The 57,671-nt window shown below is 71.4% G+C and carries 45 protein-coding genes (2 of these 45 running past the window's edge); 23 read left to right on the plus strand and 22 right to left on the minus strand.

Annotated features, from left to right (window positions below; genetic code table 11):
* The 3 genes in view from QZ500_RS18985 to QZ500_RS18995 are tightly spaced (each overlapping or abutting the next) and all read left to right on the plus strand, a layout consistent with a single transcriptional unit that may run on beyond the window.
* A protein-coding gene (locus QZ500_RS18985) for a diacylglycerol kinase family protein (RefSeq protein ID WP_295857581.1) crosses the window boundary here: on the plus strand, positions 1–816 show its 3' portion. It extends 156 nt beyond the left edge of the window; 816 of the gene's 972 nt are visible here — the last part of the coding sequence; its start codon lies off the left edge, out of view; the stop codon is at positions 814–816.
* Positions 813–1,664, plus strand: a complete 852-nt coding sequence (locus QZ500_RS18990) for a metallophosphoesterase (RefSeq protein ID WP_295857583.1) — start codon at positions 813–815, stop codon at positions 1,662–1,664. Before QZ500_RS18985 ends, QZ500_RS18990 begins: the two co-directional genes overlap by 4 nt.
* Positions 1,651–2,487: a phosphatase PAP2 family protein gene (locus QZ500_RS18995; protein ID WP_295857584.1), complete on the plus strand. Its 837-nt coding sequence runs from the start codon at positions 1,651–1,653 to the stop codon at positions 2,485–2,487. Before QZ500_RS18990 ends, QZ500_RS18995 begins: the two co-directional genes overlap by 14 nt.
* Before the next feature lie 183 nt (positions 2,488–2,670).
* Here the strand turns inward: QZ500_RS18995 and QZ500_RS19000 are convergent, their stop codons facing one another.
* From QZ500_RS19000 to QZ500_RS19015, 4 genes are all read right to left on the minus strand, one after another.
* Complete coding sequence (locus tag QZ500_RS19000) at positions 2,671–3,771, minus strand: asparaginase (RefSeq protein WP_295857587.1); 1,101 nt, start codon at positions 3,769–3,771, stop codon at positions 2,671–2,673.
* 195 nt (positions 3,772–3,966) lie between these two features.
* Positions 3,967–5,493, minus strand: coding sequence for an apolipoprotein N-acyltransferase (lnt, locus tag QZ500_RS19005; protein ID WP_295857588.1), 1,527 nt, complete (start codon positions 5,491–5,493; stop codon positions 3,967–3,969).
* The gene (locus QZ500_RS19010) at positions 5,493–6,368 is read right to left on the minus strand and encodes a transporter associated domain-containing protein (RefSeq protein WP_295857591.1); all 876 of its coding nucleotides are present in this window, start codon (positions 6,366–6,368) and stop codon (positions 5,493–5,495) included. The genes lnt and QZ500_RS19010 overlap by 1 nt, the downstream gene beginning before the upstream one ends.
* A 103-nt stretch (positions 6,369–6,471) precedes the next feature.
* Positions 6,472–7,188: a GNAT family N-acetyltransferase gene (locus QZ500_RS19015; protein WP_295857593.1), complete on the minus strand. Its 717-nt coding sequence runs from the start codon at positions 7,186–7,188 to the stop codon at positions 6,472–6,474.
* Positions 7,189–7,267: 79 nt separating this feature from the next.
* On the opposite strand from QZ500_RS19015, the gene QZ500_RS19020 reads away from it, so the two are divergent.
* Positions 7,268–8,560 (plus strand): HD domain-containing phosphohydrolase, encoded by a 1,293-nt coding sequence (locus QZ500_RS19020; RefSeq protein ID WP_295857595.1) that lies wholly within the window; start codon positions 7,268–7,270, stop codon positions 8,558–8,560.
* A gap of 37 nt (positions 8,561–8,597) precedes the next feature.
* On the opposite strand, the gene QZ500_RS19025 is transcribed toward QZ500_RS19020, so the two are convergent.
* Complete coding sequence (locus QZ500_RS19025; RefSeq protein WP_295857597.1) at positions 8,598–9,653, minus strand: PLP-dependent cysteine synthase family protein; 1,056 nt, start codon at positions 9,651–9,653, stop codon at positions 8,598–8,600.
* Positions 9,654–9,670: 17 nt separating this feature from the next.
* Positions 9,671–10,144, minus strand: a complete 474-nt coding sequence (locus tag QZ500_RS19030; protein WP_295857599.1) for an Lrp/AsnC family transcriptional regulator — start codon at positions 10,142–10,144, stop codon at positions 9,671–9,673.
* Positions 10,145–10,284: 140 nt separating this feature from the next.
* Between QZ500_RS19030 and hppD the strand changes: the two genes are divergently transcribed.
* Together hppD and phhA are read left to right on the plus strand one after the other, a co-directional pair.
* Complete coding sequence (gene hppD, locus QZ500_RS19035; protein ID WP_295857600.1) at positions 10,285–11,418, plus strand: 4-hydroxyphenylpyruvate dioxygenase; 1,134 nt, start codon at positions 10,285–10,287, stop codon at positions 11,416–11,418.
* A 118-nt stretch (positions 11,419–11,536) separates the two neighbouring features.
* Positions 11,537–12,424, plus strand: a complete 888-nt coding sequence (gene phhA, locus QZ500_RS19040; protein ID WP_295857602.1) for a phenylalanine 4-monooxygenase — start codon at positions 11,537–11,539, stop codon at positions 12,422–12,424.
* A gap of 47 nt (positions 12,425–12,471) precedes the next feature.
* On the opposite strand, the gene QZ500_RS19045 is transcribed toward phhA, so the two are convergent.
* Together QZ500_RS19045 and QZ500_RS19050 are read right to left on the minus strand one after the other, a co-directional pair.
* On the minus strand, positions 12,472–15,081 hold the full coding sequence (locus tag QZ500_RS19045; RefSeq protein ID WP_295857605.1) for a sulfite reductase flavoprotein subunit alpha: 2,610 nt from the start codon (positions 15,079–15,081) through the stop codon (positions 12,472–12,474).
* A 2-nt stretch (positions 15,082–15,083) separates the two neighbouring features.
* Positions 15,084–17,102 (minus strand): TonB-dependent siderophore receptor, encoded by a 2,019-nt coding sequence (locus QZ500_RS19050; RefSeq protein WP_295857606.1) that lies wholly within the window; start codon positions 17,100–17,102, stop codon positions 15,084–15,086.
* Positions 17,103–17,395: 293 nt separating this feature from the next.
* On the opposite strand from QZ500_RS19050, the gene QZ500_RS19055 reads away from it, so the two are divergent.
* Positions 17,396–18,640: a sensor domain-containing diguanylate cyclase gene (locus QZ500_RS19055; protein WP_295857608.1), complete on the plus strand. Its 1,245-nt coding sequence runs from the start codon at positions 17,396–17,398 to the stop codon at positions 18,638–18,640.
* Between the two features lie 33 nt (positions 18,641–18,673).
* Here QZ500_RS19055 and QZ500_RS19060 read toward each other — a convergent pair whose 3' ends face one another.
* Entirely contained in the window at positions 18,674–19,594 is a 921-nt protein-coding gene (locus QZ500_RS19060) for an alpha/beta fold hydrolase (RefSeq protein WP_295857610.1), read from the minus strand.
* Between the two features lie 92 nt (positions 19,595–19,686).
* Here QZ500_RS19060 and QZ500_RS19065 point away from each other — a divergent pair, with 92 nt between their 5' ends.
* Positions 19,687–21,375, plus strand: a complete 1,689-nt coding sequence (locus tag QZ500_RS19065) for an AMP-binding protein (RefSeq protein ID WP_295857613.1) — start codon at positions 19,687–19,689, stop codon at positions 21,373–21,375.
* Between the two features lie 58 nt (positions 21,376–21,433).
* The gene (locus tag QZ500_RS19070) at positions 21,434–22,360 is read left to right on the plus strand and encodes an MBL fold metallo-hydrolase (RefSeq protein ID WP_295857615.1); all 927 of its coding nucleotides are present in this window, start codon (positions 21,434–21,436) and stop codon (positions 22,358–22,360) included.
* 39 nt (positions 22,361–22,399) lie between these two features.
* Here the strand turns inward: QZ500_RS19070 and QZ500_RS19075 are convergent, their stop codons facing one another.
* The 4 genes from QZ500_RS19075 to QZ500_RS19090 all read right to left on the minus strand — a co-directional run bounded on the left by QZ500_RS19075 (position 22,400) and on the right by QZ500_RS19090 (position 26,638).
* Positions 22,400–23,395 (minus strand): tripartite tricarboxylate transporter substrate binding protein, encoded by a 996-nt coding sequence (locus tag QZ500_RS19075; protein WP_295857617.1) that lies wholly within the window; start codon positions 23,393–23,395, stop codon positions 22,400–22,402.
* A gap of 47 nt (positions 23,396–23,442) precedes the next feature.
* Entirely contained in the window at positions 23,443–24,393 is a 951-nt protein-coding gene (locus tag QZ500_RS19080; protein ID WP_295857619.1) for a tripartite tricarboxylate transporter substrate binding protein, read from the minus strand.
* A gap of 95 nt (positions 24,394–24,488) precedes the next feature.
* The gene (locus tag QZ500_RS19085) at positions 24,489–25,445 is read right to left on the minus strand and encodes a hydroxymethylglutaryl-CoA lyase (RefSeq protein WP_295857621.1); all 957 of its coding nucleotides are present in this window, start codon (positions 25,443–25,445) and stop codon (positions 24,489–24,491) included.
* Entirely contained in the window at positions 25,442–26,638 is a 1,197-nt protein-coding gene (locus tag QZ500_RS19090; RefSeq protein WP_295857623.1) for a CaiB/BaiF CoA-transferase family protein, read from the minus strand. The genes QZ500_RS19085 and QZ500_RS19090 overlap by 4 nt, the downstream gene beginning before the upstream one ends.
* 184 nt (positions 26,639–26,822) lie before the next feature.
* Between QZ500_RS19090 and prpR the strand changes: the two genes are divergently transcribed.
* The 6 genes from prpR to QZ500_RS19120 all read left to right on the plus strand — a co-directional run bounded on the left by prpR (position 26,823) and on the right by QZ500_RS19120 (position 34,519).
* Positions 26,823–28,781, plus strand: coding sequence for a propionate catabolism operon regulatory protein PrpR (gene prpR / locus QZ500_RS19095; protein WP_295857626.1), 1,959 nt, complete (start codon positions 26,823–26,825; stop codon positions 28,779–28,781).
* Positions 28,782–28,974: 193 nt separating this feature from the next.
* Positions 28,975–29,475, plus strand: a complete 501-nt coding sequence (locus QZ500_RS19100) for a tripartite tricarboxylate transporter TctB family protein (RefSeq protein ID WP_295857628.1) — start codon at positions 28,975–28,977, stop codon at positions 29,473–29,475.
* A gap of 2 nt (positions 29,476–29,477) precedes the next feature.
* A complete protein-coding gene (locus QZ500_RS19105) occupies positions 29,478–30,986 on the plus strand; it encodes a tripartite tricarboxylate transporter permease (protein ID WP_295857630.1) in 1,509 nt (502 codons plus the stop codon).
* A complete protein-coding gene (locus QZ500_RS19110; RefSeq protein ID WP_295857631.1) occupies positions 30,983–32,011 on the plus strand; it encodes a tripartite tricarboxylate transporter substrate binding protein in 1,029 nt (342 codons plus the stop codon). The genes QZ500_RS19105 and QZ500_RS19110 overlap by 4 nt, the downstream gene beginning before the upstream one ends.
* Before the next feature lie 34 nt (positions 32,012–32,045).
* The gene (locus QZ500_RS19115) at positions 32,046–34,043 is read left to right on the plus strand and encodes an NAD(P)-binding protein (protein WP_295857633.1); all 1,998 of its coding nucleotides are present in this window, start codon (positions 32,046–32,048) and stop codon (positions 34,041–34,043) included.
* Positions 34,044–34,093: 50 nt separating this feature from the next.
* Positions 34,094–34,519 (plus strand): heme-binding protein, encoded by a 426-nt coding sequence (locus QZ500_RS19120; protein WP_295857634.1) that lies wholly within the window; start codon positions 34,094–34,096, stop codon positions 34,517–34,519.
* Between the two features lie 28 nt (positions 34,520–34,547).
* Here QZ500_RS19120 and QZ500_RS19125 read toward each other — a convergent pair whose 3' ends face one another.
* Complete coding sequence (locus tag QZ500_RS19125; RefSeq protein ID WP_295857729.1) at positions 34,548–36,521, minus strand: lytic transglycosylase domain-containing protein; 1,974 nt, start codon at positions 36,519–36,521, stop codon at positions 34,548–34,550.
* 118 nt (positions 36,522–36,639) lie between these two features.
* Here QZ500_RS19125 and QZ500_RS19130 point away from each other — a divergent pair, with 118 nt between their 5' ends.
* The 3 genes from QZ500_RS19130 to QZ500_RS19140 all read left to right on the plus strand — a co-directional run bounded on the left by QZ500_RS19130 (position 36,640) and on the right by QZ500_RS19140 (position 39,382).
* Positions 36,640–37,215, plus strand: coding sequence for a 5-formyltetrahydrofolate cyclo-ligase (locus tag QZ500_RS19130; RefSeq protein ID WP_295857636.1), 576 nt, complete (start codon positions 36,640–36,642; stop codon positions 37,213–37,215).
* A gap of 139 nt (positions 37,216–37,354) precedes the next feature.
* Positions 37,355–38,044: a glutathione S-transferase family protein gene (locus tag QZ500_RS19135; RefSeq protein ID WP_295857638.1), complete on the plus strand. Its 690-nt coding sequence runs from the start codon at positions 37,355–37,357 to the stop codon at positions 38,042–38,044.
* Positions 38,045–38,128: 84 nt separating this feature from the next.
* Positions 38,129–39,382 (plus strand): multifunctional CCA addition/repair protein, encoded by a 1,254-nt coding sequence (locus tag QZ500_RS19140; protein ID WP_295857640.1) that lies wholly within the window; start codon positions 38,129–38,131, stop codon positions 39,380–39,382.
* On the opposite strand, the gene QZ500_RS19145 is transcribed toward QZ500_RS19140, so the two are convergent.
* The 6 genes from QZ500_RS19145 to QZ500_RS19170 form a co-directional block, all read right to left on the minus strand.
* On the minus strand, positions 39,345–39,638 hold the full coding sequence (locus QZ500_RS19145; protein ID WP_295857641.1) for a VF530 family protein: 294 nt from the start codon (positions 39,636–39,638) through the stop codon (positions 39,345–39,347). The two genes, QZ500_RS19140 and QZ500_RS19145, sit on opposite strands and share 38 nt — an antisense overlap.
* Positions 39,635–40,363, minus strand: coding sequence for a glutathione S-transferase (locus QZ500_RS19150; protein WP_295857642.1), 729 nt, complete (start codon positions 40,361–40,363; stop codon positions 39,635–39,637). Before QZ500_RS19150 ends, QZ500_RS19145 begins: the two co-directional genes overlap by 4 nt.
* A 38-nt stretch (positions 40,364–40,401) precedes the next feature.
* A complete protein-coding gene (locus QZ500_RS19155; protein WP_295857643.1) occupies positions 40,402–41,916 on the minus strand; it encodes an efflux transporter outer membrane subunit in 1,515 nt (504 codons plus the stop codon).
* Positions 41,906–45,025: a multidrug efflux RND transporter permease subunit gene (locus QZ500_RS19160; protein WP_295857644.1), complete on the minus strand. Its 3,120-nt coding sequence runs from the start codon at positions 45,023–45,025 to the stop codon at positions 41,906–41,908. Before QZ500_RS19160 ends, QZ500_RS19155 begins: the two co-directional genes overlap by 11 nt.
* Positions 45,026–45,826: 801 nt before the next feature.
* Positions 45,827–49,045, minus strand: coding sequence for an efflux RND transporter permease subunit (locus QZ500_RS19165; RefSeq protein ID WP_295857646.1), 3,219 nt, complete (start codon positions 49,043–49,045; stop codon positions 45,827–45,829).
* A 15-nt stretch (positions 49,046–49,060) separates the two neighbouring features.
* A complete protein-coding gene (locus QZ500_RS19170) occupies positions 49,061–50,581 on the minus strand; it encodes an MdtA/MuxA family multidrug efflux RND transporter periplasmic adaptor subunit (RefSeq protein ID WP_295857648.1) in 1,521 nt (506 codons plus the stop codon).
* 263 nt (positions 50,582–50,844) lie between these two features.
* On the opposite strand from QZ500_RS19170, the gene otsB reads away from it, so the two are divergent.
* The 3 genes from otsB to otsA all read left to right on the plus strand — a co-directional run bounded on the left by otsB (position 50,845) and on the right by otsA (position 54,937).
* Positions 50,845–51,588, plus strand: a complete 744-nt coding sequence (gene otsB / locus QZ500_RS19175) for a trehalose-phosphatase (RefSeq protein WP_295857650.1) — start codon at positions 50,845–50,847, stop codon at positions 51,586–51,588.
* Positions 51,589–51,698: 110 nt separating this feature from the next.
* On the plus strand, positions 51,699–53,564 hold the full coding sequence (locus QZ500_RS19180) for a glycoside hydrolase family 15 protein (RefSeq protein WP_295857653.1): 1,866 nt from the start codon (positions 51,699–51,701) through the stop codon (positions 53,562–53,564).
* Positions 53,561–54,937 (plus strand): alpha,alpha-trehalose-phosphate synthase (UDP-forming), encoded by a 1,377-nt coding sequence (otsA, locus tag QZ500_RS19185; RefSeq protein WP_295857655.1) that lies wholly within the window; start codon positions 53,561–53,563, stop codon positions 54,935–54,937. The genes QZ500_RS19180 and otsA overlap by 4 nt, the downstream gene beginning before the upstream one ends.
* 42 nt (positions 54,938–54,979) lie before the next feature.
* On the opposite strand, the gene QZ500_RS19190 is transcribed toward otsA, so the two are convergent.
* On the minus strand, positions 54,980–55,933 hold the full coding sequence (locus QZ500_RS19190; RefSeq protein ID WP_295857657.1) for an ROK family protein: 954 nt from the start codon (positions 55,931–55,933) through the stop codon (positions 54,980–54,982).
* Positions 55,934–56,049: 116 nt separating this feature from the next.
* Positions 56,050–56,244: a DUF2905 domain-containing protein gene (locus tag QZ500_RS19195; RefSeq protein ID WP_295857659.1), complete on the minus strand. Its 195-nt coding sequence runs from the start codon at positions 56,242–56,244 to the stop codon at positions 56,050–56,052.
* Positions 56,245–56,352: 108 nt separating this feature from the next.
* Here QZ500_RS19195 and kynB point away from each other — a divergent pair, with 108 nt between their 5' ends.
* Together kynB and kynU are read left to right on the plus strand one after the other, a co-directional pair.
* The gene (gene kynB / locus QZ500_RS19200; RefSeq protein ID WP_295857660.1) at positions 56,353–56,997 is read left to right on the plus strand and encodes an arylformamidase; all 645 of its coding nucleotides are present in this window, start codon (positions 56,353–56,355) and stop codon (positions 56,995–56,997) included.
* Between the two features lie 18 nt (positions 56,998–57,015).
* Positions 57,016–57,671 carry the 5' portion of a kynureninase gene (gene kynU / locus QZ500_RS19205; RefSeq protein ID WP_295857661.1) on the plus strand. The gene runs 640 nt beyond the window's last position, so the window shows 656 of its 1,296 coding nt (coding positions 1–656); its start codon is at positions 57,016–57,018; its stop codon lies beyond the right edge, outside the window.

Raw genomic sequence — 57,671 nt, forward strand, 5'->3', positions numbered from 1 at the left:
CCGCCGACGCAGCAGGCCCGCGCGGCGGTCGCGGCGGCGCACAAGGCAGGCGGGATCGTCGCAGTGGCCGGCGGCGACGGCACGATCAACGCGGTGGCGCAGGCGGTGGTCGGCAGCGGATGCGCCTTCGGCGTGCTGCCGCAGGGCACCTTCAACTACTTCGGTCGCACCCACCGCATCCCGACCGAGACCGCCGGCGCGCTCGACGTGCTGCTGACCGGGCAGCCGCGGCCGGTGCAGGTCGGCCTGGTCAACGACCGGGTGTTCCTGGTCAATGCGAGCCTCGGCCTCTATGCCACGCTCCTGGAGGACCGCGAAGCCTACAAGTCGCAGTACGGCCGCAACCGCTTCGTCGCCTTATGCGCGGCGCTGGCGACCCTGCTGCGCAACCACCGGCCGTGGACGCTGCGGCTGTCGGCCCCGGGGGCCGCGGTGGAGATGCGCACTATCAGCCTGTTCGTCGGCAACAACGCGCTGCAGTTCGAGCAGGTCGGCGTGGCCGAGGGCGATGCGCTCGACCACGGCGCGCTCGCTGCGGTGCTGCTGAAGCCGCAGGGCGTGCTGTCGCGCGTCGGGCTGCTGCTGCACGGCGCGCTCAGCCGGCTCGACGGTGCCGATGCGGTGGAGACGCTGTCGTTCCGCCGGCTCACGGTGGAACCGGCGCGCGGCTCGCGCCACCGGCGCGTCAAGGTGGCGACCGACGGCGAGGTCGCGCCGATGGACATGCCGCTCACCTTCCGCGTCGCCCCCGAGCCGCTGTGGCTCATGCAGCCCGCGGCGCCTGCCGCCGGCACCGCACCGGACGACGCGCGATGAGCGGCCTGCTGCATCTGTCCGACCCGCATTTCGGCACCGAGCAGCCGGCGGTCGTGGCGGCCCTGGAACGGCTGGTGCGCCAGTGCCGGCCGGACCTGGCGGTGCTATCGGGCGACGTGACCCAGCGCGCTACTACGGCCCAATTCGCCAAGGCGCGTGCCTTCGTCGACCGGCTCGGCATCGCGACCTGGGTGACCGTGCCGGGCAACCACGACATCCCGCTGTTCGCCCTCGCGGCGCGGCTGTTCACGCCCTACGGCCGCTACCGCACCGCCTTCGGGGAGGACCTGGAACCGTCGGCCGACACGGCGGACTGGCTGGTCCTGTCGCACAACACCACGCGCCGGTACCGCCATGCGCACGGCGAGATCTCGCGCCCGCAGATCGAGCGCACCGCCCGACGGCTGGAAGCGGCCCGGCAGCGCCGGCCGGACCAGATCCGTGTCGTGGTGGTGCACCAGCCGCTCGCAGTGGCGAAAGCCGACGACCGCAAGGACCTGCTGCGCGGCGCGGCGCGGGCCGCCGAGCGTTGGGCCGCGGCCGGCGCCGACATCGTCCTGGGCGGCCACATCCACCTGCCGTTCGTGCTGCCGCTGCACCGCCGCACGGCCCTGGCGCAGGCGCTGTGGGTCGTGCAGGCCGGTACCGCCGTGTCGTCGCGGGTGCGCGACGGTGCGCCGAATTCAGTGAACCTGCTGCGGGCCGACCGTGGCACCGCCGGGCGCGCATGCATCGTGGAGCGCTGGGACTACGACGCGGCAGCGGATGCCTTCGTGCTCGGCGGCGAGGAACGCCTCGCGCTGGCCGACAACCCTTCAGCGGAGGCGCCGCACGATGCCGATCGATAGCGCCGCCTGGATCGGCTGGGCGGCAGCGGCCGGCGCCCGGGCCTGGGACGCTTTTATGCCGCTGGTGCTGATCGCTACCGTGCTCGCGGGCGTCGCGACCGCCGCATTCGGCCCCGGCCGGCAGTGGTGGCGCGGCCGTGCCAATCCGCCGCCCGATCCGGCCGCGCTGCGCCACATCGGCGGCCGGCTCGCCGTCGGCTTCGTAGTCGTGCTGGCGACGGCATCGGTCTTCGCGCTGGTCGCACGGCTGCTCGGCGACGGGCGCACGCTGCAGCGCGCCGACGAGGCCTTCAGCCAGGCGGTCGCGGCGCCGGTGCCTGCCGGCGGCATGGCGGCGCTGCGCCAACTCACCCATTTCGGCGAACCGCTGGTGCTGATCGTTCTGGGCGTCGGAATCGCGGTGGCGCTCTGGGTCGGCGGGCAGCGCAGCCTGGCCGCAGGATGGGCGGCGGCGACCGGCGGCAACGCGGTGCTCAACCCGGCGCTCAAGCAGATCTTCGCGCGGGCCCGGCCGCTGTACGAGGGCCTGCCCTCGCCCGCCGCCGGCTTTAGTTTCCCGAGCGGCCACAGCTCGGGTGCGATGGTCGCCTACGGCATGCTCGCCTATCTGGCGATCCGGCTGCTGCCCCCGCGCTGGCACATCCCGGCCGTGATGGCCGCGACCGCCATCGTGCTGACCACTGCCTTCAGCCGAGTGTTCCTGCAGGTCCATTTCGCGAGCGACGTGCTGGCCGGCCTGTGCTCCGGCGCCGCCTGGCTCACGGTCTGCATCGCCACCTGCGAATACGCCCGCCATCGACGGGAGTCGCGGGTTTCCCGCTGACCCGCTGTACTCCGCCGCACGTGCTGTCGCAGGAGCAGCAGCGATCCGCCACCTTCCAAGCGCACCGCCGCTGCCTTCATGGGATGGCGCGGATCCGGCTCCGCCGGTCCGCTGCCATCGCCCCCGGAAGGGGGCAGGCGCATCACGGGCCGCGGCAGCGGCCCGGAAAGCCTGGGGGTGAACTCAATACATCCAGAAGATGCGCTGCAGTTCCTTCGGATCGCGCGTCTTCGTCAGCGCCACCATCGCCAGGATGCGGGCCTTCTGCGGGTTCAGGTCGTGCGCGACCACCCAGTCGTACTTGTCGTCCGGCTGCTCGGCGTTGCGCAGCACGAAGCCGGCGGGCACGCGCGACGAACGGATCACGTTGATGCCCTTGTTGCGCAGTTCCTGCAGCGCCGGCACCACCCGGTCGGCCACCGAGCCGTTGCCGGTGCCGGCATGCACGATCGCCTGCAGGCCCGGTGTGGCACCGACGCCGTCGATCACCGAACGCGGCACGTTGCCGTAGCCGTAGACGATCTCGACCGCCGGCAAAGCCGTGATGCTGTCGATGTTGAATTCGCTCTGGCTGGTGTGGCGCTTGGTCGGGGCGCGGAACCAGTAGTTCTTGCCTTCCACGACCATGCCGAGCGGGCCCCACTGGCTCTTGAACGCCTCGGTCTTGATGTTGACCAGCTTGGCCACGTCGCGGCCGGTGTGGATCTCGTCGTTCATCGTGACCAGCACGCCCTTGCCGCGGGCATCCGGCGAGCCGGCGACGCTGACCGCGTCGTACAGGTTCAGCGCGCCGTCGGCGGACAGCGCGGTGCCCGGGCGCATCGAGCCGACCACCACAATCGGCTTGTCGGTCTGCACCGTCAGGTTCAGGAAGTACGCGGTCTCTTCCAGCGTGTCGGTGCCGTGGGTGACCACGATGCCATTCACGTCCGGCTGCTTGGCGAGGGCCGATACGCGGCGCGCCAGCGTCAGCAGGGCGTCGTTGGTGAAGCTCTCCGACGCGATCTGGAAGGTCTGTTCGCCGCGCACGTTGGCGATCTTCTGCAGCTCGGGCAAACCCAGGATCAGCTTGTCTACCGCGACCTTGGCAGCGGCGTAGCTCGCGCTGTTGACGTTCGAGGCGCCGGCGCCGGCGATGGTGCCGCCGGTGGCGAGGATCACCACGTTGGGCAGGGTGGCGGTCGGTGCCGCCACGGCCGCGGCCGGCTGGGCCGAGACGAATGCGGCGCCGGACGCCAGCGCGAAGCCGGCGACCAGGGTACGGAGGAGTCGGGAGAGTTGCATGTGAGCCTGCTTTTCGAAGGACAAGGGAAGCGAACCACCGCAGGCACGATGCGTGCCAGCGGCCGGACCGATCCTAGCGATTGCAGCCGGCGCGCCGATACGGAAGCTGCATCGCCTCATGCCGCGGCGGTGTCGCACAGGCGGCAGGCGTTCGCCCCCCGACAGGCCTGGCCGGGGCGTCCGGCTGGATGTGCGTCAGCGCCGACGACGCAGGCCCGCCGCCACGCCGGCCAGCAGCCCGCCCAGCGCCAGTACCCACAGCGGCGCCAGCCCGAAACGCGCGACCCAGGCGGCGTAGGGCGTGATGCCGTCGCGGCCCTGCACCTCGGCCCGCAGCACGTCGCGGGTCAGCGGCTCCAGCGATGCGGTGACGCGCCCCCGGTGGTCGATCACCACCGTCGCGCCGGTATTGGTGGCGCGCAGCATCGGCCGCTCGAATTCCAGCGTGCGCATGCGCGAGATGCCCAGGTGCTGGTCGATCGCCACCGAGTCGCCGAACCAGCCGATGTTGCTCAGGTTGACCAGCAGCGTCGGCGCCGTCGCAGGGTCGTGGAACTGCGCGGCCATCTCATCGCCGAACAAATCCTCGTAGCAGATGTGAGGCGCGAGCCGCTGGCCCTGCCAGTCGAAAGTCGGCTGGCCGACGGCGCCGCGGTGGAAGTCGCCGAGCGGGATGTGCATCATGCGCACGAACCAGCGGAACAGCGGCGGGATGAATTCGCCGAACGGCACCAGGTGGTGCTTGTCGTAGCGGTACGGCGGCTGCCCCGGCCGGAAACCGAGCGCCGAATTGCTGTAGCCCGCCCGCGCATCGCCGAGCGGAATGCCGACCAGCGCCGCTTGGTCGCCCGTCGCGAAGCGAGCCTGCAGCGCGTCCAGATAACCGGGCGGCAGGTCCTGGGGCAGGAGCGGCAGCGCGGTTTCGGGCGCGACCACCAGCCGCGCGCGGTTGTCGCGCAGCTGCTCGGCATACCACTGCAATGCCAGGGGCACGCCGCTGCCGGGCTGGAATTTCTCGTCCTGCGGGATGTTGCCCTGCAACAGCGCCACCGGCAGCGGTGCGCCCACGTCGCGGCCGGTCGCCGGCGCAGCTGGCGCCAGGGAAGCCGCGACCGTGACCACTACGACTGCGGCCGCGACGGCCATCCGCCGGTGGAGCACGGCGAAGGCCAGCGCCGCCGCCAGCGCCGCCGCCGCCGCGCCGAGGCCGTACACGCCGACCCAGCGCGCCGCCCAGCCCGCCGCGCCGTCCAGGTGCGCATAACCGCCGGCACCCCACGGAAAGCCGGTGAACCAGCTGCCGCGCAGCAGCTCGGCCAGCAGCCAGAGCGCTCCGAAAAAGAGAGCACGCAGCGCAGTCGCAGCGGGCGCAAACGCCCGAAAAACGCCTGAAAGCACCGCATAGTAGGAGCCGAGGAACGCCGCCAGCCCGAGCACCGCCAGCGCGGCCAAGGGCGCTGCCAGCCCACCGTAGGTGTGCATCGAGATAAACAGCCACCAGAAGGTGCCGGACAGCCAAGCGGAAGAAAAGATCCAGCCGAGGGCTACCGCCTGCCGGACCGAGGCGCTGCGGTCGAGCAGGCCCGCGAGCAGCGCGACCGACAGCAGCTGCAGCCACCAGAGCGGCGCGCCGTTCCAGGGATTCGCGATCGACGCGGCCTGCGCGAGCCCGCCGGCGAGCGCCAGCAGCGCCATGCCGGCCCGGCCGCGCAGCGGTGCCATCAGGCGGACGCGGCGGTGTCGGCCGGGGCCGGCGACACCTTGAACCACCGCACCGCACCGCCCTTGGTGTGCATCACCAGGAACTGCAGGCCGGCCAGCACGTGGCGTTCGCCGCGCTTGGGCACATGGCCCATCTCGTGCGCGATCAGGCCGCCGATGGTGTCGAACTCGTCGTCCGGGTCGGTCGGCGCGATCGCCACGTCGAAGGCTTCGGCGACCCGCTCGACCGGCGTGTCGCCGGACACGCGGTAGGTGCGGTCGGCCAGCGCGTAGATGTCGCCGGCGTTCTCGGCGATGTCGAACTCGTCCTCGATCTCGCCGACGATCTGCTCCAGCACGTCTTCGATCGTGATCAGGCCGGCCACCCGGCCGAACTCGTCGATCACGATCGCCAGGTGGTTGCGATTGCCGCGGAACTCGCGCAGCAGGTCGTTCAGGCCCTTGCTCTCCGGCACGAACACCGCCGGGCGCAGCAGCGCGCGGATATTCAGCTCGGGCGCCCGCTGCAGCTTGAGCAGGTCCTTGGCCAGCAGGATGCCGATGATGTTCTCGCGCTCGCCGCTGAAGACCGGGAAGCGCGAATGCGCGGTGTCGATCACCAGGTGCATCAGCGCGTCCGGCGGCGCATCGATGTCCACCAGGTCCATGCGCGGCGCCGCCACCATCACGTCGCCGGCCGTCATGTCGGACATCCGGATGACGCCTTCGAGCATCAGCCGCGATTCGGCCCCGATCACGTCGTGGTCCTCGGCGCTGGCGATGACGCCGATCAGCTCTTCCTTGGACTCGGGTGCAGGGTGGATGAATTCGGCGACCTTCTGCAGGAAGGTGCGTTTGTCTTCCTTTTCGAGGCGCGCAGGATGCGGGTCGGACACGGACGGGGGGTGCAGGACATGCGGTAGTAGGGGGACTGCAAGGATAGCGGATCGCCCGCCCGGCGGGGTTTTCCGAGGCGGTTTCGCCCCGGCAGGCGCGCGCCTACTGGCCCGAGCGGTGGCGGCCGTGGCGCACGCCCTGCCGCACTTCCTGCACGCCGTCGAGCACGTCGCGGAACTGCTTGGCCTGCCGCTTCAGGCGGTAGTCCAGCTCGCCGACCTGGTCGGCGACGATCTGTCCGACACGGCTGTCGAAGTCCGCCGGCGGCAGCGTGAGGTAGGCCTCGGCTTCCGAGCCGGCCCGGTGCACCTCGGCGCCGGCCCGCCGCGCGATCTTCAGCATCGCCGCGTTCTCGCTGAGTGCGTGCACGACGAGCTGGCCGACGCCTGCATTGCGCGCGTGCATCACGGCACGGCGGAACAGCCGTGCGCCGTAGCCCCGGCCCCGCGCCCGGGGCGCCACCGACACGCCGAACTCGGCGCTGCCCTTGCCGGGGCCGTAGGCGAGGTGCGCCACCGCGATCAATTCGAGCTTGCGGTTATAGATGCCGAAGATCTCGTCGCGGTCGAAGTCCAGGGTCTCGGTGTACCGGGCGATCTGTTCGTCGGTCGCGGCATAGCCGAAACGCAGGTAGCGGTCGGCGGGTGACAGCGCCAGCAGGTGGGCGAGGATGCGGCCGCGGTAGCGCGGGCCGAGCGAGCGGATCGGCACCAGGGCCGGCGGCAGCGTCGCCGGGCCGCCGTCGAGGCCGGACACCGGACGCAGCCAGTCCCGTCCCGCACGGACGGAAACCTGCCACCAGTTTTTCGATGCGATCATCATCTGATTTTAAGGGTTAGCCCTTATTCTTGGGGTCGCCCTCCGGATACCCCCACCGCCGCCTGCCAGGAGACCCTGCTTGACCGCTCTCGCCGACACCGACGCGAACCCGATCGCCCTGGATCTCATCATGGGCGCCGCCGAGAAGCACGACATCGTCGCCTCGGAAGACATATTCGACGACCGCGGCGTCAAGCTCTGGTCCAGCGGCCAGACGATCAGCCGCTCGCTGCAGCAGCGGCTGCTCGAACGCAAGCTCCAGCGCCCGCTCGAATCGTGCCTGCGCGCCCAGGACGGCGTGAGCATCATCGACCTGCTCGACGACACCGACGCCTTCTTCTCGAACGACCAGGATGCGCTGGCGCGGGCGCTGAAGCCGCAGGCCCTGGCGATCGCGCACGAGATTCCGCAGATGCAGCTGCATCCGGTGGCGCAGCTGCTGCTGACCGCGGTGCGCACCTCCGGTTCGGCGGCGTATACCCATGCGGTGCGCGGCATGGTGCTGGCCGGCGCGCTGGCCGTGGCCGCCGGGCGGCCCGAGGACACCTACTTCCTGCGGCTCGCGCTCACCGGCGGCCTGCTGCACGACATCGGCGAGATGTACGTCGATCCGCAGTACCTGCGCGCCACCCACACGCTCGGCATCGAGCAGTACCGCCATGTGGTCGCCCACCCGCAGATCGGCCAGCGCCTGCTCGCCTCGCAGACCGACTATCCGCCCGAGCTGGCGCGCGCGATCGGCGAGCACCACGAGCGGCTCGACGGCAGCGGCTACCCGGCGCAGCGGCGGGCCGACGCGGTGTCGCCGCTCGGCCAGCTGCTCGCAGTGATGGAAACCACGCTCGGCATCTGCCACAGCGCCGAAACGCCGCTGGCGCGCGCCAGCTTCGCGATGCGGGTGATCCCCGGCGAATTCTCGCTGCGCTGGGTCGGGCCGGTCGTGTCGGCCGCCCAGGCCGCCGCAGAGGACCTGGGCGCAGGCGCCGCCGACAGCGCGGCCGTGGAAGACCTGGATCGCCGGCTGGAAGACTGCCGGGCGCGCGCCGCGACCATCGGCAGCCGCTCGTCGGACGAGACGGTGCGCCGCATCTGCGCCAAGGCCCACCACCTGCTGGGTCGGCTGCGGGCCGGCTGGAACGCGGTCGGAATGTGGTCGGCCGGCGGCGAGGATCTCGGCCCGGCCGAAGGGTTCGAGCAGCGGATGGCCGCACGCGAGTTGGCCTGGCGCATGCGGTATGTGCAGCGTGAATGCCTGTGGCCGGTGCGCGACCTGTCGGCCGCCGGCGCCGAGGCGCTGCAGCCGCTCTGGGATGCGCTGGCGCCGGCCGAGACCTCCAAGGGAGCGCCGCAGGTCGCCGCCGCAGCGGGCTGACCCGGCGGCGCAGCGCAGCCGCCGCAGCCCTGCCGTCTCAGCCCAGCAGCGCCTCGATCCGATCGGCCGCCGCGGCGCAGCAGCCGAAGCGTTCGGCGACCCACGCCTCGTCGTGGTAGGTCGGCAGGTAGCGCTCGCCGGCATCGCACAGCAGCGACAGCAGCGAGCCCGGCTCTCCCGCACTCTGCATGGCCTGAGCGAGCCGCAGCATCGCCACGAAGTTGGTGCCGGTGGACGGCCCGACCCGCCGGCCGATCAGGCGCGACAGCAGCCGCATGCCGGCGATCGATTCGTCGTCCGGCACCTCCTCCATCCGGTCCACCAGCGTACGCACGAAGCTCGGCTCCACCCGCGGCCGGCCGATGCCCTCGATGCGGGAGCCCGGCGCGGTCAGCGTCGCGTCGCCGGTGCGGTGGTAGGCAGCGAACACCGAGCCGGCCGGGTCGGCCACGCAGACCTGCGCGGCATGGCGCTGGTAGCGCAGATAGCGGCCGATGGTCGCGCTGGTGCCACCGGTGCCCGCGCCCACCACGATCCAGCGCGGTATCGGATGCCGCTCGCGCTGCATCTGCACGAACATGCTCTCGGCGATGTTGTTGTTGCCGCGCCAGTCGGTGGCCCGCTCGGCATAGGTGAACTGATCCATGTAATGGCCACCGGTCGCGGCGGCCACGGCCCGGGCGGCGGCGTACACCTCGTCGGCCCGGTCCACGAAATGGCAGCGGCCGCCATGAAAGGCGATCAGCGCGATCTTCTCGGCCGAGGTGCTGCGCGGCATCACCGCCACGAAGGGCAGGCCGAGCAGCCGCGCGAAATAGGCCTCGCTCACCGCGGTGGAGCCGCTGGAGGATTCGACGATCGTCGAGCCTTGATGAATCCAGCCGTTGCACAGCGCATAAAGGAACAGTGAACGCGCCAGCCGGTGCTTCAGGCTGCCGGTGGGATGGGTGGACTCGTCCTTCAGGTAGAAGTCGATGCCCTGCGCGGCGAAGCCCGGCAGCGGCAGCGGGATCAGGTGGGTGTCGGCGCTGCGGTGGTAGTCGGCCTCGATGCGGGCGATCGCGTCGTACAGCCAGGGGCTCGGGTGCGTCATGCCGGCATTGTCCGGCCTCAGAGCGGCACCGCCGTCGTCGCCTTGACCCGGTCGAGCACGAAGCTGGTCTTACAGTCCTGCACGCTCGGGTGCTTGAGCAGGGTGTCCATGATGAAGCGGCTGTAGTGCGCCATGTCGGCGACCACCACGCGCAGCAGATAGTCCATCTCGCCGGTCAGGGCTGCGCACTCGACCACCTCGGGCCAGGTCTGCACGCTCGCGCGGAACAGGTCCATCGGATTGCGCTTGTGGCTCTCGGTGTGCTTTTCCAGCCGCACGTTCAGGTAGGCGGTCAGGCCCAGGCCGACCGACTCGGGCCGGATCAGCGCCACGTAGCGGTCGATCACCCGGCTGTCTTCCAGCCGCCGCACCCGGCGCAGGACGGCACTCGGCGACAGGCCGACCGCCTCGGCGATCTGGTCGTAGGTGGCGCGGCCGTCGGCCTGCAGGCTGCGCAGGATCTGGATGTCGAGCTTGTCGAGTGCTTCCATCGCGCCGATTCTGCAGGATTCATGCACCGAGAGTCTCCAAGGCGCCGCCATTTGCAGTAAATCTGCTTGCCGACGCAGGCACGATGGAAGCCGTGACCGAACCTGATTCGCCTCTAATGGCCCCGACCGGAGACCACCCGATGACCGCCGCCCTGCCCGCCTCCACCACCACCGCTTCCGCCACCGACGCCTGGGACAACCCGATGGGCACCGACGGCTTTGAGTTCATCGAATACGCCGCACCCGACCCGGCTGCCATGGGCAAAGTGTTCGAGCAGATGGGCTTCCGGCCGGTGGCCAAACACCGCCACAAGGACGTGACGCTCTACCGCCAGGGCACGATCAACTTCATCATCAACGCCGAGCCGGATTCCTTCGCCCAGCGCTTCGCCCGCGCCCACGGCCCGAGCGTCTGCGCCATCGCCTTCCGGGTGCAGGACGCCAAGGCCGCCTACGAGCGGGCGATCGCGCTCGGCGCCTGGGGCTTCGCCGACAAGGCGGGCCCGGGCGAGCTGAACATCCCGGCGATCAAGGGCATCGGCGACAGCCTGATCTACCTGGTGGACCGCTGGCGCGGCAAGAACGGCGCGCAGCCGGGCGACATCGGCAACATCGGCTTCTACGACGTGGACTTCGAGGCACTGCCGGGCGTGAGCGCCGAGGAGGCGCTGAACCCGAAGGGCCACGGCCTGACCTACATCGACCACCTGACGCACAACGTGCACCGCGGCCGGATGGCCGAATGGGCCGGCTTCTACGAGCGGCTGTTCAACTTCCGCGAGATCAAGTACTTCGACATCGAAGGCCAGGTGACCGGCGTGAAGAGCAAGGCGATGACCAGCCCCTGCGGCAAGATCCGCATTCCGATCAACGAGGAAGGCAAGGAAAAGGCCGGCCAGATCCAGGAGTACCTGGACAAGTACAACGGCGAGGGCATCCAGCACATCGCGATGGGCTCGGACGACCTGTACGCCACGGTGGATGCGCTGCGGGCCGGCGGCGTGAAGCTGCTCGACACGATCGACACCTACTACGAACTGATCGACAAGCGCATCCCGGGCCACGGCGAGAGCGTCGAGGAACTGCAGAAGCGCAAGATCCTCGTCGACGGCGTGGCCGGCAAGCTGTTGCTGCAGATCTTCTCGGAAAACCAGCTAGGTCCGATCTTCTTCGAGTTCATCCAGAGGAAGGGCGACGACGGTTTCGGCAACGGCAACTTCAAGGCGCTGTTCGAGAGCATCGAGCTCGACCAGATGCGCCGCGGAGTACTCTAGGCACACCCCCAGGCTTGTGCAGCCCGCTGTCGCGGGCGGTCGCCGCCCACACCCCTTGCAGCGGGCGCCGCTGGCGAGCCGTGGCGGGCAGGCGCGACGAATCCACGGAGGAGCGAGCATGCAGACACCAGAACTCCACGGTCTGGCCGCCGGCGATGCGGCGGTGCCGCCGAGTGCGGACTGGACCATCGACCAGGGCTGGGACGCCTACACCGCCGAGGACCATGCGGTCTGGCGCACGCTGTTCGAGCGGCAGAGCGCCCTGCTGCCCGGCCGCGCCTGCGACGCCTTCGTCGCCGGCATGCGCGACCTGCCGATCGGCGCCGACCGCATCCCCGATTTCCGCGCGCTCAGCGCGGTGCTGAAGGGGCGCACCGGCTGGGAGGTGGTCGCGGTGCCGGGCCTGGTGCCCGACGACGTGTTCTTCGGCCACCTGGCGGCGCGGCGCTTCCCGGCCGGGCATTTCATCCGCAAGCGCCACCAGCTCGACTACCTGGAAGAGCCCGACGTCTTCCACGACGTGTTCGGCCATGTGCCGATGCTGATGGACCCGGCGATGGCCGACTACATCCAGGCCTACGGCCGCGGCGGGCTGAAGGCGCAGCAGCGCGGCATGCTCGACCGGCTGGCGCGGGTCTACTGGTACACGGTGGAATTCGGGCTGGTGCAGCAGAACGACGGCCTGCGCATCTACGGCGCGGGCATCGCCTCGTCGGCGACCGAAACCCGCTTCGCGCTCGACGATCCGTCGCCGAACCGCATCGCCTTCGACCTGGAACGGGTGATGCGCACCCGCTACCGGATCGACGACTTCCAGGAAACGTATTTCGTGATCGACAGCCTGGAGGCGCTGCTGGCGCTCGACCGGATCGACTTCGACCCGCTGTACGCCCGCGTGGCGGCAGGTGCCGAATACGCGCCGGGCGACGTGCTGCCGGAAGACCGGGTGCTGCACCGAGGCACCGGTCGCTACCATGCGACCCGGCCGTCACATGCTATCGAATAGATAGCTAGCTGCGCAGGCACCACCTGCGCAGAAGGCCGATTTCCTGCTCAATACACGTCGCGGCGGTAGCGGCCTGCGGCGATCAGGTCGTCCACCGCGGCCGCGCCGAGGATGTCCGCCAAGGCGGCGTCCACGCCCGCGGCCATGCCGTGCAGGCTGCCGCAGACGAACAGCACCGCCCCGTCGTCGATCCACCGGCACAGGCGTTCGGCTTCGGCGCGCAGGGTATCCTGCACGTAATGGCGCGTCGGCTGGTCGCGGGAGTAGGCGACGTCGAGCCGCTCCAGGGCGCCGGCCGCGTGCCAGCCGGCGGCTTCCCGCTCGCAGAAGGCGTCGTGCGCCCGCTGGCGTTCCCCATACAACAGCCAGTGGCGGCGCTGTCCGGCACGGATGCGGGCCGACAGGTGGCCGCGCAGCCCGGCGTAGCCCGACCCGTTGCCGATGAAGATCGCTGGCGTACCGCCGGCCACCGGCGCGAAGGCCGGGTTGTCGACCAGCCGCAGATCGACCGGCCCGCCCAGCGGCGCATGTACCGTGAGCCAGCCCGAGGCGAGGCCGAGGCCTGCGTCGTGCCGGGCTTGCCGGACCAGGAGCCGCAGCGCGCCCTCCTCCGGCACCGACGCGACCGAATAGCGGCGCGGCGCGAGCGGCACCAGCCGGTCCGCGACCGCCTGCGGCGAGGCGTCCGCCGCTTGGTCGCCGGGCAGCGGCAGCACGCTGGCGGCGAGCGCGTCGGCCAGCGGCCGCGTGCGGCCCTGCCACCGGACCGGCGTAGCGCCGTCGAACGCGAGGCGCTGCAGCACGGCGGCGACGGCCTCGAGCGCCTGACGCGGCAGGATCTCGGCCAGGGCACCGGCGCGCCAGTCCACGCTGCGGCCGGCAGGCGGCTTCAGCACGAGATCGAACAGCGGCGCGCCCAGACTGCCGGGATTGCAGTGCGCGCGGCGGGCGAGACACCAGGAGCCGAAGGCGCCCGCCGTGTCGGCAGCGTCCGTCGCGGCCCCGGCGTCTACGGCGCCTGCGCCCTCGTCCCACACGGCGCCCGCCTGCGCCGCCAGCGCGGACTGCCACGCGCCCCAGTCCGCCGGGTCTTCGCCGTCCAGCTCGACCGGCGGAAACAGCGGCTGGGCGCCGAGACGCTGCAGCTGATGGGCCAGCGCGTGGCCGAAACCGCAGAAGGCGGCGTACTGCCGGTCGCCGAGCGCCAGCAGGCCGTAGCGCAATTGCGGCAGCGCGCCGGCCGTCGCCTGCGCCAGGTCGCGGGCAAAGCGGCGTGCGGCGTCGGGCGGATCGCCGTCGCCGAAGGTGCTGGCGACGAACAGCACCTGCCGGACATGCCGCAGCTGTTCGGCGTCGAGCCGCGACACCGGCGCCAGCACCGCGGGCCGTCCGGCCGCCTGCAGCGCGGCCGCCGTGCGGATCGCCAGCCGCTCGGCGCGCCCGGCCTGGCTGGCATACGCGACCAGCCACGGCTCGCCGCCGGCGCCGGAAAGCGCGGGCGCGCCGCCGCCGGCCGTGGCCAGCGCGTCGCGCGCCCGTCGCACCGCGCGCGCCTTGCGACGGCGGTCGAGGTACAGCATCCAGCCGGTGACCGCGAACAGCGGCAGCGCGAGCGCGGCGGCGGTCATCGCGATGCGGCCCGGCAGGCCGAAGTAGGTGCCCATGTGCAGCGGATAGATCGCGCCGAGTGCCCGCCGCCCGGCCGGCAGCGCGGCGAAACGCTCGTCGAGCACCACCGTGCCGTCGGTCGCCACATTCAGCCGGTTGCGCGCACGTTCGTGCGCGGCGTCGCTGCCGAGCCAGCTGAACTGGACCGGCTGGCCGGCGCGCTCGGGCAGCCGCAGCTGGACCCGCTGCCAGTCGCCCCCGGTCGTGCGCAGGAAGGCGGCCCAGGCCGGCCCGAGGTCCGGTGCAGGCGCCGGCGCGGCCGGCCGCTCCCGCATCGCAGCCGACCGGACCGGGGCGGCCATGCGCGGTGCGGCGCCGGCCCAGCGGTCGACCGGCGCGCGGATGCCGTCGAAGGCCCAGTACAGGCCGGTGAGCGTGAACACGACGTACGCGACCAGTGCCCAGGTGCCGGCCACCGAATGCAGGCCCCAAAGGAAGGAGCGGCCCTTCAGCGCCGGATCGAAGGTGAGCCAGGTGCGCCACGAGGCGAGCGGCCGGCGCGGCCAGCGCAGATACAGCCCCGACAGCGACAGGAACAGCAGGCAGCCCGCCAGCACGCCGGTCACGACCCGGCCGTCCTCGCGCGGCAGCAGCAGCCAGCGGTGCAGGCGCTCGACCCATTCGAAGAAATCCTCGCCGTGGCGCTCCGGCAGCCGTGCGCCGGTGGCGGGGTCGAGCCGCACCGTGTCGCCGCGGCGCTGGCCGGGCGGCGGCGCGAAGACGACCTCGGCGGCCCGGCCCGGATCGGCCTGCAGCGTGATGCGCTGCACCGGCCGCCCGTCGCTGGACGCCCGCGCCGCATCGGCCAGCGCCTGCGGCGGCAATGCCGGCGCACCGCGGGTGTCGACCCAGGCGGTGCCGGGGTTCCAGAGGTCGAGCAGCTCCTCGTGGAAGGCGTACACCGCCCCCGACAGGCCGATCACGACCAGCACCGTCCCGGCGGTGATGCCGAGGAACCAGTGCAGCTGGAACCAGATTTTCTTGAACAAGGTCAGAAGTCCAGCACCGCGCGCAGCACCGCCTGCCGGCGGTCGCCGAGCGACACGTAGATCGGGCTCTGCGACGACGGCACGTAGGTCTTGTCGAACAGGTTCTTCACGTTGAACTGCAGCCGCAGCGGCTTGCCACCGACCGCGGTGTCGTACGACACGAAGGCGTCGGCCACGTCGTAGGCGTCGTTGACGAACGTGTTGGCGGCGTCGCCCGCGCGCTTGCCGACGTGGCGCACGCCGGCGCCGGCGCGCCACCGGCCGCCGGCGGCCGTGCGGTCGAATTCCCAGGTGAGGAACGCCGCGCCCGACTGCATCGCCACGTTGGCGAGCCGGTTGCCGTTGAAGCGCGGATCGTCGGTGACGAAGGCGTCGGTCCAGGTGTAGCTGCCGATCAGCTTCAGCTGGCGGGTCAGGCTGCCGGCGGCGTCAAGTTCCAGCCCGCGCGAACGCGCACCGCCGACCGCCCGGATGAAGCTGGTGCCGCCGACGGTCTCGGTGACCTGCACGTTCTTCTTGCGGATGTCGAACAGCGCGGCGGTGGCGGTGACGCCCTGCGGCAGATCGAGCTTGGCGCCCAGCTCCCAGGACTTGCCCTCCTCCGGCGCCAGCGTGCCGATCAGGTTGCCGATGTTGACGTTGGGCTTGAACGACTGGCTGTAGCTGCCGTAGAACGACCAGACGCGGTCCGGCTGCCATACGACGCCGACGCGCGGGATGAACTTGGTGCCTTCGGCATCGGTATTGACGCGGAACGGCCGGCCCTTGCCCGCCAGCTCGTCGTAGCGCTGCCAGCGGCCGCCGGCCTGCACGATCCAGCGCTCGTTCAGCCGCACCGAATCCTGCAGGAAGACGGCCTGCTGGCGCAGCTTGTCGCGCTGGTCGCTCTCGGCCGGGTCCACGTTGGTGGAGTTGGCCAGCACGCCGTAGACCGGGTTGTAGACGTTGAAGCGGGTGTCGTTGGTGCCGCGGATCAGGTCGCGGCGGTAGATGTTGCTGTCCTCCACGTCGATGCCGCCGAGCACCTCGTGGCGCAGGCCGCCGAGCCGCAGGTCGCCCTGCAGGTTGAGTTGCGCCACGTGCTGCTGGCTGAGCGCGCCACGGGTGCCGTCGGGCCGGCGGGTCAGCACGCCCGTGACCGGGTTGAGCGACACCGGGCGGGCCTGGAAGTCGTCGTAGCGGTTGCGGTTGTAGCTGTAGGTGCCGTTCAGCTTCCACTGCGCGTCCAGCGTGTGCTGGGCCTGCACGGTGAAGAAGTCGGAGTCGCCGATGGTGCGGTTGTAGGCCTCGTCGAAGCGCACCCGGCGGTCCACCGCCACCGGTTTGCCGGTACGGGTGTCGATCACGGTGCCGCGGTCGAAGGGCTGCTCGTAGTCGGTGTGCTCGTAGGAGACCCGCACATAGGTGCCGCTGCCGTACCAGGCGAGGGACGGCGCGATCACCCGCTGCTTGTTGACGCCGAAGTTGCGCCAGTAGTCCACGGTGCTGGTGTCGGCGATCAGCCGGTACGCCAGGCCGTTCGTGCCAAGCGGCCCGGTCAGGTCGAGCGAGGCGTTGCCGCCGCCGAAGCTCGACACACCCAGCGCCGCCTGGCCGGCGAATCCGAGCTGCGGCTTCTTGGTGACCATGTTGACCACGCCGCCCGGGTCCATCGTTCCATAAAGGATGGAGGACGGTCCTTTCAGCACCTCCACCCGCTCGGTGGTGTAGGTCAGGTTACGGGCGAGCACGGTGCGCACGCCGTCGCGCAGGATCGAGCCGTCGCGGTTGAATCCGAAGCCGCGCTTGATCAGCGCGTCCTGCGTGCCGCCGAGTGTGTTGGCCTGGGTGACGCCGCTGACGTAGTAGAGCGCCTCGTCGATGTTGCGCACCTGCTGGTCCTGCAGCACCTGGGCCGGCACCACCGCGACTGCCTGCGGCACGTCGCGCAGGGCTGCGTCGGTGCGGGTGGCGGTGATGGCACGTTTGGGCTGGTAGCCGATCTCCTGGGCCCGTTCCTGGACGATGACCTCGGGCAGCACGGGTGCCGGAGCGGCGGGAGTCTGGGCATGGACCCCGAAAGACAGACACAGGGGCACGGCGCAGCCGGTGCGGGCGAAACGGGAGAAGGACATCGATTCGGGCAAAGAGCGAGGCAGGAACGGCACACGGCCGGCAGAACCAAAATTGTAAATCGTTCGCATTTGTAATCATGCGCAGCACCTTTTAAGCCTCGGATACAGATTCGGCTCGGAAAAAAGGACGGCGGAGATGGATACAGCCGATAACATGTTTGCCCACACCTCCGGACGTCCGGATAGCCCTATCCCCCTCTATGGCGCACCCGCACGATCTCCTGCACTCCCTGCCCGGCGCGGTCCTGGTGATCTGCGACAACGTCCTAGTCCAGGCGAACCCCGCCTGTCTGCGGCTGCTGGAGGCCGACAGCGTGGATCAGGTGGTCGGCCATGCGCCGGAGGACTTCGTCCATCCGCCCGACCTGACCCGGTCGGTGCAGCGGACCAGCGTGCTGCGCCCGGGCGTGGCGGACAACCAGCCGACGCAGATGCGGGTGCGCACCTGCAAGGGCGCGCTGCGGCAGGTGCTGATCTCCAGCGCCGCCTTCCGCCACGAGGGCCGCGACGCGGTACTGGTCAACGCGCTCGACATGAGCCTGCAGCACGACATGCAGGCGCAGCTGCGCGAGAGCGAGCGCAACTTCCGTGCGCTGTTCGAGAACATGCAGGACGTCTACTACCGCACCAACGCCGAGGGCGTGGTGGTCAACGTCGGGCCGGCGGTGCGGCGGGTGCTGGGCGTGGAACCGCAGGACATCATCGGCCGCAAGGCCGAGGCCTGGTACCCGAACGCCGCCGACCGCGACGCCTTCAAGCAGGCGATCCTGGCGCAGGGCGAGGTGGCGGACTTCCCCGGCCAGATGGTGCGCAGCGACGGTCGGGTGATCGACATCTCGATCAGCAGCCGGGCATTGCGCGACGGCGACGGACAGTTCGCCGGCGTCGAGGGCCTGTGGCGCGACGTGACCCAGCGCCGCCAGATGGAGCGCGAACTGCGTCGCATGGCACACACCGACATGCTGACCGGCATCGCCAACCGGCGCGCCTTCCTGGAACAGGCCGAAGCCTGCCTGCGGCGCTTCCGCACCGAAGGCCGCTGGTTCGCGCTGCTGATGCTGGACCTGGACCACTTCAAATCGGTCAACGACCGCTTCGGCCACCACGAGGGCGACCGGGTGCTGGTCCACTTCGCCGAGGCGGTGCAGTCGCGCATCTCCGGCGCCGACATGCTCGGCCGGCTGGGCGGCGAGGAATTCGGGCTGCTGCTGGTGCGTCCGGATGCGGACGCCGCCGAGGCCGCCGGCCAGACGGTGCTGCGGCAGGTCCAGGAACTGCGCCTGCCGGGCAACGGCCACGGCGGGCCGCAGGGCATCACCACCAGCATCGGCATGGCGGGGGTGCAGCCGGGCGACCAGCGGGTCAACGACCTGCTCGAACGCGCCGACCGCGCGCTCTACCAAGCCAAGCGCCAGGGGCGCAACCAGCTGGTGCGGGCCGCCTGACCGGCCGCCGCTCCCGGAAGCGGGCGCTGCCCGTCAGCGCAGCAGGTCGAGCACCGCGGCCCGGACCCGGCGGTCGAACGCCAGCGCCACATGCGGCACGCCGTCGGCGAAACGGTTGTCGGCCCCCTCCAGCGTGGCGACGCTGGCCGGGAACACGATGTTGTCGCAGTTGGAGTACCAGCAGACGAAGAGCGCCCTGCGCTGCGGCGACTCGCTCGCCGCCAGGGCGCACAGCCAGTCGCTGCCGCAGCGCATCTGCACCCCGTTGCCGCGGCGGCCGAACCGGCCGAGCCAGGTGCCCTGGTGCGGCGAGCCGAGGGTGACGATCCGCGCCACCCGCCGGTCGTCGCCCGCCGCCCGCAGCCAGGCCCGGATCGCCAGGCCGCCCATGCTGTGACCGACCAGCACCGGCGGGCGCCCGGTAGCCGCGGCCATCCGGACCACGGCCGCGTCGATCGTGGCGACGTAGGCGTCGATCGGCGCGAACGGCGGCTCCAGGTCGACCGCGACGCAGGGCCGGCCCTGCGCGCGCAGCACCCGCAGCCACGGATTCCAGAAGCCCCGGTTGCAGGCCAGTCCGTGCACCAGCACCACGCCCTGCCGGCCGGCGGCGCTGCCGTCGTCCGGCAGCAGGTCCGGCACCGCCCGGCTGCGGAACGGCTGCTGCCAGCAGAACACCCGCGGCGAAGTGACGCTCTCGACCGCCCAGGCGCGCAGCACCTGCCCGAGGCGCGCCCGCGGCGCCGGGTCGTGCCGGTTGACCCACGCCATCGCCACGCATTCGGCGCCGAGGAAGAGCGCATGGCCGCCGAGCAGCAGCAGGACGCCCGCAGCGGCCACCCCCGGCGCACGCGGCCAGCACCACGCCGCCCAGCCTGCTGCGGCCAGCTGCAGGCCGAGGGTGATCGCCTGCTGGAGGCGCGCGACGGTGACGGTGCGGGGGGCGACGTCCATGCGCCCATGGTCGCATAGGGGACCCGCCGTCGGTAGAACCCCGGTGGGCGATCGCCGGCCGGATGTCCAGAATGGGGTGGAGAGGAGACCGCATGGACCCCCGCCCCTGGCTCGCCCACTATCCCGACGGCGTCCCGCCTGCCGTGGACCCCGACGCCCATGCCTCGCTGCCGGACCTGCTGGCCACCGCGTTCCGCACGCATGCCGACAAGCCGTTCAGCGTCTGCATGGACCGCTGGATGTCGTACGGCGAACTCGACCGGCTGTCGGCCGCGCTCGGCGCCTGGCTGCAGTCGCGCGGGCTCTCGCGCGGGGACCGGGTGGCGGTCATGCTGCCCAACGTGCCGCAGTTCGCCGTCGCGATGGCCGCGGTGCTGCGCGCCGGCTACACCTGCGTCAACGTCAATCCGCTCTACACCGCCCGCGAGCTGCACCACCAGCTGACCGACTCCGGCGCGGTGGCGATCGTGATCCTCGAGAACTTCGCGCACACGCTGGCCGACGCGATCGAGGGCACCGCGGTGCGCGACGTGGTGCTCACCGCGATGGGCGACCAGCTCGGCGGGGCCTACGGCGCCTGGATCACCTTCGCGGTGCGGCACCTGGCGAAGATGGTGCCGGCCTTCCGGTTGCCGCTGACCGACGGCCGCAGCGTGACGCCCTGGCCGCAGGCGCTCGCCGCCGGCGCTGCGCGGCCGCTGGCGCAGCACGCGACCGGCCTGGACGACATCGCCTTCCTCCAGTACACCGGCGGCACCACCGGCCTGTCGAAGGGCGCGGTGCTGACCCAGCGCAACATCGTCGCGGCGATGCTGCAGGCCGAAGCCTGGTTCGCGCCGGCGCTCGGCCAGGTCGGCGACCCCGGCAAGCTCAACAGCATCGCCGCCCTGCCGCTTTACCACATCTTCGCGCTGACGCTCTGCCTTCTCGCGATCCGCCAGGGCTCGCACCTGACGCTGATCCCCAACCCGCGCGACATCGGCAAGTTCGTCGCGGTGCTGAAGAAGCGGCCCTTCCACATGCTGCCGGCGGTCAACACGCTGTTCAACGCGCTGCTGCAGCATCCCGAGTTCAAGACGGTCGATTTCTCCCACCTGCGGGTGTCGCAGGCCGGCGGCATGGCGGCCTCCGAAGGCACCGCCCGCGCCTGGCAGGATGCCACCGGCTCGCCGATGGTCGAGGGCTGGGGCATGAGCGAGACCTGCGCGATCGGCACCAACAACCCGGTCACCACCACGGGCTACAGCGGCACGATCGGGCTGCCGCTGCCGGGCATCGACATCGCGATCAAGGACGACGCCGGCGCCGACCTGCCGCACGGCACGCCGGGCGAGATCTGCATCCGCGGCCCGAACGTGATGCGCGGCTACTGGCAGCAGCCCGAGGAAACGGCCCGCGCCTTCACCGCCGACGGCTACCTGCGCACCGGCGACATCGGCACGATGGATGCCGCGGGCGTGACCCGCATCGTGGACCGCAAGAAGGACATGATCCTGGTGAGCGGCTTCAACGTCTTCCCCAACGAGCTGGAGAACGTGGTCTCCACCTGCCCGGGCGTGGTCGAGTGCGCGGCGGTCGGCGTGGCCTGCGAACGCCAGGGCGAGGCGATCAAGCTGTTCGTGGTGCGCCGCGACGCGACGCTGACCGAGGACGCGGTGATGCGCTTCTGCGCCGAGCGCCTGACCGGCTACAAGCGACCGCGCCAAGTGGAGTTCCGCGATGCGCTGCCCAAGACCAACGTCGGCAAGATCCTGCGGCGCCAGCTGCGGGAACCGCAATGAGGCCCGACCGCCGATGCTCCTTTTTTCATAGCTACCGGCGCTCGCCCCGCCTGCGCAGATGGCCGATTTACCTCCGAACCTGACGGTTCTCGAACGCGGCTGGCTGTCGGCCAACGGCATCGTCTTCCATGCACCCGGTCACCCCACCGCGCTGGTCGACAGCGGCTACGCCACCCATGCCGGGCAGACCGTCGCGCTGGTGGAGGCCGCGCTCGGCGGCCGACCGCTCGACCGGCTGCTCAACACCCACCTGCACAGCGACCACTGCGGCGGCAACGCGGCCCTGCAGGCGCGCTGGCCCGGCGTGTACACCGCCGTGCCGCCCGGCGAGGCCGACGCGGTGCGGGCCTGGGACGAGGACGCCCTCAGCTTCCGCCCGACCGGCCAGCAGTGCCCGCGCTTCGCCATCGACGGCACGCTGCAGCCCGGCCAGGAGATCGCGCTGGGCGACCTGGCCTGGCAGGTCCACGCCGCGCCCGGCCACGATCCGCATGCGGTGCTGCTGTTCGAGCCCGCCAGCCGCACGCTGCTGTCGGCCGACGCCCTGTGGGCGACCGGCTTCGGCGTGGTGTTTCCGGAAATCGACGGCGCCCACGCCTTCGACGAGGTGGCCGCGACGCTCGACCTGATCGAGGCGCTGGCACCCGCAACCGTGGTGCCGGGTCACGGCCCCGTCTTCACCGAGGTCGGACCGGCGCTCGCCGTGGCGCGGCGCCGGCTGGAAAGCTTCGTGCAGTCGCCCGCCAGGCATGCGGCCCACGCCGCACGGGTACTGCTGAAGTTCAAGCTGCTCGAATGGCAGCGGCAGGACCTGGCGCCGCTGCTCGGCTGGATCGGCGCCACGCCGCTGATGCGCAGCCTGCACCGCCAGGGCGGCGGCGGCCTGCCGCTCGACGCCTGGGCCGGCGGCCTGATCGCCGATCTGGAGCGCGCGGGCGCGGCGCGGCGCGAGGGCATCGCCGTGGTGAACGCCGGCACCGCCTGAGCGGCACCGGCGCGTCGGCGAAACCGCTCAGGCGCCGGCTTATTCCACCTTGACCTGCTCCGCCTTTACGATCCGCGCATAGCGGTCGAGGTCGTCGCGGATCTGCTGGCCGAAGGCAGCCGGCGTGTTGCCGACGGCCGAGATGCCGAGCGAGGCCAGCCGCTCGCGCACGTCGGTCGCCTGCAGCACCGCGTGCAGTTCGCGCTGCAGCTTCTCGACGATCGGCGCCGGCGTCTTGGCGGGTGCGAGGATGCCGATCCAGGAGTTCGACTCGAAGCCCGGCACGCCCGATTCGGCCACCGTCGGCACGTCGGGCAGCGAGGCAAGCCGCTGTGCGCTCGAGACGGCGATCGCGCGGATCTGGCCTTTCTGCACGAACGGATAGGCGCCGGCAACGGCGGTGTAGAGCATCGGCAGGCTGCCGCCCACCACGTCGGCCATCGCCTGGCCGCCGCCCTTGTACGGCACGTGCACGAACTTTGCGCCGGTGCGCTGGGCCAGCATCTCGCCGGCTAGGTGCGGCGTGCTGCCGGTGCCGGCGCTGCCGTAGGAGATGCCGCCCGGGTTGGACTTGGAGTACGCGACCAGTTCCTGCAGGTTCTTCGCCGGCACCGACGGATGGGTGACGATGATCAGCACCGCGTCGCCGATCTTGCTGACCGGCGCGAAGTCCTTGACCGGGTCGAACGGCACCTTGGCGAAGACGTGCGGGTTGATGACCATCGTGCCGTCGAAGCCGACCACCAGCGTGTAGCCGTCGGGCGCGGCCTGCGCCGCCATCTGCGTGCCGATGTTGCCGGACGCGCCGGGACGGTTGTCCACCACCACCTGCTGGCCGAGCCGCGCGCCGAGCTTGTCGGCCACCACGCGGGCGCCGGTGTCGGTCACGCCGCCGGGCGCGAACGGCACGATCAGCCGGATCGGTTTGCTCGGATAGTCCTGCTGCGCCAGCGCCGGCAGGGCGCCGAGCGCGAGCGTGCAGGCCGCCGCCGCAAGGGCGTGGCGGCGGAGGAAGCGGAAGGCTGCTGCGGTCATGGGGTCGTCTCCTTCTTGTGGGTCGTTGCGCCGGGGGTGGCAGGGAATCACTCGGGCCGGATGCCGCCGCGCTGCGCGACACGGGCCCATTTCTCGGTTTCGCCGACCAGGAAAGCGCGGAACGCGTCGGGTGCGTTCACCACGACCTGCGCGCCCTGGTCCTGCATCTGCTTGGCGACGGCCGGCTCGGCGGTCACCTTGCGGATGTCCTGCACGATCTGCGCGACCAGCGGCGCGGGCATGCCGGCCGGACCGAACAGCCCGTACCAGCTCAGCGATTCCACGCCCTTCAGGCCTGCCTCCTGGAAGGTCATCGCGTCGGGGAAGGTCGCCATGCGTTTGTCGGCCGCGACGCCGATCACCCGCAGCGCGCCGGATTGCACGTGCGGCAGTGCCGTCAGCACGCTGGTGACGCCGAGCGGCAGGTGGCCGCCGATCACGTCCACCATCAGCGGCGCGCCGCCCTTGTACGGGATGCCGGTCATCTTCAGCTCGCCGGCCTGGCGGATCAGTTCGCCGGTCAGCCGCGTCTGGCCTTCGGAATAGCCGACCGCCAGCTCTTCCTTCTTCGCGGTCCGCACCATGTCGGGCAGCGTCTTGAAGGGCCCGTTCGCGGCGGCGACCAGCACCATCGGCGAACTGGCGATGTTGGTGACCGGCGTGAAGGCCTTCAGCGTGTCGTAGGGCAGGCTCTTCATCAGCACCGGGTTGATCGCATGCGAGCCCACCACCAGCAGCAGCGTGTGGCCGTCCGGCGCGGCCTTGGCGACATGGGACGACCCGATCACGCCGTTGGCGCCGGTGCGGTTGTCCACCACCACCGGCTGGCCCCACAGGTCCGACAGGCGCTGGGCCACCAGCCGTCCGACGATGTCGGTGCCGCCGCCGGCCGCATACGGCACGACCAATGTGACCGGCTTGGTCGGGAATTTCGCCGCGGCCGGCTGGGCCACAGCTGACGGGGCTGCCGCAGCCAGCGCCAGGGCGGCGGCGGCCACCAGGACGCTGCGGCGGGTGGAACGAGAAAAGACAGAGGGGAAAAATGCGGGCATCGGGAACATGTCACTGATGGGATGGGTCGTGGCGGCGCTACTCAGGCCGGCACGGCGGCCGGGGCAGCCTGCGCGTCGCGGGCCTTGTCGCGCTGGCGGCGCAGCCAAGCGATCGACCGGCCGCCGAGCGGGCGCTGCAGCCGGGCCTCGGCGAAGTCCACCGCGTCCAGCAGGCCGTCGAGCGCGATGCCGGTGGAGAAGCCGCTGCGCTCGGCCAGCAGCACCAGGTCCTCGGTCGCCTGGTTGCCGGCGGCGCCCGGCGCGAACGGGCAGCCGCCGATGCCGCCGACGCTGGCGTCGAAGCGGCGGATGCCGGCCTCCAGCGCCGCCCACGCGTTGGCCGCGCCCATGCCGCGGGTGTCGTGGAAATGGACCGCGAGCTGCGCCAGCGGTACCACGCCGCGCAGCGCCTCCATCCGCTCCTTCACCATGCCCGGCGACGCGGAGCCGATGGTGTCGGCGATCACGATCTCGCCGGCGCCGGCGCGCTGCATGCGCGCGGACAGGCGCAGCACCGTGTCGAGCGGTGTCTCGCCTTCGAACGGGCAGTCGAACGCCACCGCCACGTAGGCACGGGTGCGCAGGCCGAGCCGCTGCGCCTCGGCCAGCGTCTGTTCGCTCACCTCGGTCGCCTGGTCCAGGCCCATGTTGATGTTCTTGCGGTTCATTGTCTCGGTGGCCGACAGCACCACCGCGATCTCCTCGGCGCCCGCCGCATGGGCGCGCTCCAGGCCCTTCAGGTTGGGCACCAGCACCGAGCAGCGCAGGCCCGGCAGCACGGCGCGCACCTGCGGCACCAGGTCGGCCGCATCGGCCATCTGCGGCACCGCCTTGGGCGAGACGAAGCTGGTCGCCTCGACGCTCCGCACGCCGGCGGCGACGAGCAGCTCGATCAGCCGGAGCTTGTCGGCGGTCGACACCGCGACCGCCTGGTTCTGCAGGCCGTCGCGCGGCGACACGTCGGTGATGTGGATCGCCGATTCGGTGACGGCGCTCATGCGATCGCTCCCTGCGCCCGCAGCGCATCGAGCTGCTGCGCGTCGTAGCCCAGCCAGTCGCCCAGCACCTCGCGGGTCTGGGCGCCGAGCGTGGGCGGTGCGGTGAAGGCGCGGTCTGCCGCGGCCGACAGCTTGACCGGGTTGCCCGGCATGCGCACCGTGCCGCCGGCCGGCAGCGGCACCTCGACCACCATGTCGCGGGCGACGACCTGCGGGTCGGCCAGCGCCTGCGCGAAGTTGTTGACCGGGCCGCAGGGGATGCGCGCCTCGCGCAGTTGGGCGAGCCAGTAGGCGGTCGGGTGCTTGCGCATCTCGGCGCCGACCAGGGCGTCGATCTCCTCCTTGGCCGCGAAGCGCACCGGCTGCTGCAGGTACTCGGGCTTCTGCAGTTCCGGCAGGCCGATGAACGCTGCGAAGCGCTCGAAGAACGGGTCGCCGATGCAGGCGACGATCACATGGCCGTCGGCCGTCGGGTAGCTGTTGTACGGCACGTGCACGAAATGCCCGTTGCCGATGCCTTCGGGAATGTGGCCCGACATCAGGTGCATCGTCGCCATGTAGTTCAGCAGCGAGATCTGCGCGTCGAGCATCGAGATGTCGACATGCTGGCCGCGGCCGGTGCGGTCGCGCTCGACCAGCGCCGCCAGCACGCCGACCGCGCCGAAGACGCCGCCGCCCAGGTCGCCGATCGGGATGCCGCTGCGGGTCGGGCCGCTCTGCGGGGTGCCGGTGATCGACATGCCGCCGCCCATCGCCTGCACCACCTGATCGAAGGCCGGCCGCTGGGTGTCCGGGCCGGTCTGGCCGAAGCCGGTGACCGAGCAGGTGACGATGCGCGGGTTGACCTGCGACAGCGCCGCGTAGTCGATGCCGAGCCGCGTGGTCACGCCGACGCTGAAGTTGTCGAACACCACGTCGGCCTTGCGGACCAGGTCCAAGAACACCGCGCGGCCGGCGTCGCTCTTCAGGTCGACGCAGACGCTCTGCTTGTTGCGGTTGAGCGTGAGGTAGTAGGCGCCCATGCCGTCGCGGGCGTAGTCGGGGTCGTGCTCCAGCAGGCGGCGGGTGCCCTCGCCGCTGCCGGGCGGCTCGACCTTGATCGTGCGCGCGCCCAGATCGGCCAGCAGCATGGTGCCGTAGGGGCCGGACAGCATGTGGGTCAGGTCCAGCACGGTGATGTGTTCGAGTGCCACGGGAAATGTCTCCGGTTGGGAAATGCAGGCACCGGGATTGCATGGGACGTGCCATCCCGCCTTCGCCCGCAAGTCCTTGATTCGCAAGGACAGAGGGCACGAGGGTCCGCCCGGGTTGTTTCATATCGATGTTTCTCGGGACAATGAATCGTTTCACCGCAACACGCGCCTGTCGCCCCTGCCGATGCCGCTCCACCCGTCCGCCCCGCCCTTCCCGCTGACCGGCCTGCCGCGGCTGTGTTTCCTTAGCTACCGGCAGATCCGCGAATTCGCCCTGCCGGTGGTGGCCGAATACGCCGGCCGCGCCGAGATCGAGGTGGTGGACGGCACCTTCGGCGGTGCGCTCGCCATCGCGCGCGACCGGCTGGAGCGCGGCGCGGTGGACGCCTTCGTCAGCGCCGGCTCCAACGCGCATGTGCTGCGCACCGGCCTGCAGATGCCGGTCGCCACCATCCAGCTGGGCGGCTTCGACATCCTGCAGGCGCTGATCAAGGCGCGCGCCATCGCGAGCCGGGTCGGCGTGGTGATGTACGGCCAGACCATTCCCGAACTCGACGCGGTCAAGGACCTGCTCAACATCGAGATCACGCAGTACGCCTACCAGACGCCCGACGATGCGCGCCAGCGCTTCGAGCAGCTGCGCCGCGACGGCTTCCGGGTGGTGGTCGGCTCCAGCCTGGTGGTGGAACTGGCCGAGGAGGCCGGGATGCATGCCCTGCTGGCCTATTCGCTCGCCAGCATCCGCCAGGGTTTCGAGAACGCGCTGGAACTGGCGCGGCTGTCGCGGCTGGAGGCCGGCCGCTACGAGCAGCTGCACGGCGTGCTCGGCCACCTGCAGGAAGCCGTGCTGGCGGTGGACCTCGCCGGCCGGGTGATCGCGCTCAATGCGCCGATGGAGGCGGTGCTCGGGCTGCCGCGCCGCGCGGTCAGCGGCCGGCTGCTCGACGACATCGCGCCGCCGCTGTCGCTCGCCCGCACGCTTGCCACCGGCCAGGAGGAGCGCCAGGGCGTCTGCCACGTCGGCCAGCGCGAATGGCTGATCAACCGCACGCTGATCCGCGAACGCAGCCAGGTGGTCGGCGCCATCGTCACGCTCTACGACACCGCGGTCATCCAGGAAGCCGACACCGCCCTGCGCTCCCAGCGGAAGAGCCGCCAGTACCCGACCGCCCGCTGGACCTTCGGCGACCTGCAGGGCGACAGCCCGGCGATGGTCCGCGCCCGCAAGACTGCGCTGCGCTTCGCCCGCACCGACCTGACGGTGCTGATCACCGGCGAGAGCGGCACCGGCAAGGAGCTGTTCGCGCAGGCGATCCACAACGCCAGTGCCCGCAGCGACCGGCCGTTCGTCGCGGTCAACTGCGCCGCGGTGCCCGAGAACCTGCTGGAGAGCGAGCTGTTCGGCCACGAGGAAGGCGCCTTCTCCGGCTCGCGCAAGGGCGGCAAGCGCGGCCTGCTGGAGACCGCGCACACCGGCACGCTGTTCCTCGACGAGATCGGCGACATGCCGCTGGCGCTGCAGACCCGCCTGCTGCGGGTGCTGCAGGAGCGCGAGCTGACCCGGGTCGGCGGCTTGATGCCGATCCCGGTCGATCTGCGGGTGCTGGCCGCCACCCACCAGCCGCTGGCCGGGCTGGTCGCAGAGCGGCGCTTCCGTGCCGACCTGTACTACCGGCTCAACATCCTGCGGCTGCAGCTGCCGCCGCTGCGCGAGCGGGCGGCCGACATCGACGCGATGGCCTGCAGCATCGTGGGCCGCTGCCTGCGGCGCCTCGGCAACCCGCTGCCGGCCGACGAAGTGATGGCGCCGCTGCTCGCCCGGCTGCGGGCCCACCGCTGGGAGGGCAATGTGCGCGAGCTGGAGAACCTGTGCGAACGCATGGCGGTGTTCTTCGCGCAGTACGCCCGGCCTAGCGAGATCGAATACGCCGAGCTCGCCTTCGACTGCCCCGAGCTGTTCGAGGGCGGCACCGCCCCGCCGCTGGACGAGGCCGCCCGCGACAGCCAGTGGCGCGCGGTGCTCGATGCCTGCGGCGGCAACCGCAAGGAAGCGGCGCGGCGGCTGGGCATCAGCCGTTCCACCCTGTGGCGGCGCATGCAGGCGGCGGGCGACGCGCCGGCCGGAGACGAGCCGGCGCCGTAGCAACGACCCGGCGTGCGACGCACGCGCGACATCGGTGAAACATGCGAGCGCAGTCGCAGGGGCGCCGCCGCCGCGGTGCTTCGCCTGCAAAAACAAGCACTTGCGACCCGCGGCCGGTCGATGGCACGACCCATGCAATGACGTGTGCAAACAACAGCGCGCGACAAGCGCTGCATCACGGAGACATGGCCCGATGCAATCGACCCCTGGTCAATCCGACCCGGCCACGGCAGGCGTGCGCCTGGAACGGCTGGAACCCTTTCTCAACGCCGCCTGGGTGGCGGCCGGCGCAGGCCTCTGCGTCTACGCCTGGACGCTCGGCGCCTGGGGACCGAGCGGCCCCGACTCGGGCTTCTTCCCGTTGCTCGCCGGTGCACTCATCCTCGCCTGTGGGCTGGCGATGCTGCTGCGCCCTGCCCTGGCGCCGGCCCGCGGGCGTTTCTGGACACCCGAGCCCGGGGCCGCGCGCCGGGTGCTGCTGCTGATCGCGGGCGTTGCGGCGCTGGTCCTGCTGGTGCGCTGGGCCGGCTTCGTCATCGCCTCGCTCGTCACCATGCCGCTGCTGCTGCAACTGGTGGAGCGGCGGCGCTGGTGGTATGCGGTGCTGGTCGGCGTCATCGCCACGGCGGTGGTGCATGTCGTGTTCACGCGGATGCTCGGCATGCTGATGCCGCGCGGCCCGTTCGGGTTCTGAGCATGGATGCGCTCCAGGGCCTGATGACCGGGCTGGGCGTCATGATGACGCCCGCCCATCTCTACTACTGCCTGATCGGCAGCATCGTGGGCACGCTGATCGGCGTGCTCCCGGGCATCGGCCCGCTGGCCGCGCTGTCGCTGCTGATGCCGGTGACCTTCACCTTGTCGCCGGTGGCGTCGATCGCGATGCTGGCCGCGATGTTCTATGGCGCGATGTATGGCGGCTCCACCACCTCGGTGCTGGTCAACATCCCGGGCGAGGCGGCCTCGGTGGTCACCTGCCTCGACGGCTACCAGATGGCGAAACAGGGCCGTGCCGGCGCGGCACTCGGCATGGCGGCCATCGGCTCCTTCGTCGCGGGCACGCTCAGCCTGGTGGCGCTGACCTTCTTCTCGCCGCTGCTCGCGTCGGTGGCGCTGCGCTTCGGGCCGCCCGAATACTGCGCGCTGATGCTGCTCGGCCTGGTCTGCACCATCCTGATGATCGAGGGCTCGGCAGTGAAGGGCGTGGTGATGATCGCGCTCGGCTTCGTGTTCAGTGCGGTCGGCATGGACGCGGTCAACGGCACCGAGCGGCTCACCTTCGGCTCTTCGGATTTGTCCGGCGGCATCGAGCTGGTGGCGGTGGTGATCGGCCTGTTCGGCATCTCCGAGATCCTGCTCAACATCGAGGAGCGGGCGAAGAACGAGGTGGTGGCGAGCCGCATCCGCGACATCCTGCCGACGCTCAAGGACTGGGCCGCCTCCTGGAAGCCGATCCTGCGCGGCTCGGGCCTGGGCTTCCTGCTCGGCGTGGTGCCGGGCGGCGGGCCGGTCACCGCATCCTTCATGTCGTACGCGATGGAGCGCCGGCTCGCGAAGGACCCGTCGCGCTTCGGCAAGGGCGCGATCGAGGGCGTCGCCGGGCCGGAGTCGGCCAACAACGCGGCAGTGGCGAGCGGCATGATCCCGCTGCTCACGCTCGGCCTGCCGGGCAACGCGGTCACCGCTCTGCTGATGGGCGCGCTGGTGATCCAGGGCGTGCAGCCGGGGCCGACCATGATCACCCAGCACGCCGACGTGTTCTGGGGCGTGATCGCCAGCATGTACCTCGGCAACGTGATGCTGCTGGTGCTCAACCTGCCGATGATCGGCCTGTGGGTGCAGCTGCTGCGGGTGCCCTATGCGATCCTGTTCCCGGTGGTGCTGCTGCTCGCGGTGGTCGGCACCTATTCGACCAACAAGTCCTTCTTCGACCTCTGGGTGATGCTGGGCTTCGGCGTGCTCGGCTACGTGCTGCGCAAGTTCCGCTACGAGATGTCGCCGCTGGTGCTGTCCCTGGTGCTGGCGCCGCTGCTGGAGCAGTCGCTGCGGCAGTCGCTCGTGATGTCGGCCGACGGCTTCGCGATCTTCGCGAGCCGGCCGCTGACCGTCGGCCTGCTGGCCCTCTCGGTGCTGCTGGTGCTGGCCGTCGTAGCCGGCCGGCACGTGTTCCGCCCCCGTTCCCCCCTGCAAGGAGACATGACATGAAGAAGAACGACGTCCGCCGCGCGCTGCTGCTCGCGGCCGCCCTCGCACCGCTCGCCGGCGCGCCCGCCTTCGCCCAGGACGGCGACGCCAAGGCCCGCGTCGCGCGGCTGAAACCCAAGGACTTCCCGACCCAGCCGATCGAGGTGAACGTGGTCTATCCGGCCGGCGGCGGCATGGACCTGAACGCGCGGCTCACCGCCAAGGCCTTCGAGAAGATCACCGGCGCGCAGGCGATCGTCAACAACCGCACCGGCGGCGCCGGCCTCGTCGGCCACACCTGGCTCGCCAACCAGGCGCCGAACGACGGCTATACCGTCGCGATCATCGCCAACCTGATCTTCGCGGACTCGATGCTGCGCGGCCAGGGCCGCTGGAGCTACGACAAGCTGGAGCCGATCGCCTTCCTCAACAGCGAAGGCAACAGCCTGGTCGTTTCCGCCGACGGCCCGTACAAGGACAAGAGCTTCAAGGACATGGTGGAACTGGCCAAGGCGAAGCCCGGCACTGTACGGATCAGCATCCTGCCGGGCACGATCTTCGAATACATGGTGGAGCAGGTCGAGACCGTCACCGGCGCCAAGTTCCTGAAGGTGCCGTTCCAGGGCGGCGCGCCGTCGATCACCGCGCTGCTCGGCAACAACGTGGACATCGCGATCGCCTACTATGGCGAGATCCGCAGTTTCCTCGATGCGAAGAAGCTGGTGCCGGTCGCCGTCTCCAGCGCCGAGCGCTCGCCCTTCCTGCCGCAGGCGCCCACGCTCAACGAGGTGCTGGGCCGCAACGACGTGGTCTGGGGCGCGACCCGCTGGGTGGCGGTGCCCAAGGGCGTGCCCGCCGAGCGCAAGGCCTACCTGGCCGCGGCCTTCGGCGCCGCCGCCCGCGACCCGGAACTGCAGGAGGAATTCCGCAAGCTCGGCGCGGTCGGCAACACCGGGCTCGACACGCCCGAGAAGATCTCCGAGCACCTCGCCGGTCTGGTGCGGCTGGAGCGCGATTTCTACGCCAAGTCCGGCCGCCTGAAATGAAACCCGGCCGGCCCGCGGCCGGCCCTCCGCCACGATGACTTCTCCTCTGGACGCGACTTCCGGATCGGCGCTGCTCGCGCCGCTCGTGCTCTCGGGACGGCGGCTGCGCAACCGCGTGGCCCATACCTCGATGAGCACCTACATGGCCCGCGACGGCCGGATCACCGACGCGCTGGTCCGCTACTACGCCAACCGCGCCGAAGGCGGCGCCGCGCTGGTCGTGACCGAGCCGATCTCGATGGCGGTGCGGCAGACGGCCTGGAGCCGGCCGCGCATCTACGACGACAGCCAGCAGGACGACTTCCGCCGCTGGGCCGATGCGGTGGAGCGCCACGACTGCCGGCTGATCGGCCAGATCCAGGACGGCGGCCGGGCCCGCCACGAGGTCGGCCGCACCTTCAACGCGATCGGCCCGTCGCGCCTGCCGGACGACCTGAGCTGGTCGATGCCGCATGCGCTCGACGCCGGAGAGATCCGCGGGCTGGTCGACGAATTCGCGCAGTCCTCACGCCGGCTGCAGCAGTGCGGCTTCAGCGGGGTGGAGCTCTCGGCCGCGCACGGCCACCTGTTCCACCAATTCTTCTCGCCCTGGGCCAATGTGCGCGAGGACGACTACGGCGGCAGCTGGGAAAACCGGGTGCGCTTCGTGGCGGAGCTGGTCTCGGCGATCCGCGCGCTGTGCGGGCCGGACTTCATCGTCGGCCTGAAGCTGCCGGGGGACGACGGCGTGCCCGGCAGCATCGGCCCGGCCGAGGCGGCGACCGTCGCCGACCTGCTCACCCGGTCGCAGGAGGCGAGCTATGTCTGCTTCGCGCAGGGTGCCCATGCGCAGACGCTGGAGATGCACGTGCCGGACCGCTTCGGCCCGTACGTGCCCTACCTCGACCTGCTGCGGACGCTGAAGCCGGCCTGCAACGGCGTGCCGCTGATGGCGCTCGGCCGCATCACCGACCCGGCCGAGGCCGAGGGCATCCTGGCCCGTGGCGAGGCGGAGCTGATCGGCCTGGGCCGGGCGCTGCTAGCCGACCCTGCCTGGCTGCCGAAGGCGGTCGCCGGCCGTACCAACGACATCCGTTACTGCGTGTCCTGCAACACCTGCTGGGACACGATCATCACGCACAACCTGCCGATCGCCTGCATCAACAACCCGCGGGTCGCGATGGCGCAGGAGGTCGACTGGTGGCCGCGCGCCGACGCGGCGCGGCGCCGGGTGGTGATCGTCGGCAGCGGCGTCGCCGGACTGGAAGCGGCTTGGGTCGCGGCCGGACGCGGCCACGAAGTGACCGTGCTCGGCCGCGCCGGCGAGGTCGGCGGCAAGGCGCGGCTGCGGGCCCGGCTGCCGGGCGGCGAGACGCTCACCAGCGTCTACGACTACCAGTTCGTCGCGGCGCAAAAGGCCGGCGTGCGGTTCGAGCTGGGCGTCGAGGCCGATGCCGCCGCGATCCTGGCGCTGCGGCCCGACACGGTGGTGCTCGCGACCGGTTCGGCCATGTACACGCCGCAGTGGATTCCCGCAGACGTGGCCGCAATGGGCCTGGTGCCCGATTTCCACGCCGCGCTCTGGGACCTGGTGCGCCACAGCGGCCGGCAGCCCGGCACCGCCGTCGTCTACGACATGGACCACACCGAAGGCACCTATGCCGGCATCGAGCTGCTCGGCCGCACCTTCGACCGCACCGTGGTGCTGACGCCGCGCGAGGGCATCGCCCGCGAGGTCTCGACCGTCGCGCGCCAGGGCATCCTGCGCCGTTTCTCGTTCCTGCCGATCGAGGTGGTGCCGCTGGCCGAACCGGTCTGGAGCGAGAGCTTCGAATTCGGCGCGCTGGAGTACCGCAACGTCTACAGCGACCGGCGCGCCACGGTCGAGGATGTCGCCTTCCTGTCCTTCTCGACACCGCGGGTGCCCGACATCGCGCTGCTGCAGCCGCTGCGCGACGCGGGCATCGACGTGCGGCTGGTGGGCGACGCCCGCACCGCCCGCAACGTGCTGGCCGCCACGGCGGACGGCCACGAGCTGGGCAACCGGCTCTGAGCCGCACGCCCCTCTTTTCTTTTTCTTTTCCAACCGACGGAGACTTTTCCATGACGACCACCACGATCGCCACCATCGACACCGCCACCGCCCTCGCGGCCTTGCAGGGGGCGGCGAAGAAAGCCGGCGAGATGCAGCTCGCGATGAGCATCGCCGTGACCGACGCGGCCGGCCAGCTGAAGGCGTTTTTGCGGATGGACGGCGCCTCGCTGATCTCGCTGCAGATCGCCCAGGACAAGGCCTACACCTCCTCCGCGACGGGTTTGCCCACCCACCTGTGGCACGACTACATCAAGGAGGACGCGCCGCTGCTGCACGGCATCGTGCACACGCCGCGCTTCATCGTCTTCGGCGGTGGCTTCCCGATCAAGGAAGGCGGGCAGGTGGTGGGCGCGATCGGCCTGAGCGGCGGCCACTACTCGCAGGACATGGAATGCGCCCGCGCGGCGCTGGCGGCGATCGGCGCCGCGGAGTAAACGCGGCGGCGGCGCGCCCACCGGACCGTCAGGGCAGGTCCCGGTTCGGCTCCACGAAGTTCGGGTCCTTCGGGCCGACGGTGCCGAGCCGGGCCTTCAGCGACTGCGGCTGGCCGGTGAGCAGCGCGGCGTAGTTGGTGGTGTTGGACAGCACCTTCTTCACGTAGTCGCGCGTCTCGGAGAAGGGCACGTTCTCGGCCCAGATCGCGGCGTCCATCACCGGGCCGTTGCGCCAACTGCGCGGGCGCCCCGGACCGGCGTTGTAGGCGGCGGCGGCCAGCGGCATCGAGCCCTGGAAGTCGTCGAGCGCGAGCTTCAGGTAGGCGGTGCCGATGGTTATGTTGGTGTCGCGGTCGTTGATCTGCTCGGGCCGGAAACCCGACAGGCCGATCTTGTTGGCGGTCCAGCGGGCGGTGGCCGGCATCACCTGCATCAGGCCCGAGGCGCCGACGCCGGACCGCGCATCGGTGATGAACCGGCTCTCCTGCCGGATCAGGCCGTAAACGTAGGCCGGGTCGAGCCCGATCTGGCGCGAGCGCTGCACCACCTGCGTCTGGTGCGGCATCGGGAAGCGCTGTACCGCGTCGAACACGCCGCGGGTGCGCTCGCTGGTGTTGATGCAGCGGTCCCAGATCTCGCTCTGGCAGGCCATGTCGGCGGCGGCCAGCAGTTCGCGGTCGCCCATGCCGCCCGACGTGTGCAGGTTGGTGGCGTAGTTCCACTCGCGCACGCCTTCGCTGCGCAGCCCCATCAGGATGGCGTACAGCCCGCGGGACAGGCCGGGGTTGGTGCGGGCCGACTCGCGTTCCTCGAGCGTCAGCGCCGCGGGCCGGGCCGGTAGCACGACCGGGCGGCCGAGCTCTTCCAGCGCCAGCTGCTCGTAGAAGCCGCGCGGGCTGGCGATCGATTCCAGCAGGCGCTGTGCCTCGGCGCGCTGGCCGTCGCTGGCCCGTCCGGTCGCGCGGGCGCCGCCGGCGGACATCGCGCCCTCGGCCGGGGCCGCGGTGGCCGCAGCGGTGTCGGCCGCGCCCGGCGCCACCGCACCGGACAGCAGCGCCTTGGCACGCCAGTAGACCCAGCCGCTCTCGTTGCGGGTCGCCTCGTCCATCGCCGAGGTGGCGGCATACACATCCTTCCAGCGGCCGGCCCGCAGCGCAGCCCGCACCTTCCAGCCGAGCATGTCGGCGCTCAGGTCGCGGTCCCGGGTGACCTGGCCGAAATAGTCCATCGCGTTGGGGGAGAGCCGGGTCGCCGTCTGGCGGCCGATCGCGCCCCAGACCCAGTTGCGCTCCTCCGGTGCGATCTGCACGCTCCATTTGGAGTCGAGCTGCGCGGCGGCGGCCTCGGGGTCGGCGATCGCCATCTTCACCAGCGCCATCGTCACCAGCTCCTTGCGGGCGCGGGACGGGGCGGTGGCGCGGCCGGCCAGGAATTTCGCCGGGCTGGCGTTCAGCTCGCCGACGGCCGACGCCAGGTCGGGCGCCACGATGGTGACCGCCGCCGTGGCCGGCCGCGGCCGGTTGGCTTCGATGGACAGCCGCGCCTTGCGCCAGACGTCCTCGGCGGTCAGCGCGCGGGCGGTGTAGAGCTCGCTTGCCGCCAGGGTGCAGCCGTCGTCGGCCTCGCGCAGGCTGTACCAGTTCCGCTTCACCTCCTCGGCCACGGCCGGGGCGCTGCGACCGCCGCTGCGCAGGTGGTCGACCAGCAGCGCATAGCAGCGCACCTCGCGGTCGTCGCCCATGCGGTAGGCCGGATGCAGCTCGGCGAAGCGCTGCCAGTCGCGCCGCTGGCCGAGCAGCAGCAGCATGTCGTTGCGCAGCCGGTCTTCCTGGTAGCTGCCGGCCCAGCGCGCGAGGAAGGCATCGACCTCGGCCGGCTGTGCCTCCTGCAGCCGCGAGCGCAGTTCCCAGTAGGCCGCCCAGGGCTCCAGCGCATGGCCGCGCGCCAGCGGCAGCAGGCTCGCGAGGCGCGCCCGGTCGCCGCGCCGGAAGGCCTGCGACATCTCGGTGATCACGTCGTCGCCGCGGCCCAGGCCGGCCGGCTGCGCGAGGGCCGATGCGCCCGTCACCAGGAGGACCAGGGCGGATGTCAGAATCTTCGGGAATTTCATCGAGGGAATTATGGACAAAGCAGCCGTTCGACGGGCGTTGATCGAGGAGAGACTGAACCTGCCGGACCGGCTGCAGCGCGCCGACCAGCTCCAGCGGGTGATGCGGATCTGGCTGGTGGGCCGGCCCGACGCGGTGATCGGCGCCTACTGGCCGATCAAGGGCGAATTCGATCCGCTGCCGGCGCTGCACCGCTGGAAGGAGGACGGCGAACTGCAGGGCGAATCGCAGCGCCGCCGCATCGGCCTGCCGGTGGTGGACCGCGAACACAAGACGCTCACCTTCCACGCCTGGTACCCCGGCTGCCCGATGGAGGAAGACGCCTACGGCATCCCCAAGCCCAAGGACACCGAACTGGTGGTGCCGACGCTGCTGTTCGTGCCCTGCGTCGGCTACGGCCCCGGCGGCTACCGGCTCGGCTACGGCGGCGGCTTCTACGACCGCACGCTGGCCGCGCTGGAGCCGCGCCCGACGACGGTCGGCCTCGGCTTCACCCAGGGCTTTCTGTCCGACTTCGAGCCGGAAGCGCACGACCTGCCGCTCGACGCGATCCTGAACGACAACGGCGTGGTCTGGCCGCTGGGCTGAACGGCCTCTCTCGCTCTCTCCGCCTGCGACCGCCCTGCCCGGCGGCCGCAGCGCATCAATCGCGCCCGCAACCGGCATGAATCGACCGCCCGGGCGCCGCTAGCATGGCCGGCACCCTCACCTCCGGAAGGCCCGCGCCATGCCTCTGCTCTACATCGGCAACAAGAACTACTCGTCCTGGTCCATGCGCCCGTGGGTGCTGATGCGCCAGGCCGGCATCGGCTTCGAGGAGCGGCTGCTGCGCTTCGACGCGTTCGAGGCCGGCTCGGCCTTCCACACCGCGGTGCGGGCGGTCAACCCGGCCGGCAAGGTGCCGGTGCTGGTCACCGACGACGGCACCGTCGTCTGGGACACGCTGGCGATCGCCGAGACGCTGGCCGAGCGCCATCCCGACCGGCAGCTCTGGCCCGCCGATCCGGCCGCCCGGGCCCGGGCACGCAGCGTGACCGCCGAGATGCATGCCGGCTTCGGTGCGCTGCGCAGCCACTGCCCGATGAATATCGAGGCCCGGCTGCCGGAGATCGGCGCCCTGATCTGGCGCGACCAGGCCGGCGTACGGGCCGACGTCGCCCGGCTGGTGCAGATGTGGAGCGAGCTGCTCGACACCCACGGCGGCCCGATGCTGTTCGGCGCCTTCTCGATCGCCGATGCCTTCTACGCGCCGGTCTGCATGCGGCTCCTCACCTACCCGCTGCCGCTGCCGCCGCAGATCGCGGCGTACGTGGACCGGGTGGCCGCCCTGCCCGGCGTGGCCGCCTGGATCGCGGATGCGCTGGCCGAGCAGGATTTCCGGGACTTCGAGGAGCCGTACCGGCTCGATCGGACATAAATCGGGCTTTTGCGCCCGTGGGACCTTCGCTGGCAGCTATGCATTCGATAGCAAGTAGCTGGCACCGGCGGTAGACTCGTCCGCATGAAGATCTACCAAGTCGGCGGCGCGCTGCGCGACGCCCTGCTCGGCCTGCCGGTCCAGGACCGCGACTGGGTCGTGGTCGGCGCCACGCCGGAAGCGATGGAAGCGGCCGGCTTCCGCCCGGTCGGCAAGGATTTCCCGGTGTTCCTGCATCCGGACACGCACGAGGAATACGCGCTGGCCCGCACCGAGCGCAAGACCGCCCGCGGCTACCGGGGTTTCGTGGTGCATGCCGCGCCCGACGTGACGCTGGAGGACGACCTGGCGCGGCGCGACCTGACGATCAATGCGATCGCCCAGCCGGCCGACGCCCCCGGTCTCGATGGCCTGATCGACCCGCACGGCGGCCGCGCCGACCTCGCCGCGAAGGTGCTGCGCCACGTGACCGACGCCTTCCGCGAGGACCCGGTGCGCATCCTGCGCCTCGCCCGCTTCGCCGCCCGCTTCCCCGACTTCACCGTCGCCCGCGAGACCGCCGGCCTGATGCGCGCGATGGTCGAGGACGGCGAGGTCGATGCGCTGGTGCCCGAGCGGGTCTGGCAGGAGATCAGCCGCGGCCTGATGGAGGTGCGGCCGTCGCGTATGCTGGAGGTGCTGCGCGACTGCGGCGCGCTGGCCCGGCTGCTGCCGGAAGTGGACCGGCTCTGGGGCGTGCCGCAGCGCGCCGACTACCACCCCGAGGTGGACACCGGCGTGCACCTGGGGATGGTGCTCGACATGGCCGCGCGGCTGGAGGCGCCGCTCGGCGTGCGCTTCGCCTGCCTGACGCATGACCTGGGCAAGGGCACCACGCCCGCCGACGTGCTGCCGCGCCACATCGGCCACGAGATGCGCAGCGCCCGGCTGCTCGGGCCGCTGGCCGAGCGGCTGCGGGTGCCGGTCGCGTGCCGCGAACTGGCCGAGGTGGTGGCACGCGAGCACGGCAACCTCCACCGCAGCGGGGAGTTCGACGCCGCTGCGACCGTCCGGTTGCTCGAGCGCTGCGACGCCTTCCGCAAGCCGCAGCGTTTCGCCGAGGTGCTGCTGGCCTGCGAATGCGATGCGCGCGGCCGCGGCGGCCTGCAGGAAGAGCCCTATCCGCAGCGGCCGCGGCTGCTGGCCGCGCTGGCGGCGGCCCAGGCGGTCGATACCGCCGCGGTCGCGCAGGAAGCGGCCGGGCGCGGCGCCAGGGGCCCGCAGATCGGCGAGCGCATCCAGGGCGCGCGGGTGCGGGCGCTCAGCGCGGCGCGCGCCGCCGCTGCTCCCGCAGCATGAAGAGGTAGAGGCTCTCGACCTTCTCGCGCGCCCAGGGCGTCTTGCGCAGGAAGCGCAGGGACGACGGGATGCTCGGGTCGTGGGTGAAGCAGCGCACCGGCACCTGCTGTGCGAGTTCGTCCCAACCGAAGTGGTCCACCAGCGCAGCGACCAGCGCCTCCAGCGTCACGCCGTGCAGCGGGTTGCGGGGCTGGGCCGGCGGCGCGGCCGGTGCCGGTGCAGGTGCAGGCGCTGCGTCGTCGCGGTCGGCGCTCATGTGTCGAGTTCCGGGTAGTGGCGGAAGATGCCCTGTTCGTTGAACGGGATGCGGCGCGGGCTGCGCAGGTAGGCCGCGATGCGCGGCAGCGAAGCCACGCGGTCGTGCAGCCGCACCACGCCGGGCGCCTTGGCGAGCGCCTTCTGGGTCGCCTTCGGATAGGCGTAGCGCAGGCCCTCCACCACCTGGAACAGCGACAGGTCCGCATAGCTGAGCTTCCCGCCGACCAGGTGCCGCGGGCCGGCGGGGTTGCGCGCCAGGATGCTGTCGAGCCAGCCGACGAACTTGGGCAGCCGTTGCTCGCGGAATTCCGCGGCCCGCCGTGCGGCCTCGGGCTTCTGGTCCTCGTAGTAGGCGCCGATGCCCACCGGATGGTGGGTGTCGTGCGCCTCGGTCACCAAGTCGGCCAGCGTCAGCTGGATCTGGTGCGTCCAGACGCGGGCCTGCTCGCTGCGGGCGACCAGCTTCAGCTGTGGCGCCAGGTACTGCAGGATCGCAGCGACCTGGCCGACGACGAAGGTGCCGTCCTTCAGGAACGGCATCGCGAACGGCGGGTGGACGGCACGCTTGTCGGCAAGCGCCTTCTCGGAGGCGGCCAGGCCCTGCCCCTTGTCCTCGGGGCCGCGGGCGACGTCGATGTACGGTGCGCCCGCCGCCTCGAGGGCCAGCCGGACGAATTCGCCGCGGCCCTGGATGCCGGGCCAGTAGTGGAGTTCGTATGCCATGCGGGCGACTGTAGTGCAGCGCCGCGGCCGGCCCGCGGTCAGCGCGCCGCCACCGGTGCGCCGTCGCCGGCAGGTGCCGCGGCCAGTGGCGGCCGGTCCCACCGCCCCGCGATGTTCTTCAGCAGCGTGTTCACCGCCGCGATCTGCCGGTTCTGCAGGTCGAGCAGCGTGCGTTCGGCCGCCAGCGCGGCGGCCTGGGCGCTCACCACGTTCAGGTAGCTGACGATGCCCGCGCGGTACTGGTTCTCGGCCACGGTGCGGGCCTTGCGCGCGGCGGCGAGGGCCTCGGCCTGCACCACCCGCTCGCGCGCCAGGCCGGCGCCGACGACCAGCGCGTCCTCCACTTCCTGCAGCGCGGTCAGCACCGTCTGGCGGTAGACGGCGGTGGCCTGCTCGGCCGCGGCACGGGCGGTCTCCACCTGCGCGCGGCGCAGGCCGCCGTCGAACACCGACAGCGCCAGCGCCGGGCCGACCGACCAGAAGCGGTTGGGCAGCGCGATGAGGTCGGAGATCTCGCTGCCGCGGTATCCGGCGCTCGCCGACAGCGTGAGCGCCGGGAAGAACGCGGCCCTCGCCACGCCGATCTGCGCGTTGGCCGCGGCCACCCGGCGCTCGGCGGCGGCGATGTCGGGCCGGCGCTGCAGCAGCGTAGCCGGCAGCTGCTCCGGCAGCGGCGGCACCGCGGGCAGGACCGCCGTGCGCGGCAGCGCGAGCGATGCCGGCGGCTGGCCGGTCAGCAGGGCCAGCGCATGCTCCAGCTGCGCGCGGTTCAGGTCGGATTCGATCCGCTGCGCCTCGGTGGACTGCAGCTGGCTCTCGGCCTGGGCCACGTCGGCCGACGAGGCGACGCCCACCCGGTAGCGGTTGCGGGTCAGCTCCAGCTGGCGGCGGTAGCCGTCCAGCGTGTCGGCCAGCAGCGCGGCCTGGGCTTCGTTGGCGCGCAGCGCGAAGTAGGTCTGCGCCAGCGTGGCGTGGGTGGACAGCCGCAGTGCCGCCAAGTCGGCCGCGCTCGCCTCCACCCGCGCCGCGGCCGCCGCGACGGTGTTGGACAGCCGGCCCCACAGGTCGACCTCCCAGCTGGCCGACAGGCCGAGCGTGTCCACCGTGCGCGGCCGCCCGCCGGTGCTGCCCACCGGATTGCCGGCCGCATCCACCGTGCCGGAAATCCCGCCGCCCGACACGCTGCGGGTCGTGCTGGCGTTGGCATTGACCACCGGCAGCACGGCCGCGCGGGCGCTCGCCACCGCCGCCTGCGCGCCGCGCAGCGCGGCCAGGCTGGCGGCGATGGTCTGGTTGCGCGCGGCGGCCTGCGCCTGCAGGTCGTCGAGCACCGGGTCGGCGAACAGCGTCCACCAGGCGTCGGGCACCGCGGCGGCGTCGAGGTCGGCCGGCTGCCAGAGCGCGGCCTCCTTGAACGTGGCGGGAATGTCCATCGGCGGCACCTCGTGGCGCGGCGCGAGGTTGCAGCCGGCGAGCAACGACAGCAGCACCAGGCCGCACGGCAGCGCCCACGCGAGGGGCCGGCGGGAGGCAGGAGATGAATCAAGCGGCATGCGGAGCCTCGGCAGAAGGTGCGGACGGTGGCGGGCGCAGCGCCAGCCGGCGCCGGCGGCGCGCGGTGCGCAGGCGGTCAAGCACCACGTAGACCACCGGCGTGGTGTAAAGCGTGAGCAGCTGGCTCAGCACCAGGCCGCCGACGATGGCGATGCCCAGCGGCTGCCGCAGCTCGGCACCGTCGCCGCGGCCGAGCGCCAGCGGCAGCGCGCCGAAGATCGCGGCGGCGGTGGTCATCAGGATCGGCCGCAGCCGCAGGGCGCAGGCCCGGTAGATCGCGGCACCGGCGGTTGCGCCATGCGCCTGCCGCACGATGGCGAAGTCGATCATCATGATCGCGTTCTTCTTCACGATGCCGATCAGCAGGATGATGCCGATCAGCGCGATCAGCGAGAACTCGGTCCTGAACAGCATCAGCGCCAGCAACGCGCCGACGCCGGCCGACGGCAGGGTCGAGAGGATGGTGATCGGATGCACCAGGTTCTCGTACAGGATGCCGAGCACCAGGTAGATCGCCACCAGCGCCGCCAGGATCAGCAGCGGCTGGGTGGACAGCGAATCCTGGAACGCACCCGCGGTGCCGCCGAAGGTGCCGCGGATCGACACCGGCACGCCGAGCGCCGCCACCGCGTCGTTCACCGCGGCGGTGGCCTGCGACAGCGCGCCGCCCTCGGGCAGGTTGAAGCTGATCGTGGTGGCCGGCGTGCCGCGCTCGTGGTCCACCCGCAGCGGGGTGTTGGTCAGCTCCATCCGGGCGAAGGCCGACAGCGGGATCTGCTGCCCGGCATTGTTCACGAAGAAGAAGCGGCGCAGCGATTCGGGACTCTGCAGCCATTCGGGCGCGGCCTCCATCACCACCCGGTACTGGTTGAGCGGGTTGTAGATCACGCCGACCTGGCGCTGGCCGAAAGCGTCGTTGAGCGTCTGGTCCACCGCGCGCACCGACAGGCCGAGCCGCGCGATCGCGTCGCGGTCGAGCACCAGCGAGGTCTGCAAGCCGTTGTCCTGCTGGTCGCTGCTGACGTCGGTCAGCTCCGGCAGTGCCTGCAGCGCGCGGCGGATGCGCGGCTCCCACAGGCGCAGCTCCTCGTTGCTGTCGGCCTGCAGCGTGTATTCGTAGCTGGCGTTGGAGCCGCGCGCGCCGATGCGGATGTCCTGTGCCGGGTTCAGGAACAGGCGTGCGCCCGGCTCGTTCGCAAGCTTCTCGCGCAGGCGGGTGACCACCGCGTCGGCCGAGACGCCCCGGCGCTCGGCCAGCGGCTTGAGCGACATGAACATCTGCGCCGCGTTGCGCTGCCCGCCGCCGGTGAAGCCGGTGACGTGCTCTACCGCCGGGTCGGCCGACACGATCGCGAGGAAGCGCTGCAGCCGCTGCTGCATCGCCTGGAACGAGGTCGCCTGGTCGGCACGGATGAAGCCGTTGATCCGGCCGGTGTCCTGCTGCGGGAAGAAGCCCTTCTCGATCGCGCCGTACAGGTAGACGTTGAGCCCGACCACCGCCGCCAGCGACAGCAGCAACAGCGGCTGCCGACGCAGCGCCCAGGCCAGCGTGCGCCGGTAAAGGCGCTCGATGCGCTTCTGCGCCCGGTCGGACCAGCGTGCGAGCCGCGACGGCGCGCGGCGCGGCACGGGGGCTTTCAGCAGCCGCGCGCACATCATCGGCGTGGTGGTGAGCGACACCACCATCGACACCAGGATCGCCGCGCTCAGCACGACCGCGAACTCGCGGAACAGCCGGCCGACGATGCCGCCCATCAGCAGGATCGGGATGAATACCGCGATGAGGGAGAGGCTGATCGACACCACGGTGAAGCCGATCTCGCGCGCGCCGTCGAGCGCCGCCTGCAGCGCGGTCTTGCCGCGCTCCATGTGGCGGGTGACGTTCTCCAGCACCACGATCGCGTCGTCCACCACGAAGCCGGTCGCCACGGTGAGCGCCATCAAAGACAGGTTGTCGAGCGTGTAGCCGCAGAGGTACATCACGCCGAAGGTGCCGGCCAGCGATACCGGCACCGCCACGCTCGGGATCAGCGCCGCGCGGGCGTTGCGCAGGAACAGGAACACGACGAGGATCACCAGCCCGACGGCGATGGCGAGTGCATGCTCGACCTCGCGCAGCGAGGCGCGCAGCGTCGGCGTGCGGTCGCTCACCACCGTCAGGTCGATCGCCGCCGGGATGGAGGCGCGCAGCCGCGGCAGCATGGCGTGCACCCGGTCCACCGCCTCGATGATGTTGGCGTTGGGCTGCTTGAACAGCAGCAGCAGGATCGACGGCTTGCCGTCGGCCACGCCGTAGTTGCGGATGTCCTGCACCGAGTCGGTGACCCGCGCGACGTCCTGCAGCCGCACCGCCGCGCCGTTCTGCCAGCGGATCACCAACGGCGCGTAGTCGGCCGCGGTGCGCGCCTGGTCGTTGGCGGCGATCTGCCAGTAGCGGTCGCCCTGCTCGACCGCGCCGAGCGGCCGGTTGGCGTTGGTGGCGGTGACAGCGGTGCGCACGTCTTCCAGCGCGATGCCGCTGGCCGCGAGCCGCGCCGGGTCGAGTTCGATCCGCACCGCGGGCAGCGCGCCGCCGCCGATCTGCACGTTGCCGATGCCCTCGACCTGGGCGAGCGACTGCGACAGCACGGTGGAGGCGGCGTCGTACATCTGGCCGCGGGTGAGCGTGTCGGAGGTGAGGGCCAGGATCAGCACCGGCGCATCGGCCGGATTCACCTTGCGGTAGGTCGGGTTGCCGGGCATGCCGGTGGGCAGGAGGGTGCGGGCCGCGTTGATCGCGGCCTGCACGTCGCGCGCGGCACCGTCGATGTCGCGCTCCAGGTCGAACTGCAGCGTGATGCGGGTGTTGCCGAGCGAGGACGAGGACGTCATCTCGTTGACGCCGGCGATGGCGCCGAGCGCGCGTTCGAGCGGCGTGGCGACGGTCGCGGCCATGGTGTCGGGGCTGGCGCCCGGCAGGCTGGCGGTGACGCTGATCGTCGGGTAGTCGACCTGCGGGAGGGGCGCGACCGGCAGTAGCAGGAAGGCGAGGATGCCGGCGAGGGCGATGCCGAGGGTGATGAGGGTGGTGGCGATCGGGCGGTGGATGAAGGGGGTGGAGAGGCTCATGGCTGCTTCTCCTGCTCAGTGGGGGAGCCGGGTCTCGCCCCGGCGGGCGAGTGACTTCTTTTGCTTCGCCAAAAGAAGTCACTAAGAAAAGGCGACCCCACCGGGGCGGTCCGGCTGCGCCGGACGGCTCTGCGGTGCTCGCGGGCGGCGGGTTCCGGGCGAACTCGCTGCGCTGCGCTCCGCTCAGACAGCGCCCGGCCCTCATCCGCCGCCCGCTGCGCTCCTCGACGCCCCGGCAAGGGGAAAGTCCGGGCGGGCCTTCGCTGCGCTCGGCATGGGGAACGGGCCTTTGCTGCGCTCGGCCTGCTGGGGGGGCCTTCGCTGCGCTTGGCGCGGGGAGACCGCACTTCAGCACTGTATCGGCGGGAAAGGGAGTGAGGCAGGGTGTTGGGCACGACCGCTCCCGGCTGCGATTCCCTCACTCTGCGGGAAAAGATCAAAGCTCGGACGAGGGCAATCCCAGGCCGAGCAACGCGATGGCCCGCCTGACATGCCGAGCGCAGCAAAGGCCCGCCCGGGCTTCCCCCTGGACGAGCGCGCCGAGGAGCGCAGCGGTGGGCGGACAAGGGCCGGGCGCTGTCTGAGCGCAGCGAGTTCGCCCGGACCCCGCCCGCCGCGAGCACCGCAGGTTGCCCGGAGCGCAGCGCAGGGACGCGCTCGCTGGGGGTCGCCTTTCTTTGCCTACTTTCTTTGGCGAAGCAAAGAAAGTAGGTCGCCCGCCGGGGCGAACTCCCGGCTCCCGCACTCAAAAGCCAAGCGCCACTACCAATTCCATAGCGACCAGCGCAAGCGGGACAAGCGCTAGAGCCCATCTCGAGCCTCAACCGCAACTCCGCGCCGCTCCCGCCACCGCCGCACACCCTCCGCAAACCCCAGGTAGATCACCGGCGTAGTGAACAGCGTCAGCAGCTGCGAAACGATCAGCCCCCCCACCATCGTCACCCCCAGCGGGTGTCGCAGCTCGCTCCCCACGCCATCCCCCAGCATCAGCGGCAACGCCCCCAGCAGCGCCGCCAGCGTCGTCATCAGGATCGGCCGGAAGCGCAGCAGGCATGCCTGGTAGATCGCCTCCCGCGGCGCCAGGCCCTGCTCGCGCTCAGCGTCGAGCGCGAAGTCGATCATCATGATCGCGTTCTTCTTCACGATGCCGATCAGCAGCACGATGCCGATGATCGCCACGATGTCCAGGTCCAGCCCGCCGGCCAGCAGCGCCAGCAGCGCACCCAGCGCCGCCGACGGCAGGGTCGAGAGGATCGTCACCGGATGGATCGTGCTCTCGTACAGCACGCCCAGCACGATGTACATCGTCACCACCGCCGCCAGCACCAGCAGCAGCGTGTTCGACAGCGACGCCTGGAAAGCCAGCGCCGCGCCCTGGAAGCTCGTCTCCACCGACAGCGGCAGGTCCATCGCCGCCTGCTCGGCCTTGATCGCGTCCACCGCGTCGCCGAGCGACACGCCCGCGGCCGTGTTGAACGAGATCGTCGCGGCCGGCAGCTGGCCGACGTGGTTGACCGCCAGTGCGGTCGGCCGCTCGGTGACCCGCGCGATCGCCGACAGCGGCACCGGCGCACCGCCAGCGGACGACGGCACGTACAGCAGGCCCAGCGCCTCCGGGCCGAGCCGGTACTGCGGCCCGACCTCCAGCACCACCCGGTACTGGTTCGACTGGGTGAAGATGGTCGAGATCAGCCGCTGGCCGAAGGCGTTGTAGAGCGCGGTGTCGACCGCCGCCACCGTCACGCCGAGCCGGCTCGCCTGCGCGCGGTCGATCTCCACGTACGCCTGCAGGCCGCCGTCCTGCAGGTCGCTCGCCACATCGGTGAGCTGCGGCAGCGCCCGCAGCCGGCGCAGCATCTCCGCCGTGATGCGGCGCAACTGCGCATCGTCCGGCGAGGACAGCAGGAACTGGTACTGGGTGCGCGCCACCCGGTCCTCGATCGTCAGGTCCTGCACCGGCTGCGGGTACAGCACGATGCCCGGGACGTCGCGGGTGCTCTCGGCCAGGCGCCGCACCGTCTCGGCCATGCCGCTGCGTTCGCCCTTGGGCTTGAGGTTGATCAGCAGCCGGCCGGTGTTCAGCGTGACGTTGGCGCCGTCCACGCCGATGAAGGACGACACGCTCTGCACCGCCGGGTCTTCCAGCACCCGTGCGGCGATCGCCTGCTGGCGCGCCGCCATCGCCGAAAACGAGGTGGACTGCGCGGCCTCGGTGGTCGCCTGGATCACGCCTGTGTCCTGCACCGGGAAGAAGCCCTTGGGCACGAGGAAGTACAGCGCCACCGTGGCCGCGAGCGTAGCCGCGAACACCAGCAGGGTGAGCGCCTGGTGGTCGAGCACGGTGCGCAGCATGCGCCCGTAACCGGCGATGGTGCGGTCGAAGAAGTGGCCGGTCGCACGGTACAGCCGGCCGTGGCTCTCCTCGGGCGTGCGCTTCAGCAGCCGCGCGCACAGCATCGGTGTGAGGGTGAGCGACACCACCATCGATACCAGGATCGCGACGGCCATCGTGATCGCGAACTCGTGGAACAGCCGCCCCACCACGTCGCCCATGAACAGCAGCGGGATCAGCACCGCGATCAGCGAGATGGTGAGCGAGACGATGGTGAAGCCGATCTGCTTGGCGCCCTTCAACGCCGCCTGCATCGGCGGCTCGCCGTCCTCCACGTAGCGGGCGATGTTCTCGATCATCACGATCGCGTCGTCCACCACGAAGCCGGTGGAGATGGTGAGCGCCATCAGCGTCAGGTTGTTGATCGAGAAGCCCGCCAGGTGCATCACGCCGAAGGTGCCGATGAGCGACAGCGGCACCGCGACGCTCGGGATCAGCGTGGCCGATGCGCTGCGCAGGAAGACTAAGATCACCGCCACCACCAGCGCGATCGCGAGCAGCAGTTCGAACTGGGTGTCGCGCACCGAGGCGCGGATCGTGGTGGTGCGGTCGGTCAGCACCTGCACGTCGAGGGAGGCCGGCAGCGTGCTCTGCAATTGCGGCAGCAGCGCGCGGATGCGGTCCACCGTCTCGATCACGTTGGCGCCCGGCTGGCGCTGGATGTTGAGGATCACCCCGGCGGTCATGGTGCCCCCCCGTTGCGGCTGCGCCGCTTCCCTCCCAGGGGGGAGGCCGCCACCTTGGGGCGGCCCGGCGGTGGCAGGCCCGCTGGCGGGAACGGCGGCGGCCGGTCCGGCAACACCGGCCCAGGCCGCCAGCCGGGTGTTCTCGGCATCGTCCACGATCTCCGCCACGTCGGTCAGACGGATCGGGTTGCCGTTCTTGAAGGCGACGATCAGGTTCTGGTATTCGGCCGCCGACTGCAGCTGATCGTTGGCGTCGATGGTGGAGGCGCGCGCCGGCCCGTCGAAACTGCCCTTGGCCTGCTTGACGTTGGCCGCGGCGATCGCCGTGCGCACGTCCTCCAGCGACATGCCGGCCGACGCCAGCGCCTGCGGGTTGGCCCGGATGCGCACCGCCGGCCGGCGGCCGCCGGCGATCGCGACCAGGCCGACGCCCTGCACCTGCGACAGCCGCGGCGCCAGCCTGTTCTCGACCAGGTCGTGCACCCGGATCACCGGCAGCGTGGGCGAGGTGATCGCCAGCGTGAGCACCGGCGCGTCGGCCGGGTTGACCTTGCTGTAGACCGGCGGCATCGGCAGGTCGGTCGGCAGCAGGTTGCTGCCGGCGTTGATCGCCGCCTGCACCTGCTGTTCGGCCACGTCGAGCGCCACGTCGAGCGCGAAGCGCAGCGTGATGACCGACGCGCCGCCGGAACTGGTGGACGACATCTGCGCCAGCCCCGGCATCTGGCCGAACTGCCGCTCCAGCGGCGCGGTGACCGAGGAGGTCATCACATCGGGGCTGGCGCCGGGGTAGAGCGTGGTGATCTGGATCGTCGGGTAGTCCACCTCGGGCAGCGCCGACAGGGGCAGCATGCGGTAGGCGAGCAGGCCGGAGATCAGCAGCGCCACCATCAGCAGCGAGGTGGCCACGGGCCGCAGGATGAAGAGGCGCGACAGGTTCATGGCGACCGCGCCGGATCAGCGGGCCGCCGGCGCGCCCGGTGCTGCAGGCGCCGCAGGCGCCGCCGACGGTGCTGCTGCGGGCGTGGCGGGCGTCGCAGGCGTAGCGGGCGCCGGCGTGCCGGCGGTGCTGCCGGGCGCGGTCGAGGGCTGGCCGCTGCCGGCCGGGGCGCCTCCGCCCGGTGCGGCCGATCCGCCCGCGCCCGCCGCACCGCCCCGCTCGGCGCGCAGCTTCTGGAAAAAGGCCCGGCGCTCGTCCGGCGACATCGCGCGCACCCGCGCATGCTGCTCCGGCGAGAGCCGCTCCATCGCCCGCCGCGCAGCCGATGCGCCGGACGACGACGCCGCGGCCGCCGCGTCCTGCGCCGCCGTGGGCGCCACCACCACCTGCACCTTGGTGCCGTCGCGCAGCCGGTCGGCGCCGTCGGTCACCACCTGTTCGCCGGCGCGCAGGTTACCGCGCACGCTGGTCCATTCGCCTTCGGCCGGGCCGAGTGTCACCAGCCGCAGCGACACCGTGCCCTCGCCGTCCACCGCATACACGTAGGTACCCTGCGTGCCGCGCTGCACCGCGGCGGTCGGGACCTGCAGCGCGTTCTCCAGCAGGTCGGTCTGCAGCAGCACGTTCACGAACTGGTTGGGAAACAGCAAGTTGTCGGTGTTGGGGAACACCGCTTTCAGCCGGATGGTGCCGGTGGCGGTGTCGATCGCGTTGTCGACGAAGCGCACCTCGCCGGCCGCGAGGCGCTGGCGCCGCTCGCGGTCCCAGGCTTCCACCGGCAGCGCCTCGCCGGCGCGCAGCTTGCGTGCGACCTGCGGCAGCGCGGCTTCCGGGATCGCGAACACCGCGTTGATCGGCTGCGTCTGGGTGATGGTGACGATGCCGTTGGTGTCGGTCGCGCGCACCAGGTTGCCGAGATCGGCCTGCTTCAGGCCGAGCCGCCCGGCGATCGGCGCGGTCACCCGGGTGTACGACAGCGTCAGTTTCGCCGCGTCCACCTGCGCCTGGTCCGCCTGCACCGTGCCCTGCAGCTGGCGCACCAGCGCTTCCTGCGTGGCGACCTGCTGCTGCGCGATCGAGTCCTGTGCCAGCAGCTCCTGGTAGCGCTGCAGGTCGAGCTGGGCGTTGCGCAGCTGGGCTTGGTCGCGGGCCAGGTTGCCCTGCACCTGCGCGAGCTGCGCCTGGTAGGTTCGCGCGTCGATCTCCGCCAGCAGCTGGCCGGCGCGCACCGTATCGCCCTCGCGGAAGCGGATCGCCTTCAGTTCGCCGTCGGCCTTGGGCCGCACGACCGCCGTGTTGGGCGCAGCGATGGTGCCGATGGCCGACAGCAGCACCCGCATGTCCTGCCGCCGTGCCGCCGCGACCGAGACCGGCTGCACCCCGCCGGCGAAGCGCCGCGCCGCCGCAGCCGACCCGCCGCCCGCAGCCGCGCCGGACACCCCGGCAGGCGCTGCGACAGCCTGCGCATCGCGGTGCCGCTTCCACCACCAGGCACCGCCCGCGACCGCCGCCGCCAGCACCACGGCCAGTACCAGCACGCCGACGCGGCTACGGCCCCCCTGACGGATACCGCGCAATGGCAAGGAGACGTGACAGGTTTTCATCGTGGAAGTGGGGCGGCCGGACGCGGGCGATGGTACGCGGCGCCGGCCTGTCGCCACGCACGGCGGCGTACGCATTTACGCAGGATTTACGTCTGCAGGGCTTGGCGCGGCCCGTTTCTTCAGGCAGGAGCGCCGTGGCCGTAACAGGTTATTTCGCTTACGCGACCCCTGGGAGGCCTCTGGTAACGTCGTCCGGGATGCAACTGCTGCCTACGGTCACCCCCGAGACCGCCCTCTTCCTCGACTTCGACGGCACCCTGGCCGAGATCGCGCCCACTCCCGATGCAGTGCGCATCGCCACCGGCTTGGTACCCACGCTTGCGGCGCTGCACCGGCTGCTCGGCGGTGCGCTTGCCATCGTCACCGGCCGCCCGATCGCCGACATCGACCACTACCTCGCGCCGCTGGAGCTGCCGGCCGCCGGCGAGCACGGCGCCCAGTACCGGATGGTCGACGGCTCCCGCCCGGCGCTCGACCAGCCGCCGCTCGCCGCCGCGGTGCAGGCGATGGAGCAGCTCGCTGCGCTGCATCCGGGCCTGCTGGTGGAGCACAAGGACCATTCGGTCGCCCTGCACTTCCGCCATGCGCCTGAACTGGAATCGCTGTGCTTCGACGCGGTGCAGGCGGTCGTCGCCGGCCGCCCGGGCGTCGAGGTACTGCACGGCAAGTGCGTGTTCGAGGTCAAGCCGGCCGGCGTCAACAAGGGCCAAGCGATCGGCGTCTTCATGTCGGCGCCGCCGTTCGCCGGCCGCACCCCGATCTTCGTCGGCGACGACGTGACCGACGAATCCGGCTTCGTCGCGGTCCAGCGCTTCGGCGGCCGCGGTATCAAGATCGGCGAAGGTCCCACGCAGGCCCAGCACCGCTGCCTGAGCCCGGCCGCGCTGCGCGGCTGGCTGGCCTCCGCCCGCACCACCCTCGCGCCGGCCTCGGCCGCCTGACCGGCCGATGCACACCCCGCCGGGCCGCACCGTGTTTCCTTGCCGGGCGGCCCGCTCCTGCTTCCACCCCGTCCCGCGCTTCGCGCTGCGTTTTCCCGAAAGATCCCGCGATGACCACCGTCGGCAGCAATGTCCCCCTTCCCCCGTCCGTGCTCGAAGACGCAGCCCGCCAGGCCACCGGCTTCCTGCCGCCCGCACCGGCGTCGCTGGCACTGGGTCTGATCGGGAACTGCGCCTTCAGCGCGCTGGTGGATGCGCGCGGGCGCATCGTGTGGTGCTGCATGCCGCGCTTCGACGGCGACCCGGTGTTCAATGCGCTGCTGCAGCGCGACGAGGACGCGAGCGCCTTCGGCATCGAGATCGAGGACTTCTCGCACAGCGAGCAGCAGTACGAGCCCAACACCGCCGTACTGCGCACCCGCCTGTACGACACCGCCGGCCATGTGCTGGAGATCACCGACTTCGCGCCGCGCTTCTACGCCCGCTCCCGCTACTTCCGGCCGCTGACGCTGGTGCGCAAGGTGCGGGCGCTGCACGGCTCGCCGCGCATCCGGGTCTGCGTGGACCTGCGCTACGATTGGGGGCGCGAGACGCCGACCATCACCCGGGGCAGCAACCATGTGCGCTTCGTCGGCTCGGCGATGACGCTGCGGCTCAACACCGATGCGCCGATCGCCCATGTCCTGTCGAAGACGCCGTTCGTCGTCACCCGAGAGCTGCATTTCCTGCTCGGCGCCGACGAGACGCTGCACGACGGCATCGCCGAAACGGCGCGCCATTTCGAGCGCGAGACGGTGCTGTACTGGCGCAAGTGGAGCCAGCGCCTCGCGGTGCCGCTGGAATGGCAGGACGCGGTGATCCGCGCCGCGATCACGCTCAAGCTCTCGCTCTACGAAGAGACCGGCGCGATCGTCGCGGCCATGACCACCAGCATCCCCGAAGCGCCAGGCAGCCAGCGCAACTGGGACTACCGCTACTGCTGGCTGCGCGATGCCTTCTTCGTGGTGCGGGCGCTCAACAGCCTGTCGGAAGTCGGCACGATGGAGGACTACCTGCGCTATCTCGGAAACGTGGTGGTGGCGGCCAAGGGCGGCCACGTGCAGCCGCTGTTCGGCATCGGCATGGAGCAGCAGCTGCCCGAGTCCTTCGTCGAGCACCTGGCCGGCTACCGCGGCATGGGCCCGGTGCGGGTCGGCAACCAGGCGCAGGAGCACTTCCAGCACGACGTGTACGGCAACATCGTGCTCGGCGCGGCGCAGGCCTTCCATGACCAGCGGCTGCTACACCGCGCCGGCGAGGCCGAATTCGTGCAGCTCGAGAAGGTCGGCGAGCAGGCGATCGCGGTCTACGGCACGCCCGACGCCGGCATGTGGGAGCTGCGCACCCGCGCCCGCATCCACACCTCGTCGGCGCTGATGAGCTGGGCCGCCTGCGACCGGCTCGCCAAGATCGCCGTCGCGCTCGGCTTGGCGGAAAGGGCCGACTACTGGGGCGGCCATGCGAAGCGCATGCAGACCGAGATCATCGAGAAATCGTGGAGCGAGGAACGCCAGGCCTTCGCCGAGAGCTTCGGCGGCCGCGACCTGGACGCGAGCGTGCTGCTGATGGCCGAGGTCGGCATCATCGACCCGAAGGACCCGCGCTTCGTCTCGACCGTCGAGGCGATGCAGAAGACGCTCTGCGACGGTCCCTACATGCGCCGCTACGAGGCGCCCGACGACTTCGGCAAGCCAGAGACGGCGTTCAACATCTGCACCTTCTGGCTGATCGACGCGCTGGCGCGCATCGGCCGCAAGGAGGAAGCGCGCAGCATCTTCGAGACGATGCTCGCCGCCCGCAACCACCTCGGCATGATGAGCGAGGACACTCACCCCGAGACCGGCGAGATGTGGGGCAACTTCCCGCAGACGTATTCGATGGTCGGCATCATCAACGCGGCGATGCGGCTGTCGGCGCCGTGGGACAGCGCGATATGAGCGGTCGCCTCGTCGTCGTTTCCAACCGCCTGGCCGACCCGCGCAAGCCGGCCGCGGGTGGCCTGGCCGTCGCGCTGGGCGAGACGCTCAACCGCACCGGCGGCATGTGGTTCGGCTGGAGCGGCACGATCGCCGACACCCATACGCCCGGCGAGGGCGAGTTGCGGGTGCAGCAGGCCGGCCCGGTCACCCTCGCCACGGTGGACCTCTGCCAGGAGGACCACGACAGCTACTACCTCGGCTACAGCAACGGCGTGCTCTGGCCGGTGTTCCACTACCGGCTCGACCTGGCACGCTTCGACGCCGGCGACATCGTCGGCTACCGGCGGGTCAACCAGCTGTTCGCGCGCAAGCTGCTGCCGCTGCTGAAGCCCGACGACACGATCTGGATCCACGACTACCACCTGATCCCGCTGGCCGCCGAACTGCGCGCGCTCGGCTGCACCCAGAAGATCGGCTTCTTCCTGCACATCCCGCTGCCGCCGCAGCTGATCCTGGCCGCCATTCCGCAGCACGAATGGCTGATGCGCTGCCTGTTCTCGTACGACGTGGTCGGCCTGCAGAGCGAGGCCGACGCGTTGCACTTCTCGCGCTATGCCGAGGCGGAGATCCATGCCGAATCGCTGGGCGAGCACCGCTTCCGCGCCTTCGGCCGCACCATCGTCTGCCGGGCGTTCCCGATCGGCATCGACGTGGACGAGTTCGCCGCGCTGACCCACGGCAAGGAAGCGCAGGACATGTACCAGCGCATGACCGAGGAATACGCCCGCCGCCGGCTGCTGATGGGCATCGACCGGCTCGACTATTCCAAGGGCATTCCGCACCGGGTCCGTGCATTCCGCGAGCTGCTGAAGCAGTACCCGGAGAACCGCAACAGCGCGACGCTGATCCAGATCGCCTCGCCGACGCGCGAGAGCGTCGATGCATATGCCGACATCCGCACCGAGCTGGAAGGCCTGTGCGGCGCGATCAACGGCGACTATGGCGAGCTGGACTGGATGCCGATCCGCTACATCCACCGCACCGTGGCGCGCAAGCGGGTGCCGGGACTGTGCCGGGCGTCGGCCGTCGGGCTGGTCACGCCGCTGCGCGACGGCATGAATCTGGTCGCCAAGGAATACGTGGTGGCGCAGGACCCGGCCGATCCCGGCGTGCTGGTGCTGTCGCGCTTCGCAGGGGCGGCCGAGCAGCTGAAGGAAGCCCTGCTGGTCAACCCGTACGACACCCAGGGCACCGCCGACGTGCTGCAGCGCGCGCTGCGCATGCCGCTGGAGGAGCGCCAGCAGCGCCACCGCGCGCTGCTGCAGCGCATCCGGGAGCACGATGTGCACTGGTGGCGACGCACGTTCCTCGACGCGCTATCGAATGCATAGCTGCTTGCGCAGGCCCCACCTGCGCGAAGGGCAATTTTGCGTCTAATCCTGCTGCAGAAGGGCCAGCGCGGCGTAGTCGCCGACCCGGTCCTGCAGGCCGGCGGGCACCAGTTCCACGCCGCGCGTCAGCGCCGGCAGGTGGGCGGCCAGTTCGGCCTGCAGCCGCGGCAGCAGGTGGTCGCGGTGGTGCCAGAAGACGCTGCCGCCCAGGCTGATCCGCTGCAGGTCCAGCAGCGCCACCACATTGAACAAGCCCCGGCCGAGGATGCGGCAGAGGTCGTCGACGATGCCCGAGGCGGTCGCGTCGCCGGTCTTCGCCGCCTCCAGCAGCGCCTCGGCATCGGCGAAGCCCTGGTCGCGGAAGCGCCGCGCCATCGCCGTGCCCGACACCAGCGATTCCAGGTCGCCGACGTTGCCGCAGCCGCAGGTCGGGCCTTCCGCCGGGCCGCTGGCGAACGTGTGGCCGCCGTGGCCGGCATTGCCGTTCTTGCCGCGCAGCACCCGGCCGCCGACCGCCAGGCCCATGCCGATCCCGGTGCTCCAGGTGACGTAGGCGCAGTCGTCCACGTCCTGCAGCGCGCCCCAGCGGCGCTCGGCTTCCAGCGCGGCCACGCAGTCGTTCTCGACCCGCACCGGCACGCGGTTGTCGAAGTGCGCGCGCAGCGGCGCTTCCAGCGGGAAGGCGGTCCAGTCGTTGGGAATGCCCTGGTCGGCGCGGGTCAGGCCGCCGCAGATATTGGGGGTGGAGACCTCGATGCAGCCGTCCCGCATCACGAACGGGCCGGCCGACGAGACGCCCACCCCGTCGATATCGGCCATCGCCACGCCGGCCTCGGCGCAGGCGGCGTCGAGCAGCCGCAGGATCTGTGCGACCACCACGTCGGGCGTGCCTTCCTTGGCGGTCGGCTCGGCCCGCCGGTGCAGCAGCTCGCGCGTACCCGGATGCGCCAGGCTGACGGCGAGTTTGGTTCCTCCGATATCGACACAGGCGCGCATGGGCAAATGGTCCTTCAGGCAGCGCGGCGCAACCTGTCGGCACCGCTCGCGGCCAGTCTAGGAGCCGGGCCGTGCGCCGCTGTAACGCGCCGTGGCCGAGCCGCTCGCGCAGGGAATCAGACGAACTTGGCCACCAGCCCTGCCACCACGCCGACCAGCAGCGTGCTGGTCACCGGCACGTCCCACTGCCGGCCGAACAGCCGGAAGTGCAGGTCGCCCGGCAGCCGCCCCAGGCCGAACCGGCGCAGCCACGGCGCCGCCCAGCTCAGCAGGATGAGCACGAAGAAGACGACGAGGTAGAGGCGGATCATGGCGGGGGGGTCGGCAGCAGCCCGCGATTGTCGGCGCCCGGAAAAAGTCCGCACTGGCGTTGCTTTTAACCGACACCACGCCGATTTTCGCGGTGATAGCGTCACCGCATGACCACTTCCGCCCCGCCGCGCCTCTGGGACATCTCGCCGCCGGTGCATGCCGCCAGCCCGGTGTTTCCGGGCGATGCGCCCTATGCGCAGCAGTGGCTCGCGCGCATCGGCCCCGGCTGCCCGGTCAACCTCTCCACCCTCACGCTGTCGCCGCACGTCGGCGCCCATGCCGACGCACCGCTGCACTACGACCCGGACGGCGCACCCATCGGCGCGGTGGACCTGGCGCCCTACCTCGGCCCGTGCCGGGTGGTGCATGCGGTCGGCTGCGGCCCGCTGGTGCGCTGGGCGCATCTGGCGCATGCGCTCGACGGCCTGCCGCCGCGCGTGCTGGTGCGCACCTGCGCCCGCATGCCGCAGGACCGCTGGGACGACGCACTGTCCGGCTTCGCGCCCGGCACGCTCGAACGCCTGGCCGACGCCGGCGTGCAGCTGGTCGGCACCGACAGCGCGAGCGTCGATCCGGCCGACAGCAAGACGCTCGACGGCCACCAGGTGCTGCGCCGGCGCGGCCTGCGGGTGCTGGAAAACCTGCTGCTCGACGACGTGCCCGAGGGCGACTACGAACTGATCGCCCTGCCCCTGCGGCTCGCCACCGCCGACGCCTCCCCGGTGCGCGCGGTGCTGCGTGCGCTGGCCTGAATGCCGACCTGCCCGTCCATGACCACCCTTCTCACCCTCGACGACTGCCGGCGCCGCGACGCCGCCGATCCGCTGCGCCCGCTGCGCGACCTGTTCCAGCTGCCCGAGGGCGTCGTCTACCTCGACGGCAACTCGCTCGGCGCGCTGCCGAAGGCCACGCCCGATCGGGTGGCGCAGGTGGTGCGCGCCGAGTGGGGCACCGAGCTGATCCGCGCCTGGAACACCGCCGGCTGGGCCGACGCACCCCGGCGCATCGGCGACCGCATCGCGCGGCTGGTCGGTGCCGGGCCGGGCGAACTGGTCGCCACCGACAGCACCTCGGTCAACCTCTACAAGGTGCTGAGCGCCGCCCTCGCGATCGCCGCCGAGGACGCGCCCGGCCGCCGCACCATCGTCAGCGAGCGCAGCAACTTCCCGACCGACCTGTACATCGCCGAGTCGCTGGCGCGCGAACGCGGCGGCACGTTGCGGCTGGTGGATGCCGCCGACCTGCCGGCCGCGGTGGGCGCCGACACCGCGGTGCTGCTGCTGACTCACGTCCACTACCGCACCGGCGCGATGCACGACATGGCCGCGGTCACCGCCGCCGCCCACGCCGCCGGCGCGCGGGTGGTCTGGGACCTGGCCCACAGCGCCGGCGCGGTGCCGGTGGACCTGCACGCGGCGAACGCCGA

This window comes from uncultured Xylophilus sp. (assembly GCA_913776965.1).
In the GTDB taxonomy this organism is placed as follows: Bacteria; Pseudomonadota; Gammaproteobacteria; order Burkholderiales; family Burkholderiaceae_C; genus Xylophilus.

Excerpts from the sequence above, each read along its gene's own strand:
- QZ500_RS19110 (WP_295857631.1), top strand. The coding sequence starts at position 30,983 with ATGAAGAAGAACGACGTCCGCCGCGCGCTGCTGCTCGCGGCCGCCCTC.
- QZ500_RS19130 (WP_295857636.1), top strand. The coding sequence starts at position 36,640 with ATGGACAAAGCAGCCGTTCGACGGGCGTTGATCGAGGAGAGACTGAAC.
- QZ500_RS19150 (WP_295857642.1), bottom strand. The coding sequence starts at position 40,363 with ATGGCATACGAACTCCACTACTGGCCCGGCATCCAGGGCCGCGGCGAA.
- QZ500_RS19085 (WP_295857621.1), bottom strand. The coding sequence starts at position 25,445 with ATGAGCGCCGTCACCGAATCGGCGATCCACATCACCGACGTGTCGCCG.
- QZ500_RS18990 (WP_295857583.1), top strand. The coding sequence starts at position 813 with ATGAGCGGCCTGCTGCATCTGTCCGACCCGCATTTCGGCACCGAGCAG.
- otsA (WP_295857655.1), top strand. The coding sequence starts at position 53,561 with ATGAGCGGTCGCCTCGTCGTCGTTTCCAACCGCCTGGCCGACCCGCGC.
- lnt (WP_295857588.1), bottom strand. The coding sequence starts at position 5,493 with ATGGCACCGCTGCGCGGCCGGGCCGGCATGGCGCTGCTGGCGCTCGCC.
- QZ500_RS19125 (WP_295857729.1), bottom strand. The coding sequence starts at position 36,521 with ATGTCGCAGGCCTTCCGGCGCGGCGACCGGGCGCGCCTCGCGAGCCTG.
- phhA (WP_295857602.1), top strand. The coding sequence starts at position 11,537 with ATGCAGACACCAGAACTCCACGGTCTGGCCGCCGGCGATGCGGCGGTG.
- QZ500_RS18995 (WP_295857584.1), top strand. The coding sequence starts at position 1,651 with ATGCCGATCGATAGCGCCGCCTGGATCGGCTGGGCGGCAGCGGCCGGC.
- QZ500_RS19190 (WP_295857657.1), bottom strand. The coding sequence starts at position 55,933 with ATGCGCGCCTGTGTCGATATCGGAGGAACCAAACTCGCCGTCAGCCTG.
- QZ500_RS19070 (WP_295857615.1), top strand. The coding sequence starts at position 21,434 with ATGGCCGATTTACCTCCGAACCTGACGGTTCTCGAACGCGGCTGGCTG.
- QZ500_RS19140 (WP_295857640.1), top strand. The coding sequence starts at position 38,129 with ATGAAGATCTACCAAGTCGGCGGCGCGCTGCGCGACGCCCTGCTCGGC.
- prpR (WP_295857626.1), top strand. The coding sequence starts at position 26,823 with ATGCCGCTCCACCCGTCCGCCCCGCCCTTCCCGCTGACCGGCCTGCCG.
- QZ500_RS19115 (WP_295857633.1), top strand. The coding sequence starts at position 32,046 with ATGACTTCTCCTCTGGACGCGACTTCCGGATCGGCGCTGCTCGCGCCG.
- QZ500_RS19180 (WP_295857653.1), top strand. The coding sequence starts at position 51,699 with ATGACCACCGTCGGCAGCAATGTCCCCCTTCCCCCGTCCGTGCTCGAA.
- QZ500_RS19155 (WP_295857643.1), bottom strand. The coding sequence starts at position 41,916 with ATGCCGCTTGATTCATCTCCTGCCTCCCGCCGGCCCCTCGCGTGGGCG.
- QZ500_RS19065 (WP_295857613.1), top strand. The coding sequence starts at position 19,687 with ATGGACCCCCGCCCCTGGCTCGCCCACTATCCCGACGGCGTCCCGCCT.
- QZ500_RS19075 (WP_295857617.1), bottom strand. The coding sequence starts at position 23,395 with ATGACCGCAGCAGCCTTCCGCTTCCTCCGCCGCCACGCCCTTGCGGCG.
- QZ500_RS19105 (WP_295857630.1), top strand. The coding sequence starts at position 29,478 with ATGGATGCGCTCCAGGGCCTGATGACCGGGCTGGGCGTCATGATGACG.
- QZ500_RS19160 (WP_295857644.1), bottom strand. The coding sequence starts at position 45,025 with ATGAGCCTCTCCACCCCCTTCATCCACCGCCCGATCGCCACCACCCTC.
- QZ500_RS19055 (WP_295857608.1), top strand. The coding sequence starts at position 17,396 with ATGGCGCACCCGCACGATCTCCTGCACTCCCTGCCCGGCGCGGTCCTG.
- kynB (WP_295857660.1), top strand. The coding sequence starts at position 56,353 with ATGACCACTTCCGCCCCGCCGCGCCTCTGGGACATCTCGCCGCCGGTG.
- QZ500_RS19000 (WP_295857587.1), bottom strand. The coding sequence starts at position 3,771 with ATGCAACTCTCCCGACTCCTCCGTACCCTGGTCGCCGGCTTCGCGCTG.
- hppD (WP_295857600.1), top strand. The coding sequence starts at position 10,285 with ATGACCGCCGCCCTGCCCGCCTCCACCACCACCGCTTCCGCCACCGAC.
- QZ500_RS19165 (WP_295857646.1), bottom strand. The coding sequence starts at position 49,045 with ATGAACCTGTCGCGCCTCTTCATCCTGCGGCCCGTGGCCACCTCGCTG.
- QZ500_RS19195 (WP_295857659.1), bottom strand. The coding sequence starts at position 56,244 with ATGATCCGCCTCTACCTCGTCGTCTTCTTCGTGCTCATCCTGCTGAGC.
- QZ500_RS19100 (WP_295857628.1), top strand. The coding sequence starts at position 28,975 with ATGCAATCGACCCCTGGTCAATCCGACCCGGCCACGGCAGGCGTGCGC.
- otsB (WP_295857650.1), top strand. The coding sequence starts at position 50,845 with ATGCAACTGCTGCCTACGGTCACCCCCGAGACCGCCCTCTTCCTCGAC.
- QZ500_RS19135 (WP_295857638.1), top strand. The coding sequence starts at position 37,355 with ATGCCTCTGCTCTACATCGGCAACAAGAACTACTCGTCCTGGTCCATG.
- QZ500_RS19025 (WP_295857597.1), bottom strand. The coding sequence starts at position 9,653 with ATGACGCACCCGAGCCCCTGGCTGTACGACGCGATCGCCCGCATCGAG.
- QZ500_RS19060 (WP_295857610.1), bottom strand. The coding sequence starts at position 19,594 with ATGGACGTCGCCCCCCGCACCGTCACCGTCGCGCGCCTCCAGCAGGCG.
- QZ500_RS19015 (WP_295857593.1), bottom strand. The coding sequence starts at position 7,188 with ATGATCGCATCGAAAAACTGGTGGCAGGTTTCCGTCCGTGCGGGACGG.
- QZ500_RS19120 (WP_295857634.1), top strand. The coding sequence starts at position 34,094 with ATGACGACCACCACGATCGCCACCATCGACACCGCCACCGCCCTCGCG.
- QZ500_RS19145 (WP_295857641.1), bottom strand. The coding sequence starts at position 39,638 with ATGAGCGCCGACCGCGACGACGCAGCGCCTGCACCTGCACCGGCACCG.
- QZ500_RS19030 (WP_295857599.1), bottom strand. The coding sequence starts at position 10,144 with ATGGAAGCACTCGACAAGCTCGACATCCAGATCCTGCGCAGCCTGCAG.